Genomic DNA, 57671 nt, shown 5'->3' with positions numbered 1-57671 from the left:
GTTTGGATCGTTGACGAACCAACCACTGCGTTAGATATAGAAAATTCAAAACTGGTCATGCAACAGCTTCACCAGCAAGCGCAAACATTGATTGTCGCGACACATGATATGGAATATTTAAAAGATTTTGATCGTATGATTGTTATGCAAGAAGGAAAAGTGGTGGGAGATATGTCCCCAGAATCATTTTTGGCGGAATATGTTCATCGCCCCATTGAACTATAAGCCATACATGTTGAAGCTATAGCCTAATGATAGATGAGATATGCAATGTAGAGTAGGAAAAGATAAAATAAAAAAAGTGCGTGAATGCAAAGTCTTTTATGCATTCAACGCGCTTTCAGTCGTTGATAAAGTATGTATAGATAAACCAAGGTGGTCAATATCAAACACCTCATTTTTTGATATGATTTCAACCTGTTATGATTTTATGAAAAGTAACAGGTTGAAAAGTCAATACTACGATTCCCCAGTATGATTTCGTAAATATTGATTCGGTCCCCAAAAATCAAAGTCTATCTATAGCAATACACTGTCATATTTGAAACTAGAATAACTGATTTTATCACCCATTAAATAGAACACACTTCAAGAACTGTTAATTATTATTTCTTTTCTTCAAATGCAGTAATTACTTTTTCAAGTAATCGATTGAGCTCCTTAACCTCATCAGTTGTTAATGATGAAGCTTCAGTAACAAGTTGTGATGCATTTGCGAGCTCTGGTTGCATATCTTTGCTTTTTTCAGTTAAATGTACAAACACTTCACGTTGGTCAATTTCAGAACGCTCTCTTTTAATGAGATTAATTTGTTCCATACGCTTTAATAACGGTGATACTGTACCCGTATCAAGCGCTAAGTCTGTTACAACTTTCTTTACATTAACAGGAGAATGGTCCCATAAAATTTCTAATACTAAAAATTGTGGATACGTGAGATTGTATTTTTTGAAAATTTTGTTTGAATAATAACGATTAACTTGTCTTTGTGCGTTATACAAACTAAAACATACTTGCTCTTTCAAGTTTAAATGGTCAGACATAATTAGTTCTCCTCCAGACATTCTATTCGTTTTCTCTCTCTATCACGAATGGGAACCCGTCCATAATCGAGTGGATTTAAGCCGTTCTCACTTAAATCTATGCTATCCTTAAAATATAGCATGCGGTAATTTTAGAAGATAAAGCGTACTTTATCAAGTTAAAAGTCAGACATACACATATATTATAACAGATTTGTAGATTTATTAAGAGAAAGGATTAAATTTATGCTTAAAAATAAAACGCGTCTTACAATCGTTAATGGGTTTTTAGGAAGTGGCAAAACCACATTCTTAAATCATTATATGACGCAAATATTAAAAAAAGATGAGAAAGTCGCACTCATTGTAAACGAATTTGGGGATTTTGATGTGGATAGTCGAATTTTAAAGGATTACAACGTCAAACAATCCATATTACAAGGCTGCATTTGTTGTGATTTACAACATGATTTAATTGCAGTTTTATATCAACTAAGTCAACAAAAAAACAGTGTTGATCAGATTATTATCGAAGCGACAGGGATTGCAAATCCGATTGATGTTTTGATTGCTTGTCAAGACCCGCTTATTGCGCAAGCCTTCGAAAGTCCAGAAGCGATTTGTATTGTAGATAGTTCAAGATTTTTATCTCGACAAAACTATTCGAAACAAACGCTTGATTTATTAGAAGACCAAGTTCGCGCGAGTCAAACGATTGTTATTAATAAAGTCGATTTATTATCAAATGACAGTGACTTAAAGGAAATTGTAGAAGCGATTGAAACCATTGCTCCCAAAAGTCGTGTGTTAATTTCAGACCATGGACAAGTTCAACAAACTGTCATTGAAAATGCAGGCGCTGAGCATACGTTACCCGAGTATGCACATCGTCACGGACATCATGCGCACCATGAACATCACCATCATGGTAAACATCATCACGACCATCATCATGCGCATTATACAAGTCTAAAATATACTTTTAGTTCAGCAATTTCACAAGCGCAGTTGGTGCAGTTTATCCTAAAATTACCAGAAAATATGTTACGCTTAAAAGGTTACGTTAGACTTCGAGAAAGTCCGGATGAAATGTATTTAATTCAATATGCTCAAGGTTTGCCTACGATTGAAAGTGTCGGAGATGTAGATTTTCCATCATCAGTCGTTTTGATTGGGGAGCAATTAGATGAAGCTAGACTCAGAAATAATTTGGATGTGCTACAATTTAGTTAATATGGATCAATCAAGAGGTGTTATTTATGGAGAAGATTGCAATTAATCAACATGTACACTATTCAAGAATTATTCAAGGATTTTATCGCGCAGATCAGTGGGGAATGTCATCACAAGAAATGAATCGCTTTATTCATAAATTGGTTGAGCGAGGTGTCACAACCGTGGACCATGCAGATATTTATGGTCACTATACTGTAGAAGGGATGTTTGGCAAGGCGCTTGCGTTATCCCCTTCACTTAGAGATCAACTGCAGATTGTTACAAAGTGTGGGATTGTTCAGCCAAACGCAATTCACCCCCATCAAACCGCACATCGATATGATCTTAGTAAAATACATATTAAGCGTGCAGTAGAGCGGTCATTAAAAGAACTTCAAGTTGATTACTTAGATAGTTTACTCATTCACCGGCCTTCGCCACTAATGAAACCATGTGAAATTACAGATGCTGTGAAAGATTTGGTAGATGAAGGTAAAATTCGTTCGTTTGGTGTATCTAATTTTAAACGCGCGCAATATGAATTGCTTAATCGATGTTTGAAAGACGATAAATTTCATATTGCAGTGAACCAAATTGAAATTTCTCCATATCAATTGACCGCTTTTCAAGATGGCACGATTGATGATATGCAACGGGAAAACGTCAAATTAATGGCTTGGAGTCCTTTTGCTGGTGGTGCACTATTTCAAAGCGACGATCAAAAAGGACAACATGTCATGACAGTACTTAAACGTATTGCACAAGCACATCACACAACTGTTGAAGCCATTGTTTCGGCTTGGTTTAAAAAGCATCCCGCTCAGATTATGCCGATTGTAGGGACGCAACAGTTAGAGCGACTTGATCGTGTTATCCAAGGGCTTGATATTGAATTATATGACCAAGAATGGTTTGATATATTTACTGCAGCACAAGGCTATGATATTCCATAATTTGTCACAACTTGTCGGTGCACATCGTTAAAAACATTGTAAAATCGGATTATTACGAATTGAAGTTAGGGGCAGTCTTATGACAGAAGAAGAAAAAATTAAACGTAGTCGTTTTGAACGCAACGTCATCGCCATACCTTATATTATTTTTGGACTCATCGTTGCATTTTTATTTATTTTTTCACCTGATACGGTTTGGTTAGTTACAGTTTTTGGTATTTTTATGGTTTATAACGTTATCGCGATGTTCATCGCATTCTTATTTAAATATGGTCGTACAACATTGTATTTATTAATGATGACCGTGTTAATGATTGGCGCATTTTCGTTATACTTATATATGCTTTTCAAATATCACTAATGTATAGAATGGCACTTTTATGATCAGCTTATTGAAAAAGCGTGATGTAAAAGTGCCGTTTTTATTTGATAAGGACGCATTGTTTATTCCCTAAAGTAACGAGAATTTGATAAGTATTTGAATTGCCTTTGCGCCAAACGAAGTATCGCATACGTACTTTGTGATAGGGACGTGCTTTTTGTGTCTATAGATTTGCAATGGAAGATAAAAAAAGATGCAAATGATTTTACTCTAAAAATGAAAAAAGCAACTTGAGGGTGTTATAATAAAGACGAGGATATACAAGGGGGTAGTGAACATGAAACGTAAAAAGGTTTCTATCATTGGATCAGGTCATACAGGTGCAACATTAGCATTTATTATTGCGATGCATGGTCATGCAGATGTCTTACTTGTAGACCGAGAAAAAAATGAATCGGTGATGAAAGGGAAAGCCTTGGATATGCAACAAAGTGGTGCAATTTTAGGGTTTAATGTACATGTGCATGCAACTGTGGACTATGCAGAAACTAAAGATTCTGATGTTGTAGTAATTACAGCTGGCCTGCCAAGACAACCGGGGATGAGTCGAGACGATTTAGTTCAAACGAATGAAGAAATTATGGTCGAGGTCACTCAAAAAGTAGTTAAATACTCGCCAAACTGTACAATCATTGTATTAACTAATCCTGTCGATGCGATGACTTATACCGTTTATCGCACGTCCGGCTTTCCTAGTGAAAGAGTTATGGGTCAATCAGGTGTTTTAGATACAGCGAGATTTAATACTTTTGTAGCTGAAGCACTCGGTGTCGCAGTGAAAGATGTGACAGGGCTTGTTTTAGGTGGACATGGAGATACTATGGTCCCTTTAATTCGTCACAGCCAAGTGAACGGCGTTTTATTAACTGAGCTTATGCCACAAGAACAAATAGACGCTATTGTTGAAAGAACAAGAAAAGGTGGCGCAGAAATTGTAAAACTATTAGGCAACGGCTCTGCATATTATGCACCTGCTGCAGCAGTATATGAAATGGTTCTTGCTATTTTAGAAGATCAGAAGCGGGTACTTCCAACGATTGCATTCTGCCAAGGGGAATATCAATTAAATGATATTTATATTGGTGTACCTGCCATCTTAGGTGCGAATGGTGTAGAACGCATTATCGAATTAGAACTGAATGAAGATGAACAGCAACAATTAGCACATTCGGTTGAAGCGGTTGAATCCGTAAAAGCCTCATTAAAAGCAACGTCATCACAATCACATTAAATCGACGTATAAAAATAGATTAAGTTTGGTCTAGCGACATTTTAGAAGATGACTCGATCTTTAAATCTGTATAGACATTTTTAAAAATTGAGTCATCTTTTATGTGAAGAATAAACGATTGAATAACACTGTGATGCTATAAAAAAAGAGGGGTGTTACTTTCGATTTGAAATCAAAGTAATACCCCTGTATCAATTACACTACGCGTGAAGTTGAATTACCATAATGATAAACGCCATAAAGTTGTTAAACATGTGCATCATAATTGAAACTGCAATATTGCATCCACTTTTAATATAAGTATAGGTAAACATGAGTCCTAAAAATAGATATGGGAAAATTTCGAATGGAGATTGTGCCGCTTGCATATGTAAAAGTGCAAAAACGACGGTGGAAATAATCCCTGTTATTACATATCCAACTTTTTTGCCGAGTTCCCCAATTAACACATGTCGAAATAGTAACTCTTCCGTAATAGGAGATAAAATAACAATGCTTAAAAACGCAAGCGGTAACCATTTTGGATCATTGAAAAAAAGCATTAAGCTTTCTTGATTCCCTGTTTCCTTAAATTGCCATTGCTCTGGTAAAAATTTAAAAAGATATGTCATGAGCCCATTGGCAAAAATATAAAGGAAATAAGCACCAATCATCGTACTAATATACTTTCGAGACGCTTTAATAGCATGGATTATTTTTTCTTTCCAATGATGTCGATGGGACCAAATTAAATATCCAATCACCGTTAATGCAGTGATAATCCCAATAATGAGAAACAATAAACTTACTGGAAAATTATGCAACGGAACTAACAATAAGCTAAAAAGTTTTGCTAAGATGACTTGAACTAAAAAATAAATCACAAATGCCCATAGGTCTCTCCAGGCAACAGGATGATTTGAAGATGCGCGCATAAGATGACCTCCATATATGAACTATGATGATACTATTAAACCACAAAAATGATTAAATACAATGCAACAAATTCTAAAAACGTCAAAATATAACTATACTTTAGTAATAATTTTGTTTTAAACGTGACATCCCAATCTTTATGAAAACGTTCGTAATAGAGTAATTGTATTAAAAACAATGTGACACCAAACGGAAATGAAAAGACAATAAGACATACATACCATGGCCAATTCATTTGAGAATAGAGTATAGCAATGATTGCTTGTATCAATACGATGGCAATGACAAAAATAAAGAACATATTCATGAGTGACTGCGTACCCCTTTCACAAATATTAATAAGAGTGCTTGTAAGCCAACGATTAACGAAATGAAAATCATTGCGGGGGTATCAATGGCTTTTAACGTTGACCATATGACAGAAAATGGATGGTTAATGACGTGTACACTGTGGAAGCGTAAAAAACGACCTACATAAATACCGACGCCGTTTAAAATCATCATGCCAAGCAGGACTAAAACCCTAAACCACTTCGATGTTATCATATGATAAAGTTCTAATATGATTAATACATAACAATATGCCGCAAACATGACAGAAGCTGTCAATAGAGCAAAATTGGTCCACTCTATGAGATTAAGACCTAATAGGAAATCAAAGCCGAAATGATTAAGATGTATCAAATCTGTCATCATATAAAAGGTATTAGGTAACATTAAAATAAACACTGTCAAAAACACTAAAAATAATGGCCATTCAAACCAGCGTTTTGGAAGAAAGAGTTTAAGCAAAAGTGCAAGCTCTAAAGGAATGTAGGCAAGTGTAATATTAAGTGCTATAAATTTATATTGCGTAGGTGAAAAAAGTGAGATGATGAAAAAGACAATATAAAATAAACGTGCAATATAACGTGCTTTCATTATCAAGCCTCCTTCTATGTTATGCGCAAATAAGGATAACTTGTTATGAAAAAGGATTCAAATATTTTATAAGAGCAGAACAAAAAAATATACATATGATTAAATTTGTTTCTCATTGAAACAGGGTAAATGAAGGATATGAAAGAGACTATGGATAGTCTAAATCCTGATATTATAAGGGCTTAGTGTGTATATTGATTAAATATGAGCACCGTCAGTTCTAAGCCGATGAGATGGGGAGTTTTGCATAGCGGGCTATCTATTTTTAAAAGACAAAAATAAACTTTAAAATTTTGTTTTAAATAGATATTTTAAATGGTTTGATTTGAGTTTTTGTTCTTTATTTTGTTGAGTCGTTGTTATATAATGTTTTAATATTTTGAATGCATTGAGGGAGGGAAGTGTATGAATAAACAGTTTATTATTTTATACTTAAATATTTTTCTAGTATTTCTAGGAATTGGTCTCGTAATTCCAGTACTTCCTATCTATTTAAAGGATTTAGGGTTAACTGGCTCTGATCTTGGAATACTCGTCGCTGTTTTTGCGCTTGCACAAATGATTATTTCACCTTTCGGAGGCGCATTAGCCGACCGTTTAGGTAAAAAATTAATTATTTGTATTGGGCTTGTGCTGTTTAGTGTTTCTGAATTTTTATTTGCAGCAAGCCACACATTTTCATATTTAATCCTTTCTCGCGTATTAGGTGGTTTGAGTGCAGGAATGGTAATGCCAGGTGTGACCGGTTTGATTGCAGATTTATCACCTTCAAAAGATAAAGCGCGTAACTTCGGGTATATGTCAGCGATTATATCAGCAGGCTACATTCTAGGTCCAGGCGCGGGTGGTTTCTTTGCTGAAATCTCACATCGTATGCCGTTCGTTGTGGCTGGGGCACTTGGTGCATTAGCTTTTGTCGGAACGGTCATCTACGTCCATTCTCCAAAGAAACAAACGACACAAGGTTTTCATCAGTTTGATAACGCCGAACTAGGAAAAATTAACTATAAAGTATTTATTACGCCTGCCATACTGACGTTAATCCTTGCATTTGGTTTATCTGCATTTGAAACGTTATTCCCGCTATATACAGCAGATAAAATTAACTTCAAACCGGTAGATATTTCGATTGCCATTACAGGTGGAGGCGTCTTGGGAGCCATCTTCCAAGTGTTCTTGTTTGATAAAATGATGCGTTATTTTAGTGAATTGAAATTTATCGCCTATGCCTTAATTTATTCAATGATTATTTTAGTATTATTAATCTATGCGCATACGTATTGGCATGTCATGTTGTTATGTTTTGTTGTCTTTATTGGCTTTGATTTAATTCGTCCAGCCCTTACCAATTATTTTTCAAATATAGCAGGGCATCGTCAAGGTTTTGCTGGGGGATTGAATTCGACATTTACAAGTATGGGGAACTTTATTGGCCCATTAATTGCAGGAACGCTTTACGATATCGATATTGAATATCCGTTACTAATGTCTATCGCTTTTATGATATTAGGTTGCGTGGTCATTGTCATTGAAAGCCAGTTTAGAGGGAAATATCAAAAAAGCAAGTAATGATTTTTCACTAAAATCAAAACATACATCCATGTGGGTAAATGATGAAATGACACCTCGTTGATAGAAATATGGATTGAATGGTTTTAAAATAAGCCACCCATCTTGATTCTATGAACGAGGTTTTATTTTTGAATACATAAAATGATAGAAAAAAGTGAGAAAGTGCGGGCTAATGTTATCAGCCGAAAAGGCAAAACTTTCGTGATATAATAGGAGAAATTGAAAAGTAAAATTAGGAGCGAATTCGATATGCATATTAAAATATTGGGTTATCATATTTTTCAAAAAGGAGGCACAACTAGAAGTAATTTAAATTTGATTCAATCGTTGTGCCAAGCAGGTCATCAAGTGACTTACGTCAACTATATGGGTGTGAGAAAACAACGATTAAAGTCATTGATAGCAGAAGAAGGTGGACAACTAAAAAATGTGAAATTCCAATCGTTTCTTGGTGCAAATTCTATTGCGCACGCAGATTTATTGATCATCACACGAGAAGACTTTTTTATATTTGCACGCGAAGTGAAACAGCTTTCACCTGAAACAGTGATACTCGGTGAAATTCACAGTCCGTTAGCTTATATTTCACCGCATATGGACTTGGCGTTAGAAGCGGTCGATGCAGTACGTGTAAGTACAGAAGCCATTGCACGAGCATTCGAACAACGCTATGATTATTCCTACGTGTTTCCGATGTATGTCAATACAAATCATCTAAAAATAGCGCAAGCACCTACAGCTACGACTCATAATTTATTAATTAAAGCACGTTTTGAAGATGAAATTAAAGATATTTCTTATGCATTAAAAATGATGCGTTATTTCATACACGAACGTCACCAATCACAAATTCATTTATATCTTCAAGGCTATGGGCCTTCACTTGAACTTTATGAGAATTTAGTGCGTTATTATCGTTTAGAAAGCAATGTTCATATCAATGAAGCAGAACCAGAATCTTATATTTATTTTTCATCTTCGCCTTATGAAACATTGGGCTATTCCATACTAGAAGCCATTGCACAAGGGCATCGTGTATGCCTTTATCCTGGAGACGATCAGGTATTAAAAGCCATCTACACACCTTTTCATGCTGTACACTGGCTTCAAAAAGATTTAAAATCAGACGCCGATACGTTGTTGCAAGCTTTTAGTGCGCAGTACACGAATCAAGAGAGACAAGAAGATATTGAGGTTTTAAAACAACAATTTGTCCGTATTAATGATACAAATGCGCTCATTGCTAAAACGCTGGAAATCGCACAACAGCATCAAGTGAAACAAGCTGATATTCAGCCTCCAAAAATAAAGGCAAGATATCAATTTGCTCAGGAAATGGCGAAAAGATTTGCAATCAAGACAAAACAAAATTTAGAGTCTTCATCTAAAGGACCCTTGCGTAAAGGTTCTCGATTTTATAATAAAGTTCGTCAAGTTATTTTTAAAGTTGAAGGACATGTGAAGCAACGCCAAATTCGTCAACGTCAAGTCTCTAAAAAACACGTCTTTATTGAATCTTTTCATGGCAAAAACTTTTCAGGGGATCCTAAGTACATTGCTTGTGCACTTAAAAGATTAAATCCAGAATTAGAAATTTACGTAAGTTCAGCAGACCCGTTAGTTGATTTGGAGATTAGAGCTTTTGGTATGACGCCGATACGATTTGGTACACGTTCATATATGCGTACTTTTGAAAAAAGTGCCTACGTTGTAATTAACGGGAATTTATGGGATCGATTGGTGAAACATCCCCAGCAATGTGTTGTTCAAACATGGCATGGTTTTCCGTTAAAACGGATGGTAAATGACTTAATGGATGAGCAAGAACGTCAAAAGCAAGCGATGCAATTTGCACCGCGTATGAAAAAATGGGATGTTTTACTTTCATCTTCATCACGATATGAACAATATATTCAATCTGCCTTCCAATTGAAGACGCATACAAATTTAAAAATATTGCGTGAAGGCGCACCGAGAAATAGTGATTTGATGCGCTATCAAGAAGATGTGGAGAGAAGATCAGCAATCCAAGAAAAGTATATGTTTACTAAGAATAAAGAGACGCGATATATTTTATTTTGTCCTACATGGCGAAAAGATACACGTCAATCCGTCTCGACGCTTGATATTGTGTCATTGATAGAAGGGCTGCCTGATCAGTATGAAATGATTGTTAAACTGCATCCGAACGAGGGGCATTTACGTGAAGTCTATGATCGATTGCACCCAAGAATTCATTGTTTCTTCAATGAATTGGTTGATATTCAAGAATTGTATTTAATTTCAGATGTCTTAATAACAGATTATTCGTCCGCAATTTTTGATTATGCACACTTAAATCGACCTATACTTATCCTTGATGAAGATACGACGCGTTATCAACAAGATATCGGTTTCTACTTTGATATTGAACAATTTACAAACATTCAAAAAGTAGGTCAAAGCATCGAACAAATTCAGCACATGATTTTGCAAAATAAACATGTGGACCATCAAAAAATGACAAAGGAACTTATGACCTATGATCAAATTGAGAGTGATAACAAAGTAGCACAGTTTATCTTAGAACAATAGTAAGACTTGAAAGAAGGGATATCATGGCAAAGCAAAAGAAAACAAATGCGATGCGCATGTTAGATCAAGCGAAAGTAGAATATGAGATACGTACTTTTCCTGTGGGTGATGCACATATTGAAGGGCATGAAGTGGCTGCTTTAATTCAAGCAGAGACAGATACGGTATATAAAACACTCGTACTTGAAAATGATGACCATGCCCATTTTGTGTTCGTCATTCCAGTTAATGCGCACTTAGATATGAAAGCAGCAGCGGCTGCCGTCAATGAGAAAAAGTTACATCTTATGCCTTTAGATGATTTGAAGAAAGTGACAGGATATATCCGCGGTGGCTGTTCACCTATAGGGATGAAGACACATTTTCCAACGACGATTCATACGGCTGTTTTAGCTTGTAAAACTGTTTTTGTAAGTGCAGGCCAAAGAGGTGTACAAATGGGAATTGCACCAGAAGACCTAATTCGAATGAGTCAAGCACAGACAGTTAATGTCATCCAGTAAGTAAACCGACACATTTTGGTTGTTTTTGATTGAAAAATGACTAAAATGTGTCTTTTTAATGTGCTATATGATTGTTATTGATTAGTTTTGATTGAAAACGATTGATTTTTGAAAACGGATACACTATAATGAAAGCGAATTGAGGTGGGAAGATGTTAACTGAGAAGAGACATGAAATAATACTCGATGCACTAGCACAACATAACTTTTTGTCATTACAACATCTCGTCGAATATACAGAGTCAAGTGCTTCGACGATTCGAAGAGATTTATCTCGGCTACAAGAAGAGGGCAAGTTAACACGTGTACATGGTGGTGCCAAATTAATTAATAATCCTAAAGAACCAGAACTTTACGAAAAAAGAACACAGCATATTGAAGAAAAAGTGGCCATTGCTAAAAAGGCGTCCCAACTCGTTAATGAGGGAGATTGTATTTATCTCGACGCAGGTTCGACGACGTTAGAGATGATTCCTTATTTGAGTGCGAAAGAGATTACCGTTGTGACAAATGGTTTATCTCATGTTGAAGGCTTACTCAAACAAGGCATCCCAACTAAATTGATTGGCGGAGATGTGAAAGGAAATACGTTGGCTGTTGTAGGCGGTCGAGCTGTTGATTTTCTAAAACATTATCGCTTTAACAAGGTGTTTCTTGGTGTGAATGGGATTGATATTGAGGCAGGCTTTACAACACCTGATGAACGAGAAGCGATTGTTAAAGAAACTGCCGTTTCACAGGCGCAACAAGCTTATGTACTCGCAGATACTTCCAAATTCAATGAACAATTTTTAGCGACGATTCATACACAAGAGCGACCCATTATCATCACTTCTGAAAAAGTGAAAAGTATCAATGGTTATACACAATATGATTCACATTTTGAAATTTTAGGAGGGTAATTATGATTTACACAGTGACGTTTAATCCATCCATCGATTATGTCATGTTTGTAGATAATTTTGAAACGGGCGGACTGAACCGTACGACAGATACTGCTAAATTTGCAGGAGGTAAAGGGATTAACGTTTCCCGTGTCTTACAAACATTAGATACGCCGTCCACGGCTCTCGGGTTTGTGGGTGGATTTCCTGGGCAATTTATCGAAAATACATTAAAAACAGCGGGCATTCAAACCGCATTTACCCACGTCAATGAAGATACACGTATAAATATCAAGTTAAAAAGTGGTGACGAGACGGAAATTAATGCTGCAGGTCCTCATATTACTGATACACAAGTCGAAGCGTTATTTGAACAACTTCGTAAAACAACTGCAGACGATGTAATTATTGTTGCTGGAAGTGTACCGACCTGCTTGCCAGGAAGTATTTATTCCGATATCGCAAAAATCACCCAACAAACAGGCGCACAGTTGGTTGTAGATGCTGAAAAATCATTAATTGAAGGGATATTAGCTTATCGCCCATGCTTTATTAAGCCAAATCAACATGAATTAGAGCAGATGTTTGATGTCACAATTAAGACTGATCAAGAAGTACTTAAGTATGCACGTCAATTAGTTACAAAGGGTGCACAGGCCGTTATCGTGTCTCTAGGTGGTGCAGGTGCGATTTATGTTGATGAGAAGGAAGCCTATCGGATTCAAGCACCACAAGGTCAAGTGATTAATACAGTCGGTTCAGGTGATAGTACAGTGGCAGGCATGGTTGCAGGCTTAACTCAAAAATTAACGATTCCAGAGGCATTGAAACTTGCGATTGCTTCGGGCTCTGCAACGGCGTTTAATCATGATCTAGCAGAATATGACAAAATTCAAGAACTGAGAGCACAAGTGACAATCCAACCATTATACGAGGAGGGGTAACATGAGAATTACAGAGTTACTCACTAAAGAAACGATTGCTATGGATCTTTCTGCGACAACGAAAGATACAGCAATTGATGAACTTGCACAGCAATTAAATCAAGCAGGAAAATTAAGCCATCTAGAAGATTTCAAAAAAGCCATCCACGCACGTGAACAACAAAGCTCAACAGGAATTGGTGAAGGGATTGCGATTCCACATGCAAAAGTAGCAGCTGTAAAACAACCTGCGATTGCATTTGGTAAATCAAAAGCAGGAATTGATTATGACAGTTTAGATATGCAACCCGCACATCTCTTCTTTATGATTGCGGCACCTGCTTCAGGGGCACAAACACACTTAGATGCATTAGCGAAACTCTCAGGTATTTTGATGGACGAAAAAGTGAGAGAAGCACTTTTACATGCAGAGACACAGGAAGATGTATTAGCAATTATTAATCGTGCAGACGATGAAGCAACAGATGAAGACAGCGTTGAAGACGCACAACCTATTGTCGATCAAGATCAACCTTATGTATTGGCAGTTACTGCTTGCCCCACAGGTATTGCACACACTTTTATGGCAAGGGATGCATTGAAAAAACAAGCTGAAGAAATGGGCGTTAATATTAAAGTAGAAACAAATGGCGCGGGTGGAATCAAAAACAAACTGACTTCAGAGGATATTGAACGCGCTAACGGAATTATTGTGGCAGCGGATGTGCATGTTGAAACAAACCGCTTTGATGGAAAAAATGTTGTTCAAGTACCTGTTGCTGATGGTATCAAGCGCCCAGAAGCTTTAATCAATAGTGCTTTAGATACATCAAGAAAACCTTTTGTAGCTGCATCTGGACAGCATACTGAAGAAAGTAATGAAAAATTAGGTGTCGGCAAAACAATCTACAAACACTTGATGAACGGGGTTTCTAACATGTTACCACTCGTTATAGCAGGTGGTATTTTAATGGCGATTGTGTTTATGATTCATCCAGACGCATTTGACCCGAATAGTAGTCATTACAACGCTTTTGCAGCAACGTTATGGCAGATTGGCAACAAAAGTGCATTTGCGTTAATTATTCCTATTTTAGCAGGTTATATTGCACGAAGTATTGCTGATAAACCTGGTTTTGCCGCAGGTCTTGTTGGTGGGATGCTCGCTATTTCAGGTGGTTCAGGATTTTTAGGTGGTATTATAGCTGGTTTCTTAGCGGGTTACATCACTGAAGGTATTAAAAAATTAACAAGAAATTTTCCTCAAATGTTAGAAGGTTTAAAACCGACATTGATTTATCCAATATTTTCTGTATTCTTGACAGGAATATTGATGATTTATGTTTTCAATACGCCGGCCGCATGGTTGAATAATGGCTTAGTCAATGGATTAGATCATTTATCAGGCAGTAATATCGTATTACTTGGTGTTGTTATCGGTGCGATGATGGCTATCGATATGGGTGGACCTTTTAATAAAGCTGCATACGTATTTAGTACTGCTGCATTAACAGCGGGTAATACAGCACCAATTTCTGCAGCAATGATTGGCGGTATGGTGCCGCCTATCGCAATCGCGCTTGCAATGCTAATTTTCCGCTCAAAATTTACAAAAGAGCAACGTGGTTCTATTATCCCGAATTTTGTAATGGGGGCAAGCTTTATCACTGAAGGTGCAATTCCGTTTGCTGCAGCTGACCCATTGCGTGTCATTCCTTCAATGATGATTGGTTCAGGCGTAGCGGGTGGACTTGCTCTATTGTTTGGTGCATCTATTAACGCGCCACATGGTGGATTGGTCGTTATTATTGGAACTGATCCAAGTCATGCATTTTTAACAATTGTTGCCATTTTGATTGGTGCCATTGTAAGTGCAGTCATTTACGGATTGTTGAAAAAGGCACCCACACAACCTACTATTTAAAAAATAAGATGATCCTTAATAGTAAGGTGATGAGATGATTTACAAAAGCCGATAAGAATGGAAAGTAAAGTAATAGATTTAAAGCGTTTTAGATATAAATTTTTTGATAATCATGCCTCCAAGAACGTGCTTGCTTAGGGGGATGAAATCTCAACTTAATTTGGTGTAATTGTAGTAAAAACGTGATGAAGCCAAATTGGATTTTTGGCGCAACACAGAAATTTCATGTGTAACAAAGATTGCGTTGTATTGCCTCCGCAAAGCTGACTAGATTAAGCAAAAGCGACTTGTTCTTAACTATAATAGTGAATGATTATATGCATAAACGAAGTATTTATGACGAGACTCCTGAGGGAACAGGACGAGCCGAAGACTACAGGCTGAGGCTGTCCCCTCGGAAAGCGAAGTCATATAATACGAAGTTTTATCATAAAAATGAAGCGTTCAGACGGTTTTCTATTAAAAATCATCTGAGCGCTATTTATTTTGAAATCTATGTCCCGAACGCTTTGTTGTATGCAGAAATAGATTGTTTTTAAATATTGTGATGAACTAAGAATGGCTGAGTGAAAAAGATGTGCGTGTTTTATAGGAATTCCTACTAAAGTACGATAGTTTCATAGTATTATTTCACTAAAACTTATGGTATGATAAAATTAATATTTTTATGTCTGGAGGTAGCTCAATGGGAAGGATTTAGGCATGAATACGATGTTGTGTCACTTAGGTCATATACACTTATCGCCATCGCTTTCTATTGAGCGATGCAATTAACGGAGGTGAATCCCTATCTATTAGGGAACTAATTGGATAGTACGACCATATTATATTTATTTATATTTTTTGCATTAATTGCTTTAACTACTGTATTTGTCGGTTCAGAATTTGCATTAGTTAAAGTAAGAGCATCACGCATTGAACAGCTAATTGCTGAAGGGAATGGCAATGCGCGTGTTGTAAAAAAAATGATTTCAAATCTTGATTATTATTTATCAGCCTGTCAGCTAGGGATTACAGTGACATCTCTAGGCTTAGGGTGGTTAGGTGAGCCTTTATTTAAGCACTTATTAGAGCCACTGATTGGACTCATTCATATTCCTGATGCGATTGTCACAACCGTATCAATTGTGACTGCATTTATTATCGTGACTTACATTCACGTTGTCATCGGTGAGCTTGCACCTAAAAGTTTAGCAATCCAACATACAGATCGCATTGCATTATTATATGCGAGACCTTTATATTACTTCGGTTTTGTGATGAAACCGTTAATATGGTTAATGAATGGTTCTGCGCGTTTAATTATTAGAATGTTTGGCGCTGATCCAAATGCTGGTAATGAGGCGATGTCTGAAGAAGAATTGAAAATCATTATGAACAACAGTTATCATGGTGGTGAAATCAACCAAACTGAACTTGCGTATATGCAAAATATTTTTTCATTCGATGAGCGTCATGCCAAAGATATTATGGTACCACGTACGCAAATGATCACATTGAACGAACCTTTCAATGTAGATGAGTTATTAGAAACAATTAAAGAACATCAGTTCACACGTTATCCGATTACTGAAGATGGTGATAAAGACCATATTAAAGGATTTATCAACGTAAAAGAATTTCTGACAGAATATGCATCGGGTGTACCAATTAAAATTGCCAACTATATTCATGAATTACCAATGATTTCAGAATCAACACGGATTAGCGATGCGCTTGTTCGAATGCAACGTGAACATGTGCATATCAGCTTAATTATTGATGAATATGGCGGTACAGCTGGGATATTGACGATGGAAGATATTCTTGAAGAGATCGTTGGTGAAATTCGTGATGAATTTGACGATGATGAAATCAATGATATTGTCGAGCTCGATCAACAAACGTATCAAATCAACGGTCGTGTACTACTAAGCGATTTAGAAGAAAAGTTTGGTATTTACTTTGAAGACTCAGAAGATATTGATACGATTGGGGGCTGGCTTCAAGCTCAAAATACAGACTTAGAACAAGATGATTACGTCGATACAACTTATGATCGTTGGGTGATTTCAGAAATCGAAAATCATCAGATAATTCATGTATTGTTGCGCTATGAATACAACTCAGAACGTTCTCGACAGCGCGATGAAGATGATTATGAACTTCAAGAAGAAGCATAAAAAAGTATCCTAATACGGAAAAGTGAATGATTTTAATGAGGAGTGTCCATAACAGAGAGATGTGTGGACAACTCCTCTCTTTTTTTGGATTTTATATTCGATGCTATCATTTGCAGTTAATATTGGGTTGTCATGTAAAAATGGATTAACAGGACTGAGCCATATAATAGCGATCACAGATCGGGAAGAGGTTTTGAGATTAAAATCGAATAATCATATGCTATCCTTTAGAGGTAGGAATAGCGCCTTGCGTGAGCGCGCGCTTTTCTAATGAACGTTACTTTTATGTAGGAAATGGGTAGAACCAAAAGGACGAGACATAGAAAAAGTAGATAGAGTAGGTGCACAAATAATGAAATTACGTGTGATTGTCCCATGTTATAACGAGAAAGATGTACTACATCAAACCATACAACAATTGGTAGAAATATTAGAAAAAGACAGTATTGCACAAGTGTATGAGTATGATTTGTTGTTTATTGATGACGGGAGTCACGATAATACGATTACAATACTTCAAGAGGCAGCCAATGAAACGCAACATCTCAAATATATCTCATTTAGTCGAAATTTTGGTAAAGAAGCAGCAATGTTTGCAGGATTTGAACATAGTGTAGATTGTGATGCGGTTGTGATGATTGATGCAGACTTACAACATCCTCCAGAACTTATACCTGATATGGTAAAAGCATACCGGGAAGGCTATGACCAAATTATCGCAAAGCGTAATCGCGAAGGTGAACACGCTTCTCGGAAATGGATGACGCGCTGTTACTACAAAATGATCAATTATTTCATTGAAGATATTGAATTAGAAGATGGCATTGGTGACTTTAGACTTTTAAGCCAACGCGCGGTGCGTTCGTTAGTAAATTTAGAAGAGTATAATCGTTTTTCTAAAGGCTTATTTTCATGGATTGGTTACCGTAGTAAAGTGATTCAATATGAAAATGTTGAGCGGGAAGCAGGACAATCAAAATGGTCTATAAAAAGTTTATTCAATTATGCTATAGATGGATTGATTTCATTTAATTATAAGCCACTACGTACAATGATTTACTTGGGATTGTTCATTTTTTTAATGAGTATGGTTTATATTATTTACTTATTTGTTGATACACTTATCCATGGTGTTGATGTTCCCGGCTATTTTACGTTAATTGCGGCGATATTATTTATTGGTGGCATTCAACTCGTCTCTATAGGTGTGATGGGTGAGTATATCGGGCGGATATATTATGAGGTAAAGCGACGACCGCAATACATTGTGCAAGCCTCTAATGTAGAAACACCAAAGTTTGATAAAAAGTAACAAGTATAAATTTTATTTTTAATCTTCATAGGGGCGACTGTTTTTTTGTGGAGCGTAGGATGACGAAATCAAAACGATTTCTCTCCTACGCTTTTTTATTTCAAAATAATAATGAACTTGCTTTAAAGAGGAGCAAAGTGCATGTTGTATAGCTTAGAATAGATTTAAAACGATGCATGAGCCACGTCGTACGCAACTAATACGAAAAAACGCGCAAATGATATTGAAAATGACCGGTTTTGTCGTAAGAACATTGTGTGTCTCAACCACATCATTTTAATTTTAAGCTTTTTGAATAAATTTTAGCGCACAACAAACTCAACACAAAATAAAGTAAGAAGAAAACGATTAGGTGAGGTATAGAAAGTGAATGTTCTTTTAAATTCATAATAGAGCCATTTGTCTCATAGGAATAATGACAGGCAAAGATTTGAAAGTGAGAATTATTTAATATGGTATTTGCAGAAATAACATAAAATGCAACATTAAAAACACTCATTGTTAATAATGTCAATAAATTATAAGATTGTTTACTTATAAATAAAGAGAGAATATTAATCAAAACAGGAACTAAAATAATCGTAAATGCTATAATCATTAAACCGATATTAAACTTTAATATGAACATTAAAATTGAAAATAATATATTTAAAAAGAGTGCAAATAGTGCGGCTTTGTAATTCATTTTCATTAATCATCTCCCATATAATCATTATCTATTTGATAGAGACAAATCATCAAACACTGTATAAAATGTAAAGTTTAGATTGTATAAGTTGAGTTAAAAGATTCAAAATGATAGTTATAAAAAGGCCAAAAGCTCACTATGAAGAGAGGCATGCCTTTAAAAGTATTATATGCAAACTAATTTTAAAAAGCAATATTATAGATAAATAAATATTAGCGAGTAAAATACATTTGTTTTATATTTAAAGTTTAAAATTTATACAATGAAAAAGAAGTTTTTTGTGGATATAATCGTGGGGGATGAAAAATGTTGTGTAGCGGTTAGCAAAGCGCATTAACGATGCGTTATGAAAGCGCGATACTTTGTTGGTCGTTTTTATACATAAAAAAATACATGAGCCAAAGCCCATGTATTTCAATATCATTTTAAATTTATTTTTTACCACGCATTTTACCTAAAACAAGTGATACAATTGCGATAACAAGAATTGCACCGATTAATGCTGGTAAAATATAAACGCCGCCTAATGATGGGCCCCAATGACCGAATAGCCAGCTACCAATCGCAGAACCGACTAAACCAGCGATAATGTTACCAATAATACCACCTGGGATATCTTTACCTAAAATTGCTCCAGCAGCCCAACCGATAAGACCACCGACGATTAACATAATTATAAAACCCATAGTGTATGCCTCCTTTTTTTCTATACCATAAGGTTCTATAAGTAAATACCACGTTTGTTGATGGTTTAATCATTTTTGGGTAAAATAAATATTTTTTCAATCGTTAATGTTGCCCAAAAGCCGACGTATACAATTACAAAAAGGTACCAAAAAGGCGTAAGGCTGACCATTGTAATCATTGATAAGAGAATCAAAGTGCCACCCATCCAAATCGGATGTTTTATTTTTAAAACTTGATAAAATTTTGAAAAACACGGTGAGTTTAACGTGGTTGAAAATTGTAATATCCCACCAAATAGGAAGATGGCAGGGGCTAAATACGGTACAGACATATAAATTGATGCTTCAGATGACCGTGCCAAAATGACAAATAAAATACTAATCATAATGGTTAAAACACCAATAAAGAATTTTTGATGTCTAATTTTAAATGTATGATGCGTGTAATCTAAATGATATTGTAAGATCAACCATGTTAAATACATTAACATCGTGGCGAGTGTGATAAAATTAAGCTTATTCAATAAGATTGGGTTCACGAAACTACTTAACGTGAGTGATAGAATTACCGAACTGAGTCGAATATATCGATAGTGATGTCGATGTAAATCAACTAATAATGTCCCAATCACGATAATAATGTTTAAGATGACAAATAAGGCCATTATGTTCTCCTAACTATTCGCAATTCATTTTTCCATTATATCAATCTCATCTCTTATTGGCATTTAATAACACTTTAAATCTTTATAAAATTTAATAGATGAAGGAAAATCGTCATGCAGACAGTTCTCCTTCATCTATTTATCCCCATCATTGTAGAAGCGTAAAATGGGCGATTGGATGGCTTGAGTTAAACGCCTTTTTTATTACTCCAAACTAATGTATGCAATTGTGGCAACACGTATACTTCATTCATTTCTGCATCTTCAGTGACACGATCAATCAGTTGTTCATAACGTTCAAGTAATTTTTGGGTATGGTGTTTGACATGATCTTCAAGATAAGGATTTCCAACTTGTAAATAGAAAGGAAGATGAGGATAGCGATGATGAATCATTTTAGCAAATTCATAATCCGCATCATCAAATACAACGACCTTTAAATTAATCTGTGACACGTCACATTGCGCGATCACATGATCTAGTCGTTCCAAATCTTGTTTCATACCCGAACTTGGTGGTTTCGGTGAAATCGTTAAATCATCAATTTGACGCATCCAAGGTTGGAAATGGCTTCCTTGTGTTTCAAGTGCGGTATGGACGCCGTGAGATTGACAAACATCGACTAATGCTTGTATTCCTTTGATGAGTGCAGGATTTCCACCTGAAATCGTGACATGATTAAAGCGATCGCCACCAATCGCTTTAAGTTGGTCGAAAATGGCTTCAGCGGACATCATTTGGATTTCATCTTTCATGCTGCCATCCCAAGTAAATTTGGAATCACACCAACTACAACGAAAATCACATCCAGCTGTGCGCACAAACATTGTCTTTCTACCGATAACACGACCTTCACCTTGGATTGTAGGACCAAAAATTTCGAGTACAGGTATTTTAGCCATGATTTGGCTCCTGTTTTTTCGGTCGATAGACGACATAGCTTGTAGGTGTTTCGCGTAAAAAGATTTGAAGACATTTTGGCGCATGTGGTAAATCTTTTAAATGTTCAGCCACAATTTCGTAAATCGTTTGCGCTACGATTTCAGTAGAGGGGCTTTTGCCTTGGAAATGTGTTAAATCATTCAATAAATAATGATCAAATTTATCATGGATAAGACTTTTAAGCTCACTAAAGTTAATGAGGAAACCAAGTTCATCTAAGGCATCGCCTGCTATCGTAATATTTACAAAATACGTATGCCCATGAACGCGCATGCATTTACCTGCACGTTCATCAGGGATAAAATGTGCAGCTGAAAAGTTAAAGTCTTTATTGAGTTCGTACGTATAATCATGATTTACAGATGGATAAATTTGTTGCATCATGATTTTTCACTTCCTTTCTCAGCAAGATATTGTTCGAGACCGCGTTGACGTAAGCGACAAGCTGGGCATTCGCCACAACCTTCTGCGATGATGCCGTTGTAGCAAGTAAGTGTACGATAACGCACATAATCAAGTACACCTAATTCATCACTCAATGCCCATGTTTCTTTTTTATCTAACCACATTAATGGTGTATGAATAACAAAGTCGCGTTCCATCGATAAGTTGAGTGTGACATTCATTGATTTAATAAAGACGTCACGGCAATCTGGGTAACCTGAGAAATCTGTTTCACAGACACCTGTAATAATGTGTTTCGCACCAATTTGATAGGCGAGTGCACCGGCAAAAGAGAGGAAAAGTAAGTTTCGCGCAGGGACAAAAGTATTAGGTATTTGTTCATTGGTCTTTATTTGCATGTCATGCGATGTCAGCGCATTTGGTGTAAGTTGAGATAATAAACTCATATCAAGAATATGATGTTTAAGCCCTTGATCCTCTGCGATTGCTTTTGCAACTTCTATTTCTTTCGCATGACGTTGACCGTATTCAAAAGTAACCAACTCCACCTCTTTGAAATGTTTTTTCGCATAAAAGAGACAGGTTGTACTATCTTGGCCACCACTAAATACAACGACTGCTTTTTCATCATTGAGCACCTTAGACATAATTGTTTCGCTCCTTATTTTATGTAGAGATCCTAAAATAAGACATAAAAAAAGCCGTCTCTATAAAAAGATAGACGGAAGGTGTCTAGTTTTTTATAGAGGGTTAGAAGCTAGGAACCTCTTTAATTCAATTACGTTCCATACTGTAATACATTTAGGCACAGAAATCAAGTCATCCTAATATTTTGAAATGATATTAGCTAGAACTTTGTCAATTATGCGCACATTTGTGATAATAGAATTATTAAATAAAAATGAGGCAAAAAAATGATAGTCATGATAGATAATAAAGATTCATTTACGTATAATATTGTTGATTATTTAGAGGTGGAGAGTCAGCAAACAGTAAAAGTCATTGATGTCGATGAGGTATCTCTTCCTATGTTGGAGCAGTTAAAACCGAGTGCCATTGTGATTTCTCCAGGGCCTGGTGCACCAGTAGATTATCCAATATTGTTTGACGTGATACGCACATTTGAGAAAGAAGTTCCAATTTTAGGCATCTGTTTAGGATTTCAACTTATCGTGACGTATTATGGCGGAAAGATTATTCACGCCCCACGTCCAGTCCACGGTCATACGACACGTTTGCATCATGACGGGTCAACGTTGTTTCATGCGTTGCCTAAATCTTTCAACGTGATGCGTTACCATTCATTAATGGCTAATCCTAACACAATCCATACGCCTTTAGTCGTTTCAGCGTTGAATGAAGATGCCATTGTGATGGCTGTGCGCCATATACAGTGGCCCATTTACGGTTTACAGTATCATCCGGAGTCCATTTTGTCAGAGTACGGACATGAACAAATGAGAAATTTTTTAAGAAAAGCAGGGATCATCGATGGTTGTGAAGTTTAATTATAAATATTATAGCGACGCAGATACAACGACATCTTATCGATATCGTTTTGAGCATCCCATTGAGAAAAGGATTGCTTATGAAATTGAAGAAGTTGGCTCCTTAGTTGATGAAGCTGAAGCCTACCAACGAGAAGGCTATTATGTCGCACTTTATTTGCCTTATGAGGCAGCGCCTTATTTCCAACGTGACTTCATCACACATACACCAGAGCACCATATTTATGCAGCCTATTATGTGTTTGATGCACCAGTGAACGCTGTTGAAGAGGGAGAAGGGCCTGAGAAGGCGGGCGGACGTTTTCATTTCGTGACACAGCCCGAAACCATCAAGCAGCACATTCGTAAAATTCAAGATGAAATCACTGCTGGGTGGACATACCAAGTCAACTATACGACGCGCCTTAAAAGCTTTGATGCGTTGTCGATCTCAGCTTTGTACCAACGCTTTACTCAGAGCGCGAATGGGGACTATACCGTATTAATAGATACTGAAGAAATTAAAGTAGCATCTATTTCACCAGAATTATTTTTTCAGTTAGGAGATTTCGAAACAAATTCTCGTACAGTGGTGAGTAAACCGATGAAAGGGACGATGCCTCGAGGGCTTACGGTTGAAGATGATCAAGCTAATGAACAAGCGTTAAGATCTTCGTCAAAAGATAGAGCCGAAAATGTAATGATCGTTGATTTATTAAGAAATGATATTGCTCGTGTAGCGAAAAAAGGGACTGTTCAAGTGAAACATCCATTTGCGATTGAACGTTATCAGACTGTTTTTCAAATGACAACAATGGTCACAGGGGAAATTTCAGATGACACAACTTATCAAGATTTACTACGCGCTCTATTTCCTTGTGGTTCGATTACCGGGGCACCTAAAATCAATACGATGCGTATCATTCACGAACTTGAAGCGACACCCCGTCATATTTATTGTGGTTCGGTAGGATTACTTCATCCGAATGGACGCGCGATTTTCAACGTACCCATTCGGACGATCGAACGGATCAATGAAGTTTTTTATTACGGTGTAGGTGCAGGCATTACAATTGATTCTGATCCCGACAAAGAATATGAAGAATTTTGTACGAAAACTAAAATATTAGAGGGGTAGTTATGAAATTATTTGAAACGATGCGGCTTGAAGCGGGGCAGATTTCTCGCCTTCAATATCATTATAAAAGAATAAAAAGTGCGAGCCAGTCATTAAACATCCCCTTTGATTTTGAACGATGGCAACACAATTTGAAGCATGTTCAAAATCAATATCCCAGTGGACTGTATCGGGTCAAGTTGATTGTGCATCAATCTGGGGAGATGCAAGTTGAAGTCGGTGCGCTTGGTGAAATTAAAAAGATGACCTCGCAGTTGATGCCATCAAAAAATCAAGTGCCTACGTGGCAAAGAATCTACAAAACGTCTGAACGTGATTATTTGGCACATAATCATACGACACAGTTAGCGCTTTTTTATGATGCGGATGGAAAAATTTTAGAATTCGATATAGGGAATGTTGTCGTCGTGATTAACGGGCAATCTATCACGCCCAATTACGCCCACGATTTTTTACAAGGGTGCATGCGTCAAATGCTACTAGAGCAACATAAAATCATAGAGCAGTACTTTACCGTGGATGACTTGTTAGAAATGTTACAACAAGGTGGCCAGTTGTGGATGATTAATAGTTTACGTGAATGGGTCCCTATTTCACTTGAACTAAAGAATTAGGTGATTTTATGATAGTGGTATATTTATTAGGATTTATGATCGTACTCTGGCTTGGCCAATGGATAGGGAATCAACTTGTTTTTCGTCAAAAGCGTATTTGGGCCTATGTATGGATGATATGTGTAATCATAATTCAAGGGGGAATCATATACGGGTTGATAAGTGAATTGGCCCCCCGTGCCATTGAGGTTTTAAGCTTATTTTATGATAATTAATAGAGGTGGAAAAATGAAAGTATATAGTCAAGGGGATCAAGCGATAGTGGTCTCTTTAAAAGGGGCTGTCACGCCAACAGCGACACAAAGGTTACTGATGATTCGTAATTATTTAGTCGCTCAAAATTATCCATATATTACTGAAATTGTCCCAACGGAGACGGATATGCTCATTTCTTATGATGGATATATGATGATGAGACATTTAAAAATAGCGTCTCCTTTTTTACATATGAAATCGCTTATTGAACATATTGATATCAGTGATGCTGTTTTTGAAAAACAACAGCGCTGTATTAAAGTACCAGTGGAATATGGGGGTATACACGGTTTGCATTTTGACAAAATCTTAGCGGAGTTGAATATGGATGCACAAACTTTTATTCAACTACACACGGAATCAGACTATTTCGTATCAATGATGGGTTATTCGCCAGCCTTTCCTTATTTAACGGGCGTTGATCCTCGCATTATAGTCAACCATATGGCGAATGAGCCACGCGTGATTCCTGCGGGTTCTATTATTATGGAAAATAATAAATGTGGTATTACAACTACCGAAACGTATGGCGATTGGTTAGTGATTGGGCGTACGCCATTACAATTGTTTCAACCCAATAAAAAAGATTTTGCAAGAATTTCGTTAGGAGACCAAGTGAAGTTTACAGTTGTATCGCAAGGAGGGGATGTATAATGGCCATTATCATAGAAGATAGTGGGTTGTTTTCGAGTTTTCAAGATTTTGGAAGACAAGGCTATGAACATATGGGTGTCATTCGAAGTGGGGCACTCGATGTGCTTGCTCATGAAATTGCGAATCGACTCGTTGGTAACGATCGGAATGAAGCAACGTTAGAAATGACACATAAAATGGCTAAAATTCGATTCACGGAGCCGACATTAATTGCTTTCTCAGGTGCACAAGTTTTAGCACATATAGACGAAATGCAAGTTCAAGTTAATAAACTGTATTTATTGAATAAAGGCGATGTGCTTTCTTTTGATCATTTACATCGAGGTGCACGTGTATATCTTGCGATTGCAGGTGGCTTTGAACTGGATGAATGGCTGAATTCGACTTCAACTGACATGATTTCAGGAATAGGTGGGTTTCAAGGTCGTCGTTTAAGAGATGGCGATACCGTCAACATGAAGCGTGATTATAACGAAAGGCATCATCAATTGTTTAAAAAATTGGAGGATCGAAAGACTGTGTCATGGGGTGTTGATGGTTATGCGCTCTCTTTTAATTATTTATCTGATGTTGTGCATGTCATCCCGAACAAAGGTACAGAAGACTTTGAAGAACCTATTCTCAAACGCTTTATCCAAAGTGAATACCAAATTTCGAGCAAGGCCAATCGTATGGGAATGATATTAGAAGGACCATCCATTAAAGCCTTTTACAAAGATATGCCCCCACATCGGTCAGTCAAACGAGGTACCATTCAAGTTAAGAAAGAAGGCGCACCAATTGTATTGCTTAATGATCATTATACGTTAGGCAGTTACCCACAAATTGGGACAATCGCTTCTTATCATCTATCTAAAATTGCACAAAAAAGTCAAAGTTCAAAAATTAAATTTCAGTTTATTGATGTGTTACAAGCTGAACAAAATTTAGTGAAGTATCATCAGTGGCGGAAGCAATTATTCCAAGGAATAGAGTTTAGAATGCAAAGCGAGTTGTTAAAATAAGCGTTTAAATGAGTTAAATATGGAAGATGCAGAAATACAACTATGGGCCGAGTCATTTAAAGCGTGATTTCTGTATAATCATATACGTTCTAATTGTGAACCTAGTATATTACAATTTTACATTGCATATCCTTGCATCAATTTAAAGCAGTGTTTTTTTAATATTGAGCTAATATAAAGCCAATATAAACCCGAAATGAAAGCCATTTTAATCTCACTCAAACAAACGGCTTTCGCTTGAATTTTTGTCTTAATGGGTATATATTGTTATATTGAACTTAATCATGTATATTACAAGAATATTACATATTAATAAAGCTTTTAGTGGAGAATTTTACAAATTTAGAGAAATTGTTAAACGATTGAATTTTAATCAACAGATAAAACGACGGGGGAACAAATATGGTAAAAGGAAAAAAAAGAATAGGTATATTTACGTTTTTCCTACTGACGGTTTTAACCATCGCATTAAAAACGTATTTTGCTTATTATGTTGACTTGTCACTTGGTGTTAAAGGGTTAACACAAAACTTAATTTTGCTCATGAACCCATATAGCTTAGTTGCATTGCTATTGAGTGTGTTCTTATTTTTTAAAGGTAGAAAAGCCTATTGGTTTATATTTACAGGAGGTTTCTTATTAACTTTCTTACTTTATGCCAATGTCGTCTATTTCCGATTTTTCTCAGACTTCATTACTTTTAGTACATTGAACCAAGTTAGCAATGTGGACTCAATGGGCGGTGCTGTTGGGGCATCATTCCAATGGTATGACTTTGTTTATTTTATTGATACATTTGTGTACTTATTCATTCTTATTTTTAAACAAAAATGGTTAAGTAAAAATGTATTCCATAAAAAATTCGTGCCAGTTGTGATGGCAACAGCGATTGCTTTATTTTTCTTGAATTTAGCATTTGCAGAAACAGATCGACCAGAGTTGTTAACACGTACATTCGACCATAAATATTTAGTCAAATATTTAGGACCTTATAACTTTACAGTTTACGATGGCGTGAAAACAGTTCAAAACAATCAACAAAAAGCATTAGCTTCTGAAGATGATTTAACAAAAGTGTTGAATTACTCTAAGCAAAAAAATGTTGAACCCAACATGCAGTATTATGGTAAAGCTAAAGGCAAAAACGTCATTAAAATCCACTTAGAAAGTTTCCAAACCTTTTTAATTAATAAAAAGATTCATGGACAAGAAGTTACACCATTTTTGAACAAACTTTCTTCTGGTAATAATGACTTTAGATACTATCCGCATTTTTATCACCAAACAGGTCAAGGTAAAACATCGGATGCTGAGTTTACTATGGACAACAGTCTTTATGGTTTACCACAAGGTTCAGCTTTCTCTTTAAAAGGAGATAACACATTCCAATCATTACCAGCTATCTTACATCAAAAAGAGGGCTATACAACGAATGTTATGCATGGTGACTACAAAACGTTTTGGAATAGAGATCAAGTATATCGTCATTTTGGTATTGATAAGTTTTATGATGCGACATATTTTGATATGTCACCAGAAAATCTTGAAAACTTAGGTTTAAAAGATAAAGTCTTCTTCAAAGAGGCAGCATCATACTTAGATAAAGAAAAACAACCTTTCTATTCTCATTTAATTACGTTAACGAACCATTATCCATTTACGTTAAGCGATAAAGATGCATCGATTCCGAAAGGGGATACAGGTAACCCAACCGTCGACGGTTATATTCAAACTGCACGTTACCTAGATGAATCTTTAGAAGCATTTATTAACGATTTGAAAAAACGTGGTTTATATGATAACTCTGTGATTATGATTTATGGTGACCATTATGGTATTTCTGAAAATCATAATAAAGCGATGTCTCAATTGTTAGGTGAACCGATTACACCAGCGAAGTTTAATGATTTAAATGCGACTGGTTTTTGGTTAAAAGCACCTGGTGTTGAACCAAAAGTGGATGAAACATATGCAGGCCAAATTGATGTGATGCCTACATTACTTCACTTAATGGGCATTGATACGAAAAACTATTTAATGCTTGGTACGGATATGTTGTCTAAAGACCATAAACAAGTGGTACCATTCCGTAATGGTGATTTTGTAACAAAAGACTATAAGTATGTAAATGGTAAGGTATACAGCAATAAAGACAATCATCCAGTAGAAAAACAACCTGCTGATTTAGAGAAAAATAAAAAACAAGTTGAAAATGACTTAGAAGTCAGCGATAAAATTTTAAATGGCGATTTATTCCGTTTCTATAAAAATCCAGACTTCAACAGAGTGGATCCATCTAAATATAAATATCCACAAGGTCCAAAAGCAGACATTAAGTAATAATTTCAATTTGTATAAGGCTATTGTTATCAAATAATGACATTGTGTTTAAGCGTCAATGTCATTGTGGAATATAATTTTCTCATTTGAGATATTAAGGGGTTGAGACATATAAATGTCTTGACCCCTTTATTTATGGTTAGTCATCCAATGCCGTATAAAAAACAAAAATCCGATTGTTCCAACAAAGTGAACAATCGGATTTTAATGTGCCCTATTAGCCTAGCGCAACATCGAGTATCATCATTATGGTAAAACCGAGCATCAAACTCAAAGTTGCGAGGTCTGTATTATCCCCTGATTGTGAATCAGGGATCAATTCTTCAACAACGACAAAAATCATTGCGCCTGCTGCAAAAGCTAATGCATATGGTAATATTGGCGTCACGACCAAAACCGCTGCGGCACCTATTGCTGCAAAAATTGGTTCGACGAGTGCTGAAGCTTGTCCGTAATTAAAAGCACGCCACTTTGTTTGCCCTGATGCATGTATAGGAAGTGACAATGCAGCACCCTCAGGAATGTTTTGTATGCCTATCCCTATTGCCAACCCTAAAGCGCCAAGCCATGTTGCATGCGCATTTCCAGTTGCGATACCGCCGAATGCAACCCCAATTGCAAGTCCCTCTGGTATGTTGTGCAAAGTTATCGCGAGCAATAGCAATGTGTTTTTATCTAAGTGCGTCTTGACACCCTCTTGTCTTTGTGACGCTTCTCTCGCATTGCGATGGATATGCGGGATGACCCCATCTAAAGAGCGGATAAATACGCCCCCAAGAAGAAAGCCAATCGTAGCAGGTAACCACGGCGTCGCACTGTCAGCACTGCTTTCAATAGCAGGCTGCAAAAGTGACCAAAAACTCGCAGCAATCATAATGCCGGCTGCAAAACCTTGCATTGAACTCAGTACACGTGCATTGACCTTTTTAAAAATAAATACTACTGCAGCCCCTAATGCAGTTAAAAGCCAAGTCACGATACCTGCAATGAGCGCTTGAAGAAAGGGCGGTGCATTTGAAATATATTCCACCAAGCACACCTCTCTTTATATCATTTGTTCCAAAAAAAGTGTATAATATATAGAACTGATTTAAGGTTAACAAATAAATACGAGTAAATCTATAGGAAAAAGGGTGCATGTGTTGTGGAAGCGTATAAAATTGAACACCTCAATAAATCGTATGCGGATAAAGTGATATTTGATGATCTTCATCTATCCATTTCTCATCAAGAGCGAATTGGATTAGTAGGGATTAATGGAACAGGTAAGAGTTCGTTATTAAAAGTGATTGCAGGTAAAGACGATGACTTTGATGCCGAACAGTCGCATCCTAAAAATTATCGCATTCGTTATGCTGCACAAAATCATGATTTAAATCCCGAGATGACAGTGTACGAAACAGTATATGGTGCAAACTCTAAAGAGTTACAAGTCATTAAGCGTTATGAAGAAGCCACTGCAACTTATGCTGAAGTACAGAGTGAACAGGCTTTTGATGCAATGATGGCAGCACAAACAGAAATGGACAATTTAGGCGCATGGGATTACAGTGCCGAAATTAAAACGATACTTTCTAGATTAGGTATTCATGATACAACACGGCAACTCGGATCTTTGTCAGGGGGCCAACAAAAGCGCGTTATTTTAGCACGCACATTAATTGAAAAACCAGATTTACTGCTTTTAGATGAGCCGACAAACCATTTAGATTTTGAATCTATCCATTGGCTTATCCAGTTTGTAAAATCTTACCCGAAAACAGTTGTATTTGTAACGCATGACCGCTACTTTTTAAACGAAGTGGCGACGCGCATTGTAGAACTAAAGAATGGTCAGCTAGAAACTTATCCGGGTAATTATGAGGCCTATATCGCGATGCGTGCAGAACGTGAAGAAATTGAAGTACGACAACAAACCAAGCAACGTGCCCTATACAAACAAGAACTTGCGTGGATGCGTGCGGGTGTTAAGGCGAGAACGACGAAACAACAAGCGAGACAAGATCGATTCCATGATTTAGAAAAGCAAGTCAATGCACAAAAATCACAAGAAAAAGGGTCACTAGGTCTTGCTTATTCCCGTTTAGGTAAACAAGTTTTTGAACTTGAAAATGTAACGAAAGTGATCAATCAACGCACGTTATTTGAAAATATTACAACATTGATTCAAAAAGGGGCACAAATTGGTATTGTTGGACCGAATGGCGCCGGTAAAACAACATTGTTGAATATTTTAGCAGGAGAAGACACAGCATATGAGGGTGTCGTTAAAGTGGGCCAAACGGTTAAAATTGCTTACTTTAAACAAACAGATGAGCGTTTAAATCGAGATATTCGTATGATTGATTTTCTGCGAGAAGAGAGTGAGTTAGCCCGTCAAAAGGATGGCACAACCATTTCGATTACACAGTTGTTGGAGCGTTTTCTCTTTCCAAGTGCAACTCATGGTAAAAAAGTATATAAACTGTCTGGTGGAGAACAGAAGCGCTTATATTTACTTAAATTATTAGTTCATCAACCGAATGTTCTATTATTAGATGAACCGACGAATGACTTAGATACTGAAACATTGACGATTCTTGAAGACTATATTCAAACTTTTGGTGGAACAGTCATTACCGTAAGTCATGATCGTTACTTTTTAAATAAAGTCGTCGATTGTTATTGGTATATTCATGATGGGCAATTTGATGTGATATTAGGACAATTTGAGGACTATCTTGCTTATCAGAAACAATACGTTGAAGCATCAACCCAAGTGAAAGATTCGAAAGATACCCCAAAAGAACAACCGAAGAAAAAGAAAAAAGGATTATCATATAAAGAAAAAAGAGAATACGACATGTTAATCGTTAGAATTGATGAAACAGAAACACGTCTCAAAGCTATTGACGAAGAGATGATTGAAGCCAACGCAGATTATTCCAAAATCAAAGTATTGAGTGAAGAAAAAGAAGCGCTTGAGACGCAATATGATTTAGACATCACGAGATGGAGTGAACTAGAAGAAATTTTAGAACAGTAAGAGGGATAATATGGAGCAAACACTGTCGCATTATTTTGGATACCAAAGTTTTCGTCCTGGTCAAAAAGAAATCATTGAATTGATTTTAAATCATCATCACACATTAGGTGTTTTACCTACTGGGGGTGGTAAATCGATTTGTTATCAAGTGCCAGGACTGATGTTAGAAGGTACAACGATTGTAATCAGCCCGTTAATTTCATTAATGAAAGATCAGGTCGATCAATTGAAAGCGATGGGCATTGCAGCGGCTTATTTAAATAGTAGTTTAACTGCACAAGCCCAAAAAGAAATCGAACAACAATTAGTCGATGGTGAATTAAAATTTTTGTATGTCGCACCAGAACGATTCGAGAGTACGTATTTTGAAATGCTGTTGCGCCGTGTCAATATTGCACTTGTCGCATTTGATGAAGCACACTGTATATCGAAATGGGGCCATGATTTTCGTCCGAGTTATCAAGCGGTCATTCAACGTGTCCTAGCTATGCCTCAACATTTTGCGATTATAGCACTTACTGCGACTGCTACAACGGAAGTACAACAAGATATTATGTCGCGCTTGATGATTCATCCTAATCATGTCGTAAAAACGAGTATTAGACGTCGTAATTTAAAATTTCAAGTCAATGCAACTTATCAAAGACAAAAGTTTATTGTTGATTATGTTAAAAGTCATGCGAAGGTTTCGGGCATTATTTATTGCTCTACCCGTAAACAAGTAGAGGCGCTTTATGAAGCACTTGAGGATGTAGGTGTCGCTTCAACTTATTATCATGCAGGGTTAACATCTAAGCAAAGAAATGAAGCACAAAATGATTTTTTGTACGATCGTATTCGCGTCGTTATCGCCACAAACGCCTTTGGTATGGGTATTGATAAATCGAATGTACGTTACGTTATTCATTACAATATGCCGGGTGATTTGGAATCATATTATCAAGAAGCGGGGCGTGCAGGCCGAGATGGTTTAGAAAGTGATTGTATATTATTGTATAGTGATCGTGATATCAGTTTACATCAGTATTTTATTAGTAGTTCAAAAGCGGATGATGATTATAAGGAACGCATGGGTGAAAAGCTTACGAAGATGATTCAATATACTAAAACAAGTAAGTGCTTAGAAGCTACACTCGTTCATTATTTTGAGCCCAATGAAAAATTAGAAGAGTGTCAACAATGTAGTAACTGTGTTGATAAAAATAAAACGTATGACATGACAAATGAAGCTAAAATGATTGTCAGTTGTGTTGCACGTTTAAGACAAAATGAAAGTTATCAAACAGTTATTCAAGTCTTGCGTGGTGAAAAGACAGACTACATACGTCATCACGCGTATGAGGCACTTTCCACATATGGCATCATGAAACATTATACGACAGGTGAATTACATCATTTAATTGACGAATTGCGCTTTAAAGGTTTTTTAAATGAACACGATGAAATTTTGTTGTGTGATCAATCTGTCGAGACGTTATTGTATGACGAAACGAAAATTTATACGACACCTTTCAAACGAAAATCAAAAGAAACCGTTAATATTAATACTGTCGAAGGTGTAGACCGCATTTTATTTGAAAAATTAGTTGAAGTACGTCAACATATGAGCGAAAAAATGAATATTCCACCGACGAATATTTTTACGGATTATACATTAGAAGCATTTGCGAAACGTAAGCCACTTTCAAAGCAAGATATGATTCAAATTGAAGGTGTAGGTAGTTATAAATTAAAACACTACTGTCCTGAATTTTTAACAGCGATTCAAGATTATAAAATGCATAGTTCATAAATAATAGTCGGAATGCTTTTATTAAAGACGATTAAAAGAGCTAATTTAAGATAGGTCGTTATAGCAGTAGATAAATATTAAAACAGCACAGAAAATCCAGTCTGTGTTGTTTTTTTATTGCTTTTTTGAGGCGATGTTTTTGTAAAGGCAATTAAAAAAATTTGATAAATGCATGCGATAAAATAGGTTAGGTGATTGATATCCATAATGGTGTTAAAAGAAACAGTTTATATAAAATTGAATGCTACTTGTAACGTATTATTTTATTGATTAAGCTCGATTAAAAATTAGAGGCAAATTGAGTTATTTTTTCAATGAATTATGATTTAATAAGTATAAGTTTCAAAGTTTGGGGTAATGAGCTATATAAATGAAAATCAATAAAATAGAGAACGAGGGATTCAATGATTAAGTTTAATAATGTAACGAAACGTTACGGTGATAAAGTCGTTGTTGATCAAGTCGATATGGAGATTCAAGAAGGCGAATTTTTCGTTTTAATTGGACCATCAGGATCGGGCAAAACGACAACGATGAAAATGATTAACCGTCTTATCCCCTTATCAGACGGCTATATTTACTTTAAAGAAAGACCTATTAGTGACTATTCTGTGTATGAGATGCGCTGGGATATGGGTTATGTGTTACAACAAATTGCTTTATTTCCACATATGACAATCCGTGACAATATTGCGCAAGTTCCTTTAATGAAAGATTGGTCTAAATCAAAAATTGATACGCGTGTTGATGAATTGTTGGAAATGGTAGGTTTAGAACCTGAGCAATTTAGAAATCGCAAACCTGACGAATTGTCTGGTGGTCAACGTCAACGTGTCGGTGTCGTTCGTGCACTAGCGGCGGATCCACCTGTCATTTTAATGGATGAACCTTTTAGTGCTTTAGACCCGATTACACGTGAAAAGTTACAAGATGATCTGTTAAGCTTACAAAGTAAAATCAAGAAAACAATTGTTTTTGTGACACATGATATTGAAGAAGCTTTCAAGTTAGGCGACCGCATATGTTTACTTAATCATGGACGCGTTGAACAAATTGGGACACCTAATGACTTTATTAAAACGCCTAAAAATGATTTTGTACGTCAGTTTTTAGGAAACTTGACCGGTGTGGTATTAAATCATTTTACACTTGGAAAAGTAGCCGAACTTGCAGGAAGAAAGCTTGATACGAACGAAGCATTAGATTATCCAGTCGTCGATCATAATCAAGCGGTCAGTGACGTCTACCGCGAACTCGTATCACATGATGCAGTTATTGTTTCGGTTGATGCACAATCTTGGTTATTGTCGCGACAAGATATTTTTAGCTTCTTATCAAAAAACCAGGCAGGTGAATCTGTATGAATACCATCCTCAATACTTTAAGTGATCGCAAAGGGGAATTATTAGCCCGATTACTTGAACATATTCAACTGTCTTTTGTTGCATTACTGATTGCAGTGCTTATCGGTGTGCCACTTGGAATCCTTTTGACAAAAACAAAGAAACTGTCAGAAATTGTGATTAATATTGCTGCTGTATTACAAACGATTCCATCGCTAGCGCTACTGGGCTTGATGATTCCATTGTTTGGTATTGGAACAGTGCCGGCTGTTATTGCTTTAGTTGTGTATGCCTTATTGCCTATTTTACGTAATACATATACGGGGATAACAGGTGTTGACGATTCATTAGTTGAAGCAGCTAAAGGGATTGGTATGAAGCCTATGAGACGACTCACTAAAGTAGAGTTACCTTTGGCGATGCCTGTCATCATGGCCGGGATTCGCACAGCAATGGTATTGATTATTGGTACTGCGACCCTTGCAGCTTTGATTGGTGCTGGCGGTCTTGGGGATTTAATCTTATTAGGAATTGATCGTAACAATACGTCATTAATTTTAATTGGTGCGATACCAGCTGCGATTTTAGCTATTTTATTTGATGTCGGTTTAAGAATACTGAGCCACATTTCTTATCGCAAAATGTTAATCACATTGGGTGTGATTTTACTTGCGATGTTCCTTGTTACTGTGGCACCGTTGTTGTCTCACAAAGGTGAAAAGATTACCATCGCCGGTAAACTCGGAACAGAACCTTCTATTATCACAAATATGTATAAAATATTGATTGAAGATCAAACAGATTACACGGTCGATGTTAAAGATGGTATGGGTAAAACGAGCTTTTTATTCAATGCCCTTAAATCTGATAAAATCGATGGCTATCTTGAATTCACGGGTACGGTGTTAGGCGAGTTAACGAAAGAATCACCACACTCAAAAGATGAAAAAGAAGTGTATCAACAGGCGAATCAAAGTCTTGAGAAAAAATTTGATATGACTTTATTAAAACCGATGAAATATAACAATACGTATGCACTTGCGGTTAAACGTGATTTTGCAGAACAACACGGTATTAAGGCGGTCAGTGATTTACGAAAAGTGCAAAGTGAAATTAAACCTGGCTTTACCTTAGAATTTAATGATCGTGAAGATGGTTATCCAGCTATTAAGAAATTGTATCACTTGAATTTTAAAAATGTGAAAACGATGGAACCTAAATTACGTTATCAAGCTGTCGAGAAAGGTGACATTAATCTCATTGATGCATATTCAACGGATGCAGAATTAAAGCAATTTGATATGGTCGTATTGAAAGATGATCGAAAAGCTTTCCCTCCTTATCAAGGGGCACCATTATTTAAAAAATCATTTATTGATGACCATCCAGATGTTGAGAAAGCATTAAACAAGTTACAAGGCAAAATTTCTGATGAAGAAATGCAAGAAATGAATTATCGTGTTGCTGAAAAAGATGAAGATCCATATCAAGTTGCAAAAGACTACTTGAAAAAAGAAGGACTCATTCATTAAAAAGCATAACGAACGATACGTGTGTAAAACATCATGAGAAACTCAAAATATAACTTACGCTTTTGAATGGTTTGAGACGGGATAGGCCGGTAAATCTTCTGTAGATAGAGATGATCCTGCTATCCCGTCTTTTTACATTTAATCAAAAGGCGTGCAATATACCCTAAAATGTAACTATAATTAACATGTAGCGTATATGAAATGTTTTATAACAAGTAGGACTATCGATAATGATGGCCACACACTCTAGCATTTTAAAGTAAAACTCGTTATAATAGTTAACATATTTAAAAAATTCTGACATATAGGAGGGCTAGAGATGAAATCTCAAATTTCTAAATTACGCGCTTATCAACCAGGCTTATCACCAGAAGGACTTAAGAAAAAATATGGCATTGCAGGTGAGCTATATAAACATGCTTCAAATGAAAATGTATATGGCCCTTCTCCATTGGCAAAACAAGCGATTAAGGATCATGTAGATGATCTCTTCTTATATCCTGAACCCAATGCACCTCTTTTACAACAAGCCATTGCTTCTCATTATGGTGTAGATTCATCACAAGTTATTTTTGGAGCCGGCCTTGATGAGATGATTGTAATTATTTCTAGAACTATGGTTCGAGCAGGGGATAACATTGTTACAAGCGAAGGTACTTTTGGACAATATTTCCATAACGCTACTGTAGAAGATGCCGAAACAATCCAAGTGCCACTGATTGAAGGCGCATTTGATTTAGATGGTATTGCAGAAGCGGTAAATGAGGAAACAGCGTTAGTTTGGATTTGTAACCCTAACAATCCGACAGGTACTTATCATACACACGCTGAAATAGAAGCATTTTTAGAAAAAATCCCAAAGGAGGTAACCGTACTTTTTGATGAAGCATACGGTGAATATGTCACTGCAAAAGACTTTCCAAATACGATTGAGTTAATGAAAAAATATGATAATATTGCGATGATGCGCACGTTTTCTAAAGCATATGCACTTGCTGGTTTACGTATCGGTTACTTGGTTGCGACAGCTGAATTGGCTGCACAATTAAATGTATTACGACCACCATTCAATACAACACGTTTATCAGAGCAGGCTGCTTTAAAAGCGTTTGAAGATCAAGATTACTTACTAGAAGTTGTGGAACGTAATCGAATTGAGAGAGAGAAATTTGATGGTTTAGAAACTTCTGTAAAGCTTTATCCATCGGAAACGAATTTTATCTTTGCACAAACAGACCGCGCAAAAGAACTAGATGAACAGTTGCTTCAAAATGGTATCATTGCACGAGGGTTTCCAAATGGCGTGCGCATCACTTTAGGTTTTCCAGAGCAAAATGAAGTGATTCGCAAAGTTTTACAATCCTTTTAGTACATTGATACCCTAGAAATAAGGGCGTGTTATAGAGGCATCAAAACATGACTGTTTTGATAGCCTTCTAAATGAAATGAATAATAGGGAGCGATTAGATGAGAGTGTCAATTGGGATAGACATGGATGAGGTTTTAGCTGATACGACAGGAGCACTAATCGATGAATTTAATCGTCGTACCGAACTCGGTATAACAGTAGAACAAATTGTTGGACGTAAAATTTACGATATTATGCCAGAGCATACCGCAGAAATTCGTGATATTTTAGCGTCTGATGGGTTCTTTCGACGTTTAAATGTTATGAAAGATGCACAAGAAGTCGTTAAAAAGCTTGCTGCCCATTACGATATTTACATTGTAACTGCAGCGATGGATGTGCCAACATCTTTCCATGATAAATATGATTGGTTATTAACACATTTTCCATTTTTAGATCCACAGCAATTTGTTTTCTGTGGGCGTAAAGGTATCGTCGCGACAGATTATTTAATTGACGATAGCCCTAAACAATTAGCAATTCATACGGGCAAACCTTTAATGTTTACAGCGCCACATAATGAAGGCAATACGGACTTCGAACGCTTGAACAATTGGAAAGAAGTTGAAGCCTACTTTTTAAGTGATATTACTGAAGAAGAATCTTTATCATAGAAAGTCAGATTAAATTTAACAACACAATAAAACACATGTGTCAGTGACTTTTTGCTGACACATGTGTTTTTTATTGATTATTTTCAGCGGGTGGGGCTGTTAATAATTGAATCGCTTTTGGAATAATTTCAATCGTGGTTGGTGTTGTCATGTCGATTTCACCGTCGATATCGACGCGCATTTCAGGGTCAGTCGTAATTTTGATTGTATGACTGGAAATATGCTGGATATTGTCGCTAATTTCATTCCAAGTCATACTATCTCTTAAACTAAAAATATCTTTAAGGATGCTCATACTGTAGTTATTAAAGATAAAAGTGTTGAGTACACCATCTGAAGGAGACATATCTGTTAATGGGATTTTTCCGCCTCCAATAAATCGGCCATTTGCAAATAACAGCATTGAAGTTTCTCCTGAATACGTTTGCCCATCAATTTCTAAAGTATATTTAAAATGTTTAGGGTTGGTTATCGTTTTAAATGTAGAGGAGATGTAGCTTAATTTTCCGAAGAGGTCTTTTGATTTTCCTTTCACATTCTCCGCATTTTGCACCATCAAACCAATACCAGCAAAGTTGAGGGCGTAGCGATCGTTCACTTTCATGACATCATAAGTTTGCGGCGTCGCAACTAAAAGGTCATGACTCGCTTCCACGGCTTTATTCGTTAAATTGAGTGTCTTTGCGAAATCATTAAATGTACCGCCCGGAATGACGCCAATTGGAATATGGAGTTGGTGTTTGAGTACACCATTGATCAGTTCATTAACGGTACCATCGCCACCTAGAATAAAGAGGACCTCTATTTGTTCAATATTGTTATTGTCTTTTATCATTTTACAGTAGCGTTCAATGTCGCCTTCATTTTCACTTAGTTGGATGGAAAGCCTTTTACAAAGTTGTGAAAGTGCAACGGTCACTTCCCCTAAGCCTTCATGGATATTTTGAAGGCCTGAATGTTCATGATAAAAAAGTAAACCGTGTTCATATTTCGGGGTCATTGTGTTGACTCCTTTCGTTAATCTTAGTTCTCATTGTATATCTAAACGTAGTGTATGTTAATCATTTTAAACAGAATAGTGAATCTAAAAAGAGTAGGAGAAGTCTAAAGTTGAACTTAGATTTCTCCTACTCCTGCTTTACTTTATTGTATTTGAAAGTCAATCATGCGAGCCGTTTAAAGTAATGTGTTAACGAATACCTTTCATCGCTTTAAGAATAAGTGGTGTACCAAGTGCAACAAGTAATGCAACGACAACAGCTATACCGCCAATTAAACCAAAGTAGTTTTGGTCTCCAATAATCGGTTGTAGCTTTACGAGCTGTGCGTTAATGGCTTGTGCAGTTGCGTTTGTCAGTAACCATAAACTCATCATTTGTGAATTGAATTTTTCAGGCGCCAGTTTTACCGCAGAACTGTTACCTGTTGGAGAAATACACAATTCACCTATAACACAAATGAAATAAGATAGAACAATCCACATAAACCAAATTTCTGAGCCATTATATGCGTATATGACAACCATCATTAATATAAATGAAACGCCTGCTAATACGAGACCAATCGCAAATTTGATAGGTAGACTCGGCTCGAAACGACCTAATTTACGCCATAATAATGAGATTGCAGGCGCTAAAACGACGATAAAGAATGGGTTAATCGATTGGAACCATGTCACTGGAAAAGCACTATGCCAACCGAGCAAATTAAATGTAAGGTCTGCCTTTTCATCCGCATAAACATTAAGGACATTGGCACCTTGTTCTTGGATAGACCAAAAAATAACGCCGACAATAAACAAAGGAATAAATGCAATAACACGTGAACGTTCAACATCTGATGTGTCTTTACTAACAATCATGATGAAGAAGTATCCAATCGGTAAGGCAACGCCTAATATTAAAACGATAAAACTAATTAAATCAAATGTAAGCGTTCCTGTTGCGTATGTAACGCCAAGTAATATGAGTAAGAGTAAGCCTAGGCTTCCAAATGTGATGCCATATTTTTTCTTTTCTGATGGACTTAATGGGTGAGGTGCAGTTGTTCCAATTTCGCCTAAATTTTTCTTATGGAATAGCAAATAGAATAAAAGTGATAATGCCATACCAATTGCAGCAATAAGGAATCCACCGTGGAAGTTGCCCGTATTTCTAAAATGATCCAATACTAGTGGAGAAAGAAATGCCCCCATATTTACCGACATGTAAAAAATAACAAAACCTGAATCGACACGATCGTCACCTTTAGGATATAAGCGACCAACAATATTAGAAATGTTTGGTTTCATTAAACCAGAACCTACAATGATAAATACCATTGAAGCAAGTAATCCTGATAATCCAAACGGCAAACTTAAACAGATGTGACCAATAATAATCAATAATGCACCGTAAACCATCGAGCGACGTGTACCCAGTATGCGGTCAGCAATCCATCCCCCTAGAATGGAAGTCATAAAAATTAATGAACCGTAGACAGCCATCAACGACTGGGCAAAAGTTTTTTCAAGGCCTAAACCACCTTGACCTACATTGTAGTAAATATAGTATATCAGAAGGGCTCTCATACCGTAATAACTGAATCTCTCCCAAAATTCAACAGTATAGAGTACTCCTAAACCACGAGGATGTCCGAAAAAACCTTTTTGAGGAATGGTCTGGACAGCTTTTTCGTGTGATAATTCTGACATTTTAATCAATCCTTCCTGTCTGAACAAAGCATATAGAAGCCATTTTACGCCTGATATATTTAAATTTCAATAAGTTTCTGAAAATATAATACTGAAAATGTGAATTTTGTATGACGACAAAATATTTTGAATAATTTTAATTTTAACAATTTACCTATCAAGCGTGATTGAATGAATATGAAACGAAGTAGGGCACTATCTAATTGTGTGAATACTTTAAGATGCCTAAGTCGGTTCATGCTAGTGTTCTATTTGATCTAAAACACTAAAAAAAGACACTTACTAAGACAGCAGAGGTTATAGTGTTAGGGATTATTAAACTAACAACGCCTCTTTCATTCGTTTTAAATGGATTTATAGAATAAAAGGTTAAACTTTCCAGACCCTCATATGGTACCAAATAATAAAATAAGAAGAAAGTAATTGATTTTGAGTTTTTTATTAATAAAAACAAACAAAAATGACAAGCCAAGTTATCAAGCGTGAAATAATTTCGCAGAGTTAAACTTAATTAACACTTGATATGATAAGAGAGCCATAGCAGATTTAGGTCTACGAGTGGCGTTTTAGTAATAGGGAGATAACACTTTATCAGATAAGTAAAAACGGAAGTAGAACTGAAATCGAATCGATTTCGTCGTTCCACTTCCGCTTCTTATTTGTGTCATCGTTGAAGTTAAATGTTATTTAACACCTTGCATTAAGTTTTTAATAAATGGTGCGATACAAATTAAAATGATACCGATGAGAAGTGCGACTGCACCAGAAATTAAGAAATATTGATTTGTACTAATATGTGTATACATCGTTACCATTTGGGCGTTAATCCCTTGTGCCATCGCGTTAGATAAGAACCATACACTCATCATTTGTGCGGTAAATGCTTCTGGTGCTAATTTGGTAGTTGTCGATAAGCCAATAGGCGATAAGCAAAGTTCACCCATCGTTACAATTAAGAAACTCGCAACCAACCAAAATGGATTAATCAAATCAGCATCGCCAGGGATAACCATGATTAAGTAAGAAACTCCTGCTAAAATAACACCAATTGCAAATTTGATAACAGTAGGTGGATTAAAACGACCTAATTTTACCCACAATATAGAAAATAATGGCGCAAGCGTAATGATAAAGAGTGGGTTTAGCGATTGAAACCAAGCAGGTGGGATATGAAAATCGATGAGTCCACCAGTGACTTTTGCTAAATCAAGTTGCGTTTTAGTATCAGCGAATTGCGCAAGTACAGTTGAACCTTGCTCTTGAATCATCCAAAATGCAACCGATGCAATGAATAAAGGAATATAAGCATAAACTCTTTTGCGTTCATGATCGGCTGTTTTTTTACTTAAAATAATTTTAACAAAATAAAAGAGCGGTAAAAATACACCCAAAAGCGTAATAAAGTTTGCAAATGTGGCTATCGTTAACAGTTGTAATTGATTTAAAATAAAGCAAACTACTGCAATGACAACAGCCACAATAATAACGATTTTGATTAATTTTGAACGCTCTGCTTTTGTTAACGGATCGGGTACTTCTAATCCAGCAAGACCCAAATATTTTTTATTCGTGATGTAGTATGTAACTAATCCAATAAACATCCCTACTGCAGCAATAGCAAAGCCGAAGTGGAAACCGAGGTTCACTTGTGCCCAACCTACAATAAGTGGGGAAAGCAATGCACCTAAATTAATACTCATATAGAAAATTGTAAAAGCTGCATCTAAGCGTGGATCATTTTTTTCATACAATAAGCCTACTGTTGAGGAAATGTTAGGTTTCAACATCCCTGTCCCAATAATTAACACGAGTAATGCAATTAAAAGGATGACAAAGTTATTGGGTAGAGATAAAAGAATATGCCCGAGCATAATGAGTGTTCCACCGTAAAACAGTGCGTGACGTGTACCAGTAATACGGTCAGCAATCCATCCACCGATCACACCACTCATATAAACTAACGCACCATAAATAGAAACAATTTGTAGTGCGACACCTTGATCGAGGCCAAATCCGCCTTTAGCGATAGAATAATAAATATAGTAAGCTAAAATGGCTTTCATACCATAATAGCTAAAGCGCTCCCAAAATTCAGTAAAAAATAATGTACTTAAACCTTTAGGATGCCCGAAAAAACCTGTACGTGGCGTACTGTTCAATATTTCTTTCTTTGTGTAATGTGCGCCCATTAAAAAGTCCCCCTCTTCGCATGAAGTTAAAACCATTTTATAACTAAATTGTAGATTAAACAAGACAATGATTAATATGATATACAACTTAGCTTTAAATATTTCAAAGAAGCTAATTCATTTATGTGCATATTTTTAGGTAGGATAATATAGATTTAAAGTGATTTGTTATAAAAGAGGAGGACGCTCTGAGATATGAAACGCAGTTTTATCATAAAAAGGAAGCGCTCAGACGATTTTCTATTAAAATCATCTGAGCGCTATTTACTTTGGGATGGATGTGCTAGCCTCTTGTGCTTTAAATGTATTTAAATAAAATTATCTGTTATCAACTGTTTCAGGGTATAAATCATGATTCATCATGCGATAGTCGGCCATTTTTTCATATTTTGTTTCTGGACGACCATAGTTCGTATAAGGATCAATTGAAATACCACCACGAGGCGTGAATTTACCCCATACTTCAATGTAGTGAGGGTCCATTAATTCTATAAGGTCATTCATGATAATATTCATACAGTCTTCATGAAAATCACCATGATTACGAAAACTAAACAAATAAAGTTTGAGTGATTTTGATTCAACCATTTTTACATTTGGAATATATGAAATATAGATGGTAGCAAAATCAGGTTGACCTGTAATTGGACATAAAGATGTGAATTCAGGGCAGTTGAATTTAACAAAGTAATCTCGTCCCTGATGTTTATTATCAAACGTTTCTAATACGTCTGGACGGTAATCAAAATCATATGTGTTGTTTTGATTGCCGAGTAATGTAATATCCTTTAATTCTTCTTTTGAACGACCTTTAGGCATTGGTATGCCTCCTTCTTTAATTTGATTGTTGCTTTTTATGACGATGTTCAGAGTATGTGGCGCGTCTTGCTTTTTCAAACATATAATAACTTGCACCTAGAATAATAATATAACCAATTACAGCGTAGAAATCAGGTGCTTCTTTGAATAAAACAAAACCTATGAGTGCTGTAAAGATGATAGAAGCGTATGTGAAAATAGAAATATCTTTTGCAGGTGCATAACTGTATGCGACAGTAATTCCGATTTGACCAACAGCTGCTGAAAGTCCTGCTAAAACAAGGTAGATGATTTGTATACGGCTCATCGGTTCATACGTAAATATAACAAATGGTAACAGCGCAATAACTGAGAAGAATGAAAAATAAAAAACAATCGTGTAAGGTGCTTCGCGTGTACTTAATGCACGTACAGCTGTATAAGCCGAAGCTGCAAAAATACCAGACAACAATCCTGTCAACGCAGGTAATATTTCTGAAGAAAATTCAGGCTTGACTACAAAAAGCATCCCAACGATTGCGACAAGCATCGCTGTAATTTGATACTTTTGAATATATTCTTTTAAAAATATTAAGCTTAATAGAATCGTCCAAAATGGGTTGAGTTTCATAAGTATGTCTGCATCGCTTAAAACCATATGATCAATGGCATATATATTTAACAACACACCCGTTAAGCCTAAAATCGAGCGTGTAATGAGTAAGGGTTGACTGCTGAGTTTACCGAAAAAAGGTTGCTTGAATTTAATAATAAAGAAAAGGGGAATAAACATCGCTACAAAATTTCGAGCTAATGATTTTTGAAATACGGGCAAATCTCCGGCGAGACGAAAGAAAACAGCCATAAAGCTAAAACCAATCGCAGAAATTAAGATAGCAACGATGCCTTTCATTTTTGAATTCATTAAATCGCCTCTTAATTATAAAAATTTGACTTATACATCGTAGCATAAAAAGCGTTACCGTGCATTATATCTTGAAATTTTGTGAAGGAAGTGTACAATAAAATAGAACATACGTTCTATTTTAGGTGGTCTAATAATTCTTTTATCATCAAAAGTCAAGCGTTAAAAATGTTTTCTTACAGAAAAAATTTTTCTGTTTCCCTAACCTATTGATACTATCGCTTTTGATGACAATCGGTGACAAAAGTTCATATTTATCTCTTTAAAAACAGAAAGGACTTATGTATAATGAAACACATAATATAGTACCGATGAACGAAAAGAAACACTATATATTGTGTTTGAAAGATGAGAAATAGGATGAAAACGGTTGGAATTGATAGAGGATTACACGTTTTTGCACATTCTATTTCTTTTCTTCTCTACATGTAGTGTTATTAATTTTTTAATGAACGATTGCATGATGAATATAGCAATTTGCGAAATGAGCGCATCATCTTAAAGTGCATATGACAACAAATATATGTTCGCATTTAATTAAATGCGAATTATATTGTGATTGAGAGAAAACAAAAGCAATTATATAAAAATCGTTCATTTAATATGAAAGGCGGTTATTCAATATGAAAGTCGTTTTTTATTCTTTTACCGGCAATGTAAGACGCTTTGTTAAGCGTGCAGAACTTGATAACACACTTGAGATTAATGAAACGAATGCATCTGAAGAGATGACAGAACCCTTTATTATTGTGACAAGTACAATTGGTTTTGGAGAGGTGCCTCAACCAGTACAACAATTTTTAGGGAAAAACCATGAATATTTAAAGGGCGTTGCAGCAAGTGGAAATCGCAACTGGGGACAAAACTTCGCAAAGGCTGGCGTAACAATTTCTGACGAGTACAATGTCCCTTTATTATTGAAGTTTGAATTACATGGGAATGCCCAAGACACAACAGAATTTAAAGAGAAGGTGGTCAATTTTTATGAAAACTATGGAACAAAAGCAGTACAATCACATTGAATTAAACAATCAAGTCACAAAGAGAAATGAAAACGGCTTTTTTCAAATAGAAAAAGACCAAGAAGCGTTAGCGGTGTATCTTGAAGAAATTAAAGATAAAACCGTTCATTTTGATAGTGAATTGGAGCGCCTTCACTTTTTAGTTGATAATAATTTTTACTACAACGTATTTAACGAATACAGTGAAGCGCAACTTGCTGAAGTCATTGCATTTGCATCTTCAATTCCATTTGCATTTGCGAGCTATATGTCAGCAAGTAAGTTTTTTAAAGACTATGCACTTAAAACCAATGATAAATCAAAGTACCTTGAAGATTATCATCAGCATGTCGTGATTGTGTCACTATACCTTGCAAAAGGTAATGTCGCTTTAGCAAAACAATTTATTCAAGCGATGATTGATCAACGTTACCAACCAGCGACACCTACATTTTTAAATGCAGGACGTGCACGTCGTGGGGAACTTGTATCATGTTTCTTATTAGAAGTGGACGACAGCTTAAATTCCATTAACTACATAGATTCAACTGCAAAACAACTCAGTAAGATTGGTGGCGGTGTCGCTATTAATCTATCTAAACTACGTGCCAGAGGCGAAGCAATCAAAGGCATCAAAGGTGTAGCAAAAGGCGTGCTCCCTGTTGCTAAAGCTTTAGAAGGTGGCTTTAGTTATGCTGATCAGTTAGGTCAACGTCCAGGAGCAGGTGCAGTATACCTTAATATTTTTCATTATGATGTGGAAGAGTTTTTAGACACTAAAAAAGTAAATGCTGATGAAGATTTACGTTTGTCTACGATTTCTACAGGTCTAATTGTGCCATCTAAGTTTTTTGAACTAGCAAAAGAAGGTAAAGACTTCTTTATGTTTGCGCCACATACGGTTGAAAAAGAATACGGTGTCACACTCGATGACATTAATATTGATGAATATTACGACCAACTTGTTGAAAACCCAAATATTATGAAGAAAAGCAAAGATGCACGTGAAATGTTAAATATGATCGCGCAAACACAATTGCAATCAGGCTATCCTTATTTAATGTTTAAAGACAATGCCAACCGTGTGCATGCGAACTCTAATATCGGCCAAATCAAAATGAGTAACTTATGTACGGAGATTTTCCAATTACAAGAAACATCTGTCATTAATGATTATGGTATTGAAGATGAAATTAAGCGAGATATTTCATGTAACTTAGGTTCATTAAACATTGTAAATGTAATGGAGTCTGACAAGTTCAGAGATTCAGTGCATACAGGTATGGATGCACTGACTGTTGTAAGTGATGAAGCTAATATTCAAAACGCACCTGGTGTAAGAAAAGCAAACAGTGAACTTCATTCTGTTGGTTTAGGTGTGATGAACTTACACGGTTATCTTGCGAAAAATAAAATAAGCTATGAATCAGAAGAAGCTAGAGACTTTGCTAATGTTTTCTTCATGATGATGAACTATTATTCAATCGAACGTTCTATGGAAATCGCAAAAGAACGTGGCGAAACTTTTGTTGGCTTTGAACAAACAGATTATGCAAATGGTCGCTATTTTGAGCGTTATACGTCTGAAGACTTTTTGCCACAATATGATAAAGTAAAAGCATTATTCGAAAATCACGATATACCAACACGTGAAGACTGGAAAGCATTACAAGCTGAAGTTGAAAAATACGGTCTTTATCATGCATACCGTTTAGCGATTGCACCAACTCAAAGTATCTCATACGTACAAAATGCGACAAGTTCTGTTATGCCAATCGTGGATCAAATTGAACGACGCACATACGGAAATTCTGAAACATTTTATCCAATGCCATTTTTATCACCGCAAACGATGTGGTATTACAAATCAGCATTTAACACAGATCAAATGAAATTAATCGACTTAATTGCAACGATTCAAACACACATTGATCAAGGTATTTCTACAATTCTCTATGTAAACTCAGAAATTTCAACACGTGAATTATCTCGACTTTATGTTTATGCACATTACAAAGGGCTTAAATCTTTATATTACACAAGAAATAAATTACTTAGCGTCGAAGAATGTACAAGTTGCTCAATTTAGCCATAAATTGATGCCGAACTAATATTAACTATCATGCTTGGGGCAACGAAGTCATTGATTTCAGCCCCATACATGCGTGATGCATAGATCGTGATACTAATAAAAAGATAAGGAGAAATGGAAATTAATGATAGCTGTAAATTGGAATACTCAGGAAGATATGACGAATATGTTTTGGCGTCAAAACATTGCTCAAATGTGGGTTGAAACAGAATTTAAAGTTTCAAAAGATATTGCGAGTTGGAAAACTTTAACTGAACAAGAACAAGATGCCTTTAAAAAAGCATTAGCTGGGTTAACAGGATTAGACACACATCAAGCTGATGATGGTATGCCTTTAATCATGATGCATACAAGTGACTTACGTAAAAAAGCTGTCTATGCTTTTATGGGGATGATGGAACAGATTCATGCGAAAAGTTATTCACATATTTTCACAACATTGCTTCCTTCAAGTGAAACGGATGAGTTATTGGACAAATGGGTAATTGAAGAGCCACATTTGAAATACAAATCTGAGAAAATTGTTGGGACGTATCATAAATTATGGGCGAAAGAAACAACAATATATGATCAATATATGGCGCGTGTTGCAAGTGTATTTTTAGAAACATTTTTATTCTTCTCTGGTTTCTATTATCCACTTTATTTAGCAGGGCAAGGCCGTATGACGACATCTGGAGAAATTATTCGTAAAATTTTATTAGATGAATCCATTCACGGTCTATTTACTGGACTGGATGCACAAAGTTTACGTAGCGAGTTATCCGAAAGTGAAAAACAAAAAGCGGATCGTGAAATGTATAAATTATTAGAAGATTTATATGCAAACGAAGAATCTTACACACGTAAATTGTATGAGCCTCTTGGTTTGGCTGATGACGTGCTCAATTATGTACAATATAACGGTAACAAAGCACTTTCTAACTTAGGTTTTGAACCGTACTTCGAAGAAAAAGAGTTCAGCCCAATTATTGAAAATGCTTTAGACCGTACAACTAAAAACCATGACTTCTTCTCAGTAAAAGGAGACGGTTACGTTTTAGCACTTAACGTTGAAGGCTTACAAGACGAAGACTTTATTTTTGATGACAACGATAAAGCATAAAAAGATATAAACTCCTCTTTTTCTAGGCGTGACGGCATGTTAGATGTCGGGATGTCTTGAGGAAGTCTATACAATTTGATTGAGCAACCTCACCTCCAACTGGTGAGGTTGTTTTTGTGGCGCTCTGTCAAAACGAACTGATGCGCAAAATGTAGAGGTGAACTTAAGTCAAGAATACTGAAATAGAAAAAAAGAGTATTCTTTAGGGAGCATATTATCTAACGTTGAAAGCACTTTTTTAGAATTGTAAAAAATAAGGATATATTCCACAATGCCCAACATCACTTCATTCTTGGTTTGATAGCCTTAATGATATATCAATTCTTTTTGATGAACTACAAAAAGATTCGTGCACACGAAGATAGGCGCTATACTTAATATTTAAGACGTGGTTGGAGTGTAATGTCCAATCTAGTTTTGATAAGACAACAAAAAGAGCGGGGCAAAAATCTACACGATTTTTGCCCCGTTTTAGCTATTCATACTAGGGGAAGCATGATTCACCCCAGTCATTCCTTTTCAGTCATTTCACTAATGTGATGTTATTATAAACAAAATAAAAAGAATTCCTGATTTTAGCTCAAATGAAAACCATATTAAATCTCGAAATAGTGATGATAATGAAATTTACATCGATTATTAAAATGGGCATCACATTCTGGACAAGCTTCCGACATCATATAAGTTTCAATTGACATTTCATGGCCGCAAACGCCACACATAATGGCCTTTACTTGGAATTCATCTGAATGCCATCGTTTTGGGCGATGCTTCTCAGATTCATTATGGCACTTAAAGCAAGGGTAATATTTTTCACAGCATTTAAACTTTATTGCAATAATATCATAAGGCGTATGATAATGAATACATCGTGTTTCTTTATCTACAGTGGCACCATACACTTTAGGCATACTATTCGCTCCTCACATCAGTTACTATTGATCTTCTAACTTTTCTCCAATAATGCGAACTTCACGTTCTAATGCAACATCAAATTTCTCTTTTACAACAGATTGAACATGGTGGATGAGACTTTCATAATCTGTTGCTGTCCCGTTATCAACATTTACCATAAATCCTGCGTGCTTTTTCGATACTTCTACGCCACCAATACGATGACCTTGCAAGTTTGAGTCTTGTATGAGTTTCCCAGCAAAATAGCCAGGTGGGCGACGGAAGACACTCCCACATGATGGATATTTAAGCGGTTGTTTTGACTCTCGACGCTCTGTTAAATCATCCATCTTTTCTTGAATACTTTCGAGCTGACCAGGTGTTAGGGTAAAGGCAGCTTCAAGGACAACGTAATGTTGCTGTTGGATAATACTATTTCGATAATCGAGTTCTAATCCATTATGTGTGAGTTGGAGCAATTCGCCTCGTTCGTTAATCACACGTGCATAATCAATGACATCTTTAATCTCGCCACCATATGCGCCAGCGTTCATGTATACAGCGCCCCCAACTGAACCTGGAATACCGCAAGCAAATTCAAGCCCTGTCAGTGACAAATCACGTGCTTTTCTTGAAACGTCAATAATTGCTGCACCACTGCCAGCAATAATCGTTGCATCAGAAGCCTCGATATGATTTAAATCTAATAAACTTAAAACAATGCCTCTAATCCCACCATCACGAATAATAATGTTAGAGCCATTACCTAAATAAGTTACTGGAATTTGGTTATCGTAAGCATATTTTACGACTTTTTGTACATCTTCATATGAATCAGGCGAGATGTAAAAATCTGCATTACCTCCAGTTTTTGTATAAGTATAACGTTTAAGGGGCTCGTCTACTTTAATGATGCGTTCTGGGATGAGCGCTTTTAACTCTTGTAAGATGCTAGAATGATTCAAAATTAACATCCTTTCTTTGTCTGTATTCGTTGATAATTTAATTATTTCTGCAACAAAGTTCTGCTTAATATTTTGTTTTAGAAATGTCGGCAGAAATTTATTTAATTCTATTTTAACTGTTTTATGATAAAGCGTCATGTTTTAATCGAAATTCTAAGACGAATATTGACGCAGATTTTTAAACCATTGTGCTTTTTGTGCTTCATAATCTCGAATAGCTAACGTTGTATCTGTCAATTGCTGTTTTTGTGTTGAAAAATAGTCAATGGCTTTTGGATAGGATGTTAACAAATCATGATATTGCGCATACTGTTCGAAAATAGGAGTGTGACGTTGGAGAATATGCAGTCGGACTTCCTGTTTTAAATCAATTAAGTTATTAAACTTCGCCATCATAACCTTTTTTTCGTAAGGATGATGCAAACGATAAAATCCAGCGTAATTTAATCTTTTTTCATCTAATGAAGTAATATCATGAAGGTTGTCCACACCGACTAAAATGTCTAGGATGGGTTCTGTAGGATAGTTAAAATGAAAGGTCCCTCCGATATGCTGTGTACTTTTCACTGGAGACTTCAATAAGTTAAAGAGAATATCTTGATATTTTTGATATTGTTGCGCATAAAAATCTTGGTGTTGCTCGGTAATAAAAGGTTGAACATGACGATACATGTGAAAGCCTCCTTATGGCTAAAATAAGGCATTTTGCTTAATTCTGCATAACTATAACATATATTATTTTCAAGTTAAATATGTTTCTGTATAATACGAATTAATAAGGGGTGCAATGATGAAAAAATGGATTAAAATTATAATTTTAAGCTTTTTAGCGCTCATGTTACTTCCGGCATGTATGCATTCGTCTGAAGACCAATTAAAAGCGTTTGATCAACATATGAAAATAGTCAATGAAAAAGAACGCATATTAAGTAAAACACTCAATCAAATGGACTTAAATCAAATTCATTATTTAAGTCAAACCGATACGACAGATAAAAATAAACAAGCATTTAATGACATAAAAAAAGCAATCGATCAAAAGTTAAAGCCGAAATTTAAAGATTATAAAGAGGAAGCCAATCAACTACCAGCACGAGATGATACATTGAAAGCATTAAAATCAACTTATTTAAAAGGAATTGATCAAAAAGAACATGAAATCAAACAATTGGATTCATTTATAGCACTTTGTCAAAAATCTATTCAATCCAATGAAAAAATTCTAGATTCTACACAAGCATTTGAAAAACACCGTAGTCGTGTCGAGTCGCAAATGAACTTGGCGAAACAAACAGAACAAGGTTCAAGAGAAAATGAAATGCTTGAAAATAAACTCATCAGTAACAACCAAGAGATTAAAGAGATAGCAGAAAAATCAATGAATGCTAAAAGTGAGAAGGCACAATTAGATGCCATTCATAAAGAAATGCTACCGCTCATTCAAGGACAAATAAAAGAACTAAATAAAACGCAATTAAAAGACAGTGCAACAAATAACGCGCGTCAAAATGCGATTGAAATGTATTATAAATTAGAACGTTATTATCAAGAAAGAGCGAAAACGATTCAATATAGTGAAAAATTATCAAAATTTGATGTGAATCAATTAGTAACAAAAGGGGACGATTTAGAACGTTTCGATCAACCTTTTGAAAAAGAAAAAAGAAAGTTAGAGTCTAAATAAGATCGCTCGTAATACTAAGGATTAAAGGGGAATCATATGCGTCATAAGGAAGAAAAGAATGGATTTCATACGTGTAGATTTCCAGTTTCAATCAAAATTAAAGGTTAACAAGGATAGATTATGTGTGTATAATGGTACACATTGAGAAAAGTTGAATTAAATGACAGATAAAAGACAAACAGAAAATATACTTAGAGGTGAAGAGAATGGCGATAAAGCTAACTTCGATTGACCAATTTGAGCAAGTGCTTGAACAAAACAACTATATTTTTATATTAAAGCATAGTAATACATGTCCAATTTCCGAAAATGCATTTGACCAGTTTAATAAATTTTTATATGAACGTGATATGGACGGTTATTATCTCGTTGTTCAAGAAGAAAGAGAATTATCGGATTATATTGCTGAAAAAACAGGTATTCAGCACGAATCACCACAGGCATTTTATTTTGTAAATGGTGAGGTCAAATGGCATGATAGCCACAATAATATTAATGTATCTTCACTTGCGCAAGCTGAAGAGTAATCAATTTGTAAAATGGAACGCTTATAGGGTATTGTAGAATCACTACAAAATGTCTATAAGCGTTCTATTCGTTTGTATTCAATTATAAGTCAACGCTATAATATGGAGTGGTTGAACAATCCATGATTATTAAAATGGACAAATAGAGAGAAAATGGAAGCTTAATCTTTCCAAAAGCATACCTTGTTATAGCGTTTATGCAAGCAAGATACCTATTGTATTATAAATGTAGCGCTCATAGTACGCTAGCAGTTTGAGCAGTGAAAAAACAGTATAATCAATAACGAATCGTTTCAATTTGATATTTAAGAGATATGAGAGATAAGAGGGTGACAAAATGAAAGTTTTAGTTGCGATGGATGAATATAACGGCATTATTTCGAGTTATGATGCTAATCGCTATGTGGAAGAAGCTGTAGCGAGCCAATTAGAATCTGCAGATATCGTTCAAGTTCCATTATTTAATGGTAGAAGAGAATTGCTGAACGCTGTATTTCTATGGAAGTCTGGAACACAGTATCGAATCTCTGCGCATAATGCTGAAATGCAAGCTGTTGATGTCACATACGGCCATACAGATGATGGTTTAACAGTGATTGAAGCAAGTCAATTTTTAACAGGTCAAGCGCCACACGTCAACTTGACAAGCTATGGTCTTGGTGAAGTCATTCGACATGCGTTAGATAAAGCGGCACAACATATCGTTATTTCAGTTGGTGGCATTGCTTCATATGATGGCGGTGCGGGTATGTTAGAAGCGTTAGGTGCACGTTTTTATGATGACGAAGGTCAACGTGTTGACATGACAAAAGGTGCACGCCAAATTAAGCATGTTCGTCATATTGATACAAGTGATTTGGATCAACGGTTGCAACAATGTCGTATCCAAGTTTTGGTCGATTTTGAAAGTAAGTTATATGGTAAACAAAGTGCGATTATGAAAACTTATATAGAACAGCAAATAGATAGAACTCAAGCTGTAGAAATTGATAACCTATTATGGTATTTGAGTGAGTTATTTAAAAATGAACATCAATTGTTGTTAGGTCCTATTGAAAGAGGCGGTGCAGGCGGTGGGACTGCTGCAACTATGGCGGCACTGTTTAATGCTGAAATCAATACAAGTCATGAACTTGTTGATCAAATTACAGGTCTTGATCAATTAGTTGGACAAGCGGATTTAATCATCTTTGGTGAAGGTATAGATGAACAAGATGAAATTATAGATACATCATCATTGCGCATCGCTGAATTATGTCAAAAACATGATAAAGTTTCTGTGGCATTGTGTGGCACTGCAGATAAATTTGAACGTTTCGAAGCTTTAGGTGTAACGGCTATGTTTAATAGCTTTATCGAAATGCCAAAACAATTGACAGACTTCAAAATGGGGATTCAATTACGCCATAATACAATACAAGCCATCAAGTTATTGCGCACGCATTTACCACAATAAAAGAAGTTTAGGATAACAATAATTTGAGTTGTTTTAAGATGACATCTAGATTGAGGGGGTTAAATTGCCTCCCTCAATGAAGAATGCTTTCAAAGCGAAATACAATTGATAAAAAAGAGTCAGAGAATACAGTTTCTCTGACTCTTTTTGACTTCTTTTGACAGCAATAAAGTTATGCTTTTTGATTTTTAGCCACTTTTTGTACGATACCAATGATGACTTGAACTGCTTTTTCCATAACATCAATCGATGCATATTCATAGGGCCCATGAAAATTGTCACAGCCTGTGAAAAGATTTGGTGTCGGTAACCCCATAAATGATAATTGTGAACCATCTGTACCGCCACGTATAGGTGCAGTATTTGGCGTAATGCCTAAATCTTTATAAACGGCTTTAGGAATATCTATAATATGTTGAAGTGGTATGATTTTTTCTGCCATATTATGGTATTGATCATGAATGACAAGGTTTACAGGATTGTAATAATACTGTTCGTTTATCTTCTCTTGAATTTCAATTAAAGTTTGTTTTCGATTTTCGAATGAAGTACGATCATGATCTCGAATAATATATTGTGATGTAACTTTTTCAACATTACCGTTCATTTGCATCAGGTGGAAGAATCCTTCGTAACCATCCGTATGCTCTGGAACTTCTTGAGCAGGTAGCGATTGATGAAAAATATTCGCCAGATTTAAAGCGTTGACCATTTTATCTTTTGCAGAACCCGGATGAACATTGACGCCTTCAAAAGTAATCGTTGCTTCTGCAGCATTAAAACTTTCATATTGAAGTTCGCCTAATTGACTACCATCCATTGTATAAGCAAAATCTGCATCAAAACGTTCAACATCAAATTGATGTGGCCCACGACCAATTTCTTCATCAGGAGTGAAGCCTACTCGAATACGACCATGTTTAATCTCTGGATGATCTAATAGGTAACGTAATGCTTCCATGATTTCTACGACGCCTGCTTTGTCATCTGCACCTAATAATGAAGTGCCATCAGTCGTCATTAAAGTATGCCCTTTAACTTTAACGATGTCTGGAAAGACTTCAGGATTGATTTCACGTCCAGATGTACCTAATTTAATAATACCGCCATCATAATTGTCGACGATTTGAGGATTGACATTTGCAGCATTGAAGTCAGGAGAAGTGTCTACATGAGCTAAAAAGCCAATAGTTGGCACCGGTACTTCAATATTGGTTTCTAATGTCGCAAATAAATAGCCTTGATCATCTAAATCTGTTTGCAATCCCATCGCTGACAATTCTTTCTCTAGAAGATGTAATAAATCCCATTGTCTTGTAGTGGAAGGTGTTGACTCACTATTGGGATCAGATTGTGTATTAATTTTAGTGTAGCGTGTGAGTCTTTCGATAATTTGTTCTTTCAAGTTGACCACTCCTTCTCTTTACGTTAAATACGGTTATTCATATGATAACCTTTACGATAAGTCTTACCTTTAAGTTTACCATAGTAATGCTTGATGCGTGTATAGATATAATAGAAGATCTCAGCGCAGAGTATTCCAAAAGCTATCGCGCCAGACGTTAGTGTTACTTCTAAAAACTGGTTTACAGCGGGTGTATAGGAATTTGATACTAATAGTCGTGTTGCTTCATAAGCCGCGCCTCCTGGTACAAGAGGAATAATACCAGGTAATATAAAAATAATGACAGGGCGTTTATAACGGCGGCTCATCGTATGACTCATAATCGCTAATATAAAGCTTCCAAGAAAAGCGGCCATAACGATGCCGTAGTTCATATCTACAGTGAATTTATAAATGGACCAACCCATTGCTCCTACAAAGCCTGACGCAACTAGCAATCGCTTAGGTGCATTGAATATAACTGAAAATAGCATCGTAGAAATAAAACTAATCATAAACTGCGCAATGTAATACAAAATGACGGTCAATGCTTCCCACACCTTTCTTAAAATATGAGTAATACAATCGCGACGCCTGCTCCGATAGCAAAAGAGGTTAATGCGGCTTCGACACCTCGAGACATTCCGGCAAGTAGTTCTCCCGCCATTAAGTCACGAATGGCATTCGTAATTAAAATACCTGGGACAAGGGGCATAACACCAGCGATTGTGATAATATCCTGATTGATTGCCCAACCCATTTTAGTAAAAAAGGCAGCAATCGTAATCACGACCATTGCACTTATAAATTCAGAGAAAAATTTAATCTGTATAAAGCGTTGTACTAAATCAAATGTTAAAAATGCCGCGCCACC

General features: G+C 36.0%; 53 protein-coding genes (2 of these 53 running past the window's edge). 31 read left to right on the top strand and 22 right to left on the bottom strand.

The genetic code is table 11. The annotated features are described in order from the left end of the window. Positions 1-225, top strand: partial view of a thiol reductant ABC exporter subunit CydC gene (cydC, locus tag KM149_RS10415; protein WP_241415383.1) — the end only. 1464 nt of this gene lie to the left of the window's left edge; 225 of the gene's 1689 nt are visible here — the last part of the coding sequence; its start codon lies beyond the left edge, outside the window; its stop codon occupies positions 223-225. Between the two features lie 380 nt (positions 226-605). Here the strand turns inward: cydC and mgrA are convergent, their stop codons facing one another. Further along, positions 606-1043, bottom strand: a complete 438-nt coding sequence (gene mgrA, locus KM149_RS10410) for a global transcriptional regulator MgrA (RefSeq protein ID WP_016424444.1) — start codon at positions 1041-1043, stop codon at positions 606-608. Positions 1044-1268: 225 nt separating this feature from the next. Here mgrA and KM149_RS10405 point away from each other — a divergent pair, with 225 nt between their 5' ends. From KM149_RS10405 to mdh, 4 genes are all read left to right on the top strand, one after another. Further along, positions 1269-2255, top strand: coding sequence for a CobW family GTP-binding protein (locus tag KM149_RS10405; protein ID WP_241415382.1), 987 nt, complete (start codon positions 1269-1271; stop codon positions 2253-2255). A 26-nt stretch (positions 2256-2281) separates the two neighbouring features. Next, positions 2282-3190, top strand: coding sequence for an aldo/keto reductase (locus KM149_RS10400; protein ID WP_241415381.1), 909 nt, complete (start codon positions 2282-2284; stop codon positions 3188-3190). A gap of 79 nt (positions 3191-3269) precedes the next feature. Further along, positions 3270-3551 (top strand): hypothetical protein, encoded by a 282-nt coding sequence (locus KM149_RS10395; RefSeq protein WP_050331648.1) that lies wholly within the window; start codon positions 3270-3272, stop codon positions 3549-3551. Positions 3552-3849: 298 nt separating this feature from the next. Next, complete coding sequence (gene mdh, locus KM149_RS10390; RefSeq protein ID WP_050331647.1) at positions 3850-4803, top strand: malate dehydrogenase; 954 nt, start codon at positions 3850-3852, stop codon at positions 4801-4803. Between the two features lie 200 nt (positions 4804-5003). Here the strand turns inward: mdh and KM149_RS10385 are convergent, their stop codons facing one another. The 3 genes from KM149_RS10385 to KM149_RS10375 are packed head-to-tail and all read right to left on the bottom strand — an operon-like array spanning position 5004 to position 6639. Then, the gene (locus KM149_RS10385; RefSeq protein WP_241415380.1) at positions 5004-5717 is read right to left on the bottom strand and encodes a CPBP family intramembrane glutamic endopeptidase; all 714 of its coding nucleotides are present in this window, start codon (positions 5715-5717) and stop codon (positions 5004-5006) included. A gap of 35 nt (positions 5718-5752) precedes the next feature. Continuing rightward, positions 5753-6025: a hypothetical protein gene (locus KM149_RS10380; RefSeq protein ID WP_182280972.1), complete on the bottom strand. Its 273-nt coding sequence runs from the start codon at positions 6023-6025 to the stop codon at positions 5753-5755. Next, positions 6022-6639 carry a DUF1361 domain-containing protein gene (locus KM149_RS10375; RefSeq protein ID WP_214971656.1) on the bottom strand — a complete coding sequence of 206 codons (618 nt, stop codon included), beginning with the start codon at positions 6637-6639 and terminating at the stop codon, positions 6022-6024. Before KM149_RS10375 ends, KM149_RS10380 begins: the two co-directional genes overlap by 4 nt. 405 nt (positions 6640-7044) lie before the next feature. On the opposite strand from KM149_RS10375, the gene norA reads away from it, so the two are divergent. The 8 genes from norA to KM149_RS10335 all read left to right on the top strand — a co-directional run bounded on the left by norA (position 7045) and on the right by KM149_RS10335 (position 18493). Beyond that, the gene (norA, locus tag KM149_RS10370; RefSeq protein ID WP_050331643.1) at positions 7045-8208 is read left to right on the top strand and encodes a multidrug efflux MFS transporter NorA; all 1164 of its coding nucleotides are present in this window, start codon (positions 7045-7047) and stop codon (positions 8206-8208) included. Positions 8209-8460: 252 nt separating this feature from the next. Further along, entirely contained in the window at positions 8461-10785 is a 2325-nt protein-coding gene (locus KM149_RS10365) for a CDP-glycerol glycerophosphotransferase family protein (protein ID WP_241415379.1), read from the top strand. Between the two features lie 23 nt (positions 10786-10808). After that, a complete protein-coding gene (ybaK, locus tag KM149_RS10360; RefSeq protein ID WP_165545080.1) occupies positions 10809-11288 on the top strand; it encodes a Cys-tRNA(Pro) deacylase in 480 nt (159 codons plus the stop codon). Between the two features lie 152 nt (positions 11289-11440). Continuing rightward, on the top strand, positions 11441-12190 hold the full coding sequence (locus KM149_RS10355; RefSeq protein ID WP_165545079.1) for a DeoR/GlpR family DNA-binding transcription regulator: 750 nt from the start codon (positions 11441-11443) through the stop codon (positions 12188-12190). A 2-nt stretch (positions 12191-12192) separates the two neighbouring features. Then, positions 12193-13116, top strand: coding sequence for a 1-phosphofructokinase (gene pfkB, locus KM149_RS10350; protein WP_165545078.1), 924 nt, complete (start codon positions 12193-12195; stop codon positions 13114-13116). A 1-nt stretch (position 13117) separates the two neighbouring features. Further along, complete coding sequence (locus tag KM149_RS10345; protein ID WP_165545077.1) at positions 13118-15019, top strand: PTS fructose transporter subunit IIABC; 1902 nt, start codon at positions 13118-13120, stop codon at positions 15017-15019. A gap of 806 nt (positions 15020-15825) precedes the next feature. After that, complete coding sequence (locus tag KM149_RS10340; RefSeq protein WP_050331637.1) at positions 15826-17181, top strand: hemolysin family protein; 1356 nt, start codon at positions 15826-15828, stop codon at positions 17179-17181. Positions 17182-17533: 352 nt separating this feature from the next. Continuing rightward, positions 17534-18493 (top strand): glycosyltransferase family 2 protein, encoded by a 960-nt coding sequence (locus KM149_RS10335; RefSeq protein ID WP_241415378.1) that lies wholly within the window; start codon positions 17534-17536, stop codon positions 18491-18493. Between the two features lie 271 nt (positions 18494-18764). Here the strand turns inward: KM149_RS10335 and KM149_RS10330 are convergent, their stop codons facing one another. From KM149_RS10330 to queC, 6 genes are all read right to left on the bottom strand, one after another. Next, on the bottom strand, positions 18765-19184 hold the full coding sequence (locus tag KM149_RS10330; RefSeq protein WP_165545075.1) for an Msa family membrane protein: 420 nt from the start codon (positions 19182-19184) through the stop codon (positions 18765-18767). Between the two features lie 428 nt (positions 19185-19612). Continuing rightward, complete coding sequence (locus tag KM149_RS10325; RefSeq protein ID WP_016424461.1) at positions 19613-19867, bottom strand: GlsB/YeaQ/YmgE family stress response membrane protein; 255 nt, start codon at positions 19865-19867, stop codon at positions 19613-19615. A 65-nt stretch (positions 19868-19932) separates the two neighbouring features. Then, entirely contained in the window at positions 19933-20532 is a 600-nt protein-coding gene (locus KM149_RS10320) for a hypothetical protein (protein ID WP_165545074.1), read from the bottom strand. 188 nt (positions 20533-20720) lie between these two features. Next, positions 20721-21434 (bottom strand): 7-carboxy-7-deazaguanine synthase QueE, encoded by a 714-nt coding sequence (queE, locus tag KM149_RS10315; RefSeq protein WP_165545073.1) that lies wholly within the window; start codon positions 21432-21434, stop codon positions 20721-20723. After that, positions 21427-21858: a 6-carboxytetrahydropterin synthase QueD gene (gene queD / locus KM149_RS10310; protein ID WP_050331632.1), complete on the bottom strand. Its 432-nt coding sequence runs from the start codon at positions 21856-21858 to the stop codon at positions 21427-21429. The genes queE and queD overlap by 8 nt, the downstream gene beginning before the upstream one ends. Continuing rightward, positions 21855-22526 carry a 7-cyano-7-deazaguanine synthase QueC gene (queC, locus tag KM149_RS10305; protein ID WP_103356097.1) on the bottom strand — a complete coding sequence of 224 codons (672 nt, stop codon included), beginning with the start codon at positions 22524-22526 and terminating at the stop codon, positions 21855-21857. Before queC ends, queD begins: the two co-directional genes overlap by 4 nt. Positions 22527-22793: 267 nt before the next feature. Between queC and KM149_RS10300 the strand changes: the two genes are divergently transcribed. The 6 genes from KM149_RS10300 (at position 22794) to ltaS (ending at position 29371) form a co-directional block, all read left to right on the top strand. Next, positions 22794-23387 carry an anthranilate synthase component II gene (locus tag KM149_RS10300; RefSeq protein ID WP_103356096.1) on the top strand — a complete coding sequence of 198 codons (594 nt, stop codon included), beginning with the start codon at positions 22794-22796 and terminating at the stop codon, positions 23385-23387. Further along, positions 23371-24504 carry a chorismate-binding protein gene (locus tag KM149_RS10295; protein ID WP_241415377.1) on the top strand — a complete coding sequence of 378 codons (1134 nt, stop codon included), beginning with the start codon at positions 23371-23373 and terminating at the stop codon, positions 24502-24504. The genes KM149_RS10300 and KM149_RS10295 overlap by 17 nt, the downstream gene beginning before the upstream one ends. A 2-nt stretch (positions 24505-24506) precedes the next feature. After that, positions 24507-25118, top strand: coding sequence for an aminotransferase class IV (locus KM149_RS10290; RefSeq protein WP_241415376.1), 612 nt, complete (start codon positions 24507-24509; stop codon positions 25116-25118). A gap of 228 nt (positions 25119-25346) precedes the next feature. Continuing rightward, complete coding sequence (locus KM149_RS10285) at positions 25347-26027, top strand: carboxyltransferase domain-containing protein (protein ID WP_165545070.1); 681 nt, start codon at positions 25347-25349, stop codon at positions 26025-26027. Further along, positions 26027-27031 (top strand): 5-oxoprolinase subunit C family protein, encoded by a 1005-nt coding sequence (locus tag KM149_RS10280; RefSeq protein ID WP_241415375.1) that lies wholly within the window; start codon positions 26027-26029, stop codon positions 27029-27031. Before KM149_RS10285 ends, KM149_RS10280 begins: the two co-directional genes overlap by 1 nt. Positions 27032-27433: 402 nt before the next feature. Further along, positions 27434-29371 (top strand): polyglycerol-phosphate lipoteichoic acid synthase LtaS, encoded by a 1938-nt coding sequence (gene ltaS / locus KM149_RS10275; RefSeq protein WP_182280473.1) that lies wholly within the window; start codon positions 27434-27436, stop codon positions 29369-29371. 217 nt (positions 29372-29588) lie between these two features. Here ltaS and KM149_RS10270 read toward each other — a convergent pair whose 3' ends face one another. Continuing rightward, positions 29589-30404 carry a ZIP family metal transporter gene (locus KM149_RS10270; RefSeq protein ID WP_050345974.1) on the bottom strand — a complete coding sequence of 272 codons (816 nt, stop codon included), beginning with the start codon at positions 30402-30404 and terminating at the stop codon, positions 29589-29591. A 111-nt stretch (positions 30405-30515) separates the two neighbouring features. Here KM149_RS10270 and KM149_RS10265 point away from each other — a divergent pair, with 111 nt between their 5' ends. From KM149_RS10265 to KM149_RS10240, 6 genes are all read left to right on the top strand, one after another. Further along, a complete protein-coding gene (locus KM149_RS10265) occupies positions 30516-32396 on the top strand; it encodes an ABC-F family ATP-binding cassette domain-containing protein (protein ID WP_241415374.1) in 1881 nt (626 codons plus the stop codon). Between the two features lie 10 nt (positions 32397-32406). Further along, complete coding sequence (gene recQ / locus KM149_RS10260; RefSeq protein ID WP_050331621.1) at positions 32407-34188, top strand: DNA helicase RecQ; 1782 nt, start codon at positions 32407-32409, stop codon at positions 34186-34188. A gap of 404 nt (positions 34189-34592) precedes the next feature. Further along, on the top strand, positions 34593-35552 hold the full coding sequence (locus tag KM149_RS10255) for an ABC transporter ATP-binding protein (protein ID WP_050331620.1): 960 nt from the start codon (positions 34593-34595) through the stop codon (positions 35550-35552). Next, positions 35549-37063, top strand: a complete 1515-nt coding sequence (locus KM149_RS10250) for an ABC transporter permease/substrate-binding protein (RefSeq protein ID WP_165545065.1) — start codon at positions 35549-35551, stop codon at positions 37061-37063. Before KM149_RS10255 ends, KM149_RS10250 begins: the two co-directional genes overlap by 4 nt. 319 nt (positions 37064-37382) lie before the next feature. After that, entirely contained in the window at positions 37383-38432 is a 1050-nt protein-coding gene (hisC, locus tag KM149_RS10245; protein ID WP_165545064.1) for a histidinol-phosphate transaminase, read from the top strand. Positions 38433-38530: 98 nt separating this feature from the next. Then, positions 38531-39085, top strand: coding sequence for a 5' nucleotidase, NT5C type (locus tag KM149_RS10240; RefSeq protein ID WP_182280476.1), 555 nt, complete (start codon positions 38531-38533; stop codon positions 39083-39085). Positions 39086-39155: 70 nt separating this feature from the next. Here KM149_RS10240 and KM149_RS10235 read toward each other — a convergent pair whose 3' ends face one another. The 5 genes from KM149_RS10235 to KM149_RS10215 all read right to left on the bottom strand — a co-directional run bounded on the left by KM149_RS10235 (position 39156) and on the right by KM149_RS10215 (position 45689). Then, positions 39156-40085 carry a diacylglycerol/lipid kinase family protein gene (locus KM149_RS10235; protein ID WP_165545062.1) on the bottom strand — a complete coding sequence of 310 codons (930 nt, stop codon included), beginning with the start codon at positions 40083-40085 and terminating at the stop codon, positions 39156-39158. A 189-nt stretch (positions 40086-40274) separates the two neighbouring features. Then, complete coding sequence (locus KM149_RS10230; protein WP_050331615.1) at positions 40275-41777, bottom strand: peptide MFS transporter; 1503 nt, start codon at positions 41775-41777, stop codon at positions 40275-40277. Between the two features lie 683 nt (positions 41778-42460). Further along, a complete protein-coding gene (locus KM149_RS10225; protein ID WP_165545061.1) occupies positions 42461-43966 on the bottom strand; it encodes a peptide MFS transporter in 1506 nt (501 codons plus the stop codon). Positions 43967-44284: 318 nt separating this feature from the next. Then, on the bottom strand, positions 44285-44785 hold the full coding sequence (gene queF, locus KM149_RS10220) for a preQ(1) synthase (RefSeq protein ID WP_050331613.1): 501 nt from the start codon (positions 44783-44785) through the stop codon (positions 44285-44287). Positions 44786-44801: 16 nt separating this feature from the next. Further along, complete coding sequence (locus KM149_RS10215) at positions 44802-45689, bottom strand: DMT family transporter (protein WP_165545059.1); 888 nt, start codon at positions 45687-45689, stop codon at positions 44802-44804. A 623-nt stretch (positions 45690-46312) separates the two neighbouring features. Here KM149_RS10215 and nrdI point away from each other — a divergent pair. From nrdI to nrdF, 3 genes are all read left to right on the top strand, one after another. After that, entirely contained in the window at positions 46313-46711 is a 399-nt protein-coding gene (gene nrdI, locus KM149_RS10210; protein ID WP_050345966.1) for a class Ib ribonucleoside-diphosphate reductase assembly flavoprotein NrdI, read from the top strand. Further along, on the top strand, positions 46674-48779 hold the full coding sequence (nrdE, locus tag KM149_RS10205; RefSeq protein WP_016424500.1) for a class 1b ribonucleoside-diphosphate reductase subunit alpha: 2106 nt from the start codon (positions 46674-46676) through the stop codon (positions 48777-48779). The genes nrdI and nrdE overlap by 38 nt, the downstream gene beginning before the upstream one ends. 127 nt (positions 48780-48906) lie before the next feature. Continuing rightward, entirely contained in the window at positions 48907-49887 is a 981-nt protein-coding gene (gene nrdF / locus KM149_RS10200) for a class 1b ribonucleoside-diphosphate reductase subunit beta (protein WP_016424501.1), read from the top strand. A gap of 596 nt (positions 49888-50483) precedes the next feature. On the opposite strand, the gene KM149_RS10195 is transcribed toward nrdF, so the two are convergent. The 3 genes from KM149_RS10195 to KM149_RS10185 form a co-directional block, all read right to left on the bottom strand. Continuing rightward, the gene (locus KM149_RS10195; protein WP_050331609.1) at positions 50484-50798 is read right to left on the bottom strand and encodes a CHY zinc finger protein; all 315 of its coding nucleotides are present in this window, start codon (positions 50796-50798) and stop codon (positions 50484-50486) included. A 24-nt stretch (positions 50799-50822) separates the two neighbouring features. Further along, entirely contained in the window at positions 50823-51755 is a 933-nt protein-coding gene (murB, locus tag KM149_RS10190) for a UDP-N-acetylmuramate dehydrogenase (protein ID WP_425356281.1), read from the bottom strand. A 144-nt stretch (positions 51756-51899) separates the two neighbouring features. After that, positions 51900-52418 (bottom strand): GrpB family protein, encoded by a 519-nt coding sequence (locus KM149_RS10185; protein WP_241415372.1) that lies wholly within the window; start codon positions 52416-52418, stop codon positions 51900-51902. 118 nt (positions 52419-52536) lie between these two features. Between KM149_RS10185 and KM149_RS10180 the strand changes: the two genes are divergently transcribed. The 3 genes from KM149_RS10180 to KM149_RS10170 all read left to right on the top strand — a co-directional run bounded on the left by KM149_RS10180 (position 52537) and on the right by KM149_RS10170 (position 55413). Further along, on the top strand, positions 52537-53430 hold the full coding sequence (locus KM149_RS10180) for an EMYY motif lipoprotein (protein ID WP_165545056.1): 894 nt from the start codon (positions 52537-52539) through the stop codon (positions 53428-53430). 206 nt (positions 53431-53636) lie between these two features. Further along, positions 53637-53957, top strand: a complete 321-nt coding sequence (gene ytxJ, locus KM149_RS10175) for a bacillithiol system redox-active protein YtxJ (protein ID WP_016424506.1) — start codon at positions 53637-53639, stop codon at positions 53955-53957. Between the two features lie 337 nt (positions 53958-54294). Next, positions 54295-55413, top strand: a complete 1119-nt coding sequence (locus KM149_RS10170; RefSeq protein ID WP_050331606.1) for a glycerate kinase — start codon at positions 54295-54297, stop codon at positions 55411-55413. 172 nt (positions 55414-55585) lie between these two features. Here the strand turns inward: KM149_RS10170 and pepT are convergent, their stop codons facing one another. The 3 genes in view from pepT to KM149_RS10155 are tightly spaced (at most 26 nt apart) and all read right to left on the bottom strand, a layout consistent with a single transcriptional unit that may run on beyond the window. After that, positions 55586-56818 carry a peptidase T gene (gene pepT / locus KM149_RS10165; protein ID WP_241415371.1) on the bottom strand — a complete coding sequence of 411 codons (1233 nt, stop codon included), beginning with the start codon at positions 56816-56818 and terminating at the stop codon, positions 55586-55588. A gap of 23 nt (positions 56819-56841) precedes the next feature. Next, positions 56842-57336 carry a threonine/serine exporter family protein gene (locus tag KM149_RS10160; protein ID WP_050331995.1) on the bottom strand — a complete coding sequence of 165 codons (495 nt, stop codon included), beginning with the start codon at positions 57334-57336 and terminating at the stop codon, positions 56842-56844. A gap of 26 nt (positions 57337-57362) precedes the next feature. After that, positions 57363-57671 carry the end of a threonine/serine exporter family protein gene (locus KM149_RS10155; protein WP_050331604.1) on the bottom strand. 453 nt of this gene lie beyond the right edge of the window, so only the last 309 of its 762 coding nucleotides appear in the window; its start codon lies beyond the right edge, outside the window — the gene reads right to left on this strand; it ends in the stop codon at positions 57363-57365.

The organism is Staphylococcus coagulans (assembly GCF_022557135.1).
Taxonomy (GTDB): domain Bacteria; phylum Bacillota; class Bacilli; order Staphylococcales; family Staphylococcaceae; genus Staphylococcus; species Staphylococcus coagulans.
The sequence above is the reverse complement of the archived record's forward strand: the minus strand, read 5'-3'. Positions and strand labels throughout refer to the sequence as shown.

Excerpts from the sequence above, each read along its gene's own strand:
- mdh (WP_050331647.1), top strand. The coding sequence starts at position 3,850 with ATGAAACGTAAAAAGGTTTCTATCATTGGATCAGGTCATACAGGTGCA.
- KM149_RS10335 (WP_241415378.1), top strand. The coding sequence starts at position 17,534 with ATGAAATTACGTGTGATTGTCCCATGTTATAACGAGAAAGATGTACTA.
- KM149_RS10400 (WP_241415381.1), top strand. The coding sequence starts at position 2,282 with ATGGAGAAGATTGCAATTAATCAACATGTACACTATTCAAGAATTATT.
- recQ (WP_050331621.1), top strand. The coding sequence starts at position 32,407 with ATGGAGCAAACACTGTCGCATTATTTTGGATACCAAAGTTTTCGTCCT.
- KM149_RS10285 (WP_165545070.1), top strand. The coding sequence starts at position 25,347 with ATGAAAGTATATAGTCAAGGGGATCAAGCGATAGTGGTCTCTTTAAAA.
- nrdF (WP_016424501.1), top strand. The coding sequence starts at position 48,907 with ATGATAGCTGTAAATTGGAATACTCAGGAAGATATGACGAATATGTTT.
- KM149_RS10330 (WP_165545075.1), bottom strand. The coding sequence starts at position 19,184 with ATGAAAATGAATTACAAAGCCGCACTATTTGCACTCTTTTTAAATATA.
- queC (WP_103356097.1), bottom strand. The coding sequence starts at position 22,526 with ATGTCTAAGGTGCTCAATGATGAAAAAGCAGTCGTTGTATTTAGTGGT.
- KM149_RS10240 (WP_182280476.1), top strand. The coding sequence starts at position 38,531 with ATGAGAGTGTCAATTGGGATAGACATGGATGAGGTTTTAGCTGATACG.
- queE (WP_165545073.1), bottom strand. The coding sequence starts at position 21,434 with ATGGCTAAAATACCTGTACTCGAAATTTTTGGTCCTACAATCCAAGGT.
- KM149_RS10215 (WP_165545059.1), bottom strand. The coding sequence starts at position 45,689 with ATGAATTCAAAAATGAAAGGCATCGTTGCTATCTTAATTTCTGCGATT.
- queF (WP_050331613.1), bottom strand. The coding sequence starts at position 44,785 with ATGCCTAAAGGTCGTTCAAAAGAAGAATTAAAGGATATTACATTACTC.
- KM149_RS10300 (WP_103356096.1), top strand. The coding sequence starts at position 22,794 with ATGATAGTCATGATAGATAATAAAGATTCATTTACGTATAATATTGTT.
- ytxJ (WP_016424506.1), top strand. The coding sequence starts at position 53,637 with ATGGCGATAAAGCTAACTTCGATTGACCAATTTGAGCAAGTGCTTGAA.
- KM149_RS10405 (WP_241415382.1), top strand. The coding sequence starts at position 1,269 with ATGCTTAAAAATAAAACGCGTCTTACAATCGTTAATGGGTTTTTAGGA.
- pfkB (WP_165545078.1), top strand. The coding sequence starts at position 12,193 with ATGATTTACACAGTGACGTTTAATCCATCCATCGATTATGTCATGTTT.
- KM149_RS10295 (WP_241415377.1), top strand. The coding sequence starts at position 23,371 with ATGGTTGTGAAGTTTAATTATAAATATTATAGCGACGCAGATACAACG.
- KM149_RS10180 (WP_165545056.1), top strand. The coding sequence starts at position 52,537 with ATGAAAAAATGGATTAAAATTATAATTTTAAGCTTTTTAGCGCTCATG.
- ybaK (WP_165545080.1), top strand. The coding sequence starts at position 10,809 with ATGGCAAAGCAAAAGAAAACAAATGCGATGCGCATGTTAGATCAAGCG.
- KM149_RS10225 (WP_165545061.1), bottom strand. The coding sequence starts at position 43,966 with ATGGGCGCACATTACACAAAGAAAGAAATATTGAACAGTACGCCACGT.
- murB (WP_425356281.1), bottom strand. The coding sequence starts at position 51,755 with ATGTTAATTTTGAATCATTCTAGCATCTTACAAGAGTTAAAAGCGCTC.
- KM149_RS10385 (WP_241415380.1), bottom strand. The coding sequence starts at position 5,717 with ATGCGCGCATCTTCAAATCATCCTGTTGCCTGGAGAGACCTATGGGCA.
- KM149_RS10325 (WP_016424461.1), bottom strand. The coding sequence starts at position 19,867 with ATGGGTTTTATAATTATGTTAATCGTCGGTGGTCTTATCGGTTGGGCT.
- KM149_RS10380 (WP_182280972.1), bottom strand. The coding sequence starts at position 6,025 with ATGAATATGTTCTTTATTTTTGTCATTGCCATCGTATTGATACAAGCA.
- KM149_RS10365 (WP_241415379.1), top strand. The coding sequence starts at position 8,461 with ATGCATATTAAAATATTGGGTTATCATATTTTTCAAAAAGGAGGCACA.
- KM149_RS10280 (WP_241415375.1), top strand. The coding sequence starts at position 26,027 with ATGGCCATTATCATAGAAGATAGTGGGTTGTTTTCGAGTTTTCAAGAT.
- nrdI (WP_050345966.1), top strand. The coding sequence starts at position 46,313 with ATGAAAGTCGTTTTTTATTCTTTTACCGGCAATGTAAGACGCTTTGTT.
- KM149_RS10290 (WP_241415376.1), top strand. The coding sequence starts at position 24,507 with ATGAAATTATTTGAAACGATGCGGCTTGAAGCGGGGCAGATTTCTCGC.
- KM149_RS10235 (WP_165545062.1), bottom strand. The coding sequence starts at position 40,085 with ATGACCCCGAAATATGAACACGGTTTACTTTTTTATCATGAACATTCA.
- KM149_RS10345 (WP_165545077.1), top strand. The coding sequence starts at position 13,118 with ATGAGAATTACAGAGTTACTCACTAAAGAAACGATTGCTATGGATCTT.
- KM149_RS10355 (WP_165545079.1), top strand. The coding sequence starts at position 11,441 with ATGTTAACTGAGAAGAGACATGAAATAATACTCGATGCACTAGCACAA.
- KM149_RS10255 (WP_050331620.1), top strand. The coding sequence starts at position 34,593 with ATGATTAAGTTTAATAATGTAACGAAACGTTACGGTGATAAAGTCGTT.
- KM149_RS10395 (WP_050331648.1), top strand. The coding sequence starts at position 3,270 with ATGACAGAAGAAGAAAAAATTAAACGTAGTCGTTTTGAACGCAACGTC.
- KM149_RS10195 (WP_050331609.1), bottom strand. The coding sequence starts at position 50,798 with ATGCCTAAAGTGTATGGTGCCACTGTAGATAAAGAAACACGATGTATT.
- KM149_RS10230 (WP_050331615.1), bottom strand. The coding sequence starts at position 41,777 with ATGTCAGAATTATCACACGAAAAAGCTGTCCAGACCATTCCTCAAAAA.
- KM149_RS10375 (WP_214971656.1), bottom strand. The coding sequence starts at position 6,639 with ATGAAAGCACGTTATATTGCACGTTTATTTTATATTGTCTTTTTCATC.
- KM149_RS10185 (WP_241415372.1), bottom strand. The coding sequence starts at position 52,418 with ATGTATCGTCATGTTCAACCTTTTATTACCGAGCAACACCAAGATTTT.
- hisC (WP_165545064.1), top strand. The coding sequence starts at position 37,383 with ATGAAATCTCAAATTTCTAAATTACGCGCTTATCAACCAGGCTTATCA.
- queD (WP_050331632.1), bottom strand. The coding sequence starts at position 21,858 with ATGATGCAACAAATTTATCCATCTGTAAATCATGATTATACGTACGAA.
- KM149_RS10250 (WP_165545065.1), top strand. The coding sequence starts at position 35,549 with ATGAATACCATCCTCAATACTTTAAGTGATCGCAAAGGGGAATTATTA.
- nrdE (WP_016424500.1), top strand. The coding sequence starts at position 46,674 with ATGAAAACTATGGAACAAAAGCAGTACAATCACATTGAATTAAACAAT.
- mgrA (WP_016424444.1), bottom strand. The coding sequence starts at position 1,043 with ATGTCTGACCATTTAAACTTGAAAGAGCAAGTATGTTTTAGTTTGTAT.
- norA (WP_050331643.1), top strand. The coding sequence starts at position 7,045 with ATGAATAAACAGTTTATTATTTTATACTTAAATATTTTTCTAGTATTT.
- KM149_RS10320 (WP_165545074.1), bottom strand. The coding sequence starts at position 20,532 with ATGGCCTTATTTGTCATCTTAAACATTATTATCGTGATTGGGACATTA.
- KM149_RS10170 (WP_050331606.1), top strand. The coding sequence starts at position 54,295 with ATGAAAGTTTTAGTTGCGATGGATGAATATAACGGCATTATTTCGAGT.
- ltaS (WP_182280473.1), top strand. The coding sequence starts at position 27,434 with ATGGTAAAAGGAAAAAAAAGAATAGGTATATTTACGTTTTTCCTACTG.